We start from the raw sequence: 55367 nt of genomic DNA, 5'->3' as shown, positions 1-55367 counted from the left end.
CCGGTCCCTCGTCACAGGTGGTGGTCACCATGGCACAGCTCTCACGACACATCCGCCCGCCGGGCGCGGACACACCCCCGACGTGCGAGGTGCCGCAGTTCGCGCCCGTCCGGGTGCGGGGCGGGCGGTTCCGGCCCCGGCTCCGGCCCTTCGCCCGGCACAGGCGGCGGGCGGTCGCCGCGGGCCTGGCCATGACGGCGGCCGCGCTCGTGGCCGCCGGTCCGGGCGACACCGGGCGGGCGCGCGGACATCCGGCGTCCACGCCCTCCGCGTCCGCCTCCACCACGGTCCCCCCATCCGTACGCGGGCCCGGCCCGGTGGAGACGGTGAGGGCGCCGGTCCGGATCGCGGACGGAGACGCGGCACGCCTGCTGCGCCCCGGCGACCGGGTCGACGTGGTCGCGGCGGACGAGGGCGGCGACGTGCGGGTGGTCGCGGCCGGGGCACGGGTCAGCGGGGTGCCGGACGCCGTCACGACCGGCACCGGAGCGCTGGTCGTCCTCTCCGTTCCGCGCGCGACGGCCGTGCGGCTGGCCGGCGCGGGCACCACGTCACGACTGGCGGTGACCCTGCGATGACCACCGAAACCGTGTCAAGTCTCTCGATCGAGCTACCCAGTTGGACAGGCCCGGATCACCCTGCCGTAGGTTGCGGAGCTGTTTGTTCCACAACCCGTGCGGAGGGGCCTCCTAGTGAGCGACAACAAGCAGCCCGGCGTCTGGGAGGGCTTCAAGGCCTTCCTGATGCGCGGCAACGTCATCGACCTGGCCGTCGCCGTGGTCATCGGCGCGGCCTTCACCAACATCGTCAACGCCGTGGTGAAGGGCATCATCAACCCGATGGTGGGCGCTGTCGGTACGAAGGACCTCGACAACTACAGCTCCTGCATCGAGAGCCCCTGCACCGGCACCGGAGCGAACGCCACGGGCATCCGGATCATGTGGGGCTCGGTGCTGGGCGCCTCGCTCAGCTTCCTGATCACCGCCAGCGTCGTCTACTTCCTGATGGTGCTGCCGATGTCCAAGTTCCTGGCCCGGCAGGCGGCCCGCCAGAAGGCGAAGGAAGGCGCGAAGGAGGTCCTCGAGGTCTCCGAGCTGGAGGTGCTCAAGCAGATCCGCGACGAGCTGGTCGCCCAGCGCGGTCAGGGACGCCGCGAGTACTGACGGCGGGGCCGTGGGCGCGCGCCCGGGAACTCGGCCGGCGGTGCCGGCGGACCGGGGCGCGCCCGTCCCGGGGCGAGGGCGCCCGGAGCCGGGCTCAGATGTGGTGGGGCGGCTTCTCGTCGAGGAAGCGCTTCAGGTCGGCGGCGCTGTCACCGGTGCTGTCGGCCCGCTCGCCCCACCCACGGTCCGTATCGTCCGAGGACTGCTGGTTCAACGGATCGTCGAAGACCAGTGCGGGCTTCGGATCGCGCGGTTCGGGGGCGGGGGCGGGACTCATGCCCCAAGGGTACGCCGCGGGGGTGCGGGGCCACCCCGGCCGGCCCGTCGCTTGTGAAGGCATTCACAAGAATTTCCGGCGCTTTTCTGCTGTGCTTGGCCCTATGACCTCCCGTTCCGCTCCGGAATCCGCCTCGACACCACGGTCCGCCGGCCACTGGCCGCTGCGCAGAATGACGGCCCGCGGCCGGGACGAGGCGCACCGGGTCGCGTCGCCGCTGGAGCTCCTGTTCGACCTGTGTTTCGTGGTCGCCATCGCCCAGGCGGGCGCCGAGCTGGTGCACGCCGTGGCCGAGGGGCACGCGGGGCAGGGCATCCTCGACTACGCGATGATCTTCTTCGCCATCTGGTGGGCGTGGATGAACTTCAGTTGGTTCGCCTCGGCCTACGACAACGACGACGTGCTGTACCGGGTGGTCACGCTGGTGCAGATCGCCGGCGTCCTGGTGCTCGCGGCCGGGGTGTCGAAGGCGTTCGAGAGCCACGACTTCCTGGTGGTCTGGCTCGGCTACGCGATCATGCGGTTCGCGATGATCGCGCAGTGGCTGCGGGTGGCCCGGTCCACCGAGGGGACCGAGAGAACGGCGGCCCTGCGGTACGCGGGCGGCGTGCTGCTCTGCCAGATCGGCTGGCTGGGCCTGCTGATCGCACCGGAAGGCGGCCGCCCGTGGGTCTTCCTCGTGGTGGCCCTCGCCGAACTGTGCGTCCCGCTGTTCGCGGAGAAGGACTTCACCACGTCCTGGCATCCGCACCACATCGCCGAGCGGTACGGACTGTTCACGATCATCGTGCTCGGCGAGACGATCGCCGCCGCCACCGTCGCGGTGAAGTCGGCCGTCGACGAGCACGACGCGCTGGGCGAGCTGCTCCCCATCGCCGCGGGCGGCCTGCTGATCGTGTTCTCCGCCTGGTGGATCTACTTCGTGGTGCCGATCCACGGCCATCTGCGGTCCAACGGCCAGGCCTTCCTGTGGGGGTACGGCCACTATCTGATCTTCGCGTCGGCCGCCGCGATCGGTGCGGGTCTGGAGGTCGCGGTGGAGCAGACGGTCGGCACGGCGCACATCTCCGCGCTCTCGGCGTCCGCCGCGGTGACACTGCCGACCGCCCTGTACTTCCTCGCCGTCTGGGTCCTGCACTCCCGCTATTTCAAGGTCGGCATCGCCCAGCAGCTCGTGCTGCCGACCACGGCGCTGCTCGTCATCCTGTGCACCTTCCTGGGCGACTGGGCGGTCCTCTCCGCCGGGATCGTCTCCGCCCTGTCCGTGGCGGTCGGGGTGGTGATGACGACACGGACGGCGACGCGGGAAGCGACGGCCGGGGAAGACTGGGCGCATGACAGTTGACGCTCTGACGGATGTCGTGGGTCTGCGGGTGGGGCACGCGACGCGCAGCGGAAACGGGTGGCTCACGGGGACGACCGTGGTGCTCGCTCCCGAGGGAGGCGTGATCGCCGCCGTGGACGTGCGCGGCGGCGGGCCCGGCACCAAGGAGACGGACGCGCTCGACCCGCGCAACCTCGTGCAGAAGGTCGAGGCGGTCGTACTGACCGGTGGCAGCGCCTACGGGCTGGACTCGGCGTCGGGCGTGATGGCGTGGCTGGAGGAACGGGGCCGCGGGGTGCGGGTGGGGCCGGACCCGACGCACGTCGTGCCCGTCGTGCCGGCCGCCTGCGTCTTCGACCTCGGGCGCGGTGGTGACTTCCGGTCGCGGCCGGACGCCTCCACCGGACGCGCTGCGGTCGAGGCCGCCGACGCGAGTGCGGTGCGGGCGCCGGTGGGCGAGGGCGGCGTGGGAGCCGGTACGGGCGCGGTGGTCGGGGGGCTCAAGGGCGGGGTCGGGACGGCGAGCGCCGTGCTGGAGTCCGGTGTCACGGTGGCCGCGCTGGTGGTGGCGAACGCGGTGGGCTCGGTGGTGGAGTCGGAAACGGGGGCGCTGTACGGGGAGTTGGCGCGAGGGCGTACGGCGGGCCCGTCGGCCGCGGTGCGCGAGGCGGCCCGACTGCGGCTCGCGGAGGCCGCCGCGCGCAACGCGCCGCCACCGCTGAACACCACGCTCGCCGTCGTCGCCACCGACGCCGCCCTGACGCGGGCGCAGGCGCAGAAGCTCGCGGGGACGGCGCACGACGGGATCGCGCGCGCCGTGCGGCCGGTGCATCTGCTGAACGACGGGGACACCGTGTTCGCGCTGGCCACGGGCGACAGGGCGCTCGACGCCGGGAACCCCTTGGCGCTCAACGAGATCCTCGCGGCGGGCGCGGACCTGGTGACGCGCGCGATCGTGCGGGCCGTGCGCGCGGCGGAGCCGGTGGACGGGCCGGGCGGAGCGTGGCCGTCGTACGAAGAGCTGTACGGGGAGGGCGGGTTGGGGAACCGGACGTCGTAGCGCCCTGGAACTGGTGCGGCAAGGGCGCCTTGCAGGACAATGGACGCGACGGGCCGGAACCTTTCGCGGGGCGCGTGGACCGCTGGAAGTGCCGTCCGACGAGGGCTTTTTGACGAACTGACGGGCCGCCGGGGAACTGACCGAACGGTCCGCCCGTTTTCCGTCCGTACGTTTTCTCGGTTCGCGGACATGATGTCCGACCGAGGGGCTACGGTATGCACCCACAAGGTGACATGCAGCAACGCCGGGAGAAACCTTGAGCGTTCCGTACGAGACAGCAGCGTACGAACCACCCGAGTCGCCCGAGTCTCCGGAGGAGCATCTCGCACGACTTCTGGGCCGCGCCCTGAACTCGTTCGAGCTGCCCGACGAGGCGATACGGCGGCTCGACTGCGCGCTGGCGCACGACAGCTCGCTGCACTCCGCGCACCACAGCGCGGGGCTGCACCGGGAGACGTACCGGCACACCTGGCTGCTCGCCGACGGTTCCACCGTCACGCTGTGGGAGCTGGTGCACAACACGGCGGCCGGCCACGACGCCCAGCACGAGGTCTACGTCGACGAGGAGGAGCTGCGCACGGCCACGGCCCGGCTCCCGCTTCCGCCGGACGCGCCGGACTTCGAGCTGCCGGTGTTCGTGCAGTTGTCGTCGGTCCCCGAGCCGCGTCACACCTACGTGCCCGACGACTCCGCCGATCACGCGCGCCGGCTCCTGCGGCGGGCGGAGAATCCGGACCGGCCCGGCGCCGACCTCACCTCGCTGCTGCTGCGGGAGGCGTTCGCGCACCAGATCACGCAGGCCTTCGGACGCCCTTGCCGTGCGGGGCAGGCGGGGCTGTGCTTCTCGCTCTACGAGCACGCGTTCCTGCTGCGCGACGGGCAGGAGATCTCCCTGTGGGAGGTCGAGCACACGGCGACACCGGACCGGCGGCACATGTGCGAGGTGTACGCGAGCGAGGACGCGGCCCGGGACGCGATGGAGCGCCGGGCGGCACGACTGGGCTGACGACGGGGAAGGGCCCGGCACCTGAGGTGCCGGGCCCTTCCCCGTTGCGGACCTCCGCGTCACGTCCTGCGGTCGGCGGCGACCCGGGCAACGCCTCCCCGGGCGCCGCCCGGGACAGGGATCAGCCGACGAACTCCGGCTTCAGGTCCTGGCCCGAGCCGTGGTCCTCGTCCTTGCCCTGCTTCTGACCCGAGCCCTGGTCCTGGCCCGCGTCCTCGCCCCGGCTCTGGCCGGCGTCCTGGGCTTCCGTCTCGTCCTGTGCGCCTTCCAGGTGCTGGGCCGGGCGCTTCGGCAGGGCGAACATCAGCAGGAAGATGACGGCCAGCACGGCGGCGACCCAGCCCAGCGCGTACTGGAAGGCGTCCACGAAGGCCGGGCCCACCTGGGTGCGGGTCAGCCGGTCGGGGATCTCGCCGAAGAAGAGGACCGAGACCAGGCCGAGGCCGAGCGCGTTGCCCATCTGCTGCACGGTGTTGATCAGACCCGAGGCCGAACCCGAGTGCTCACGCGGGACGTCGGAGAGCACGGCGTCGGTCAGCGGCGCGACGATGAAGCCCATGCCCGCGCCCATGACCACCAGCGGGAGGGCCATCTGCCAGGAGGCGATGCCCATGCCGTAGCGGTCGGACTCCCAGATGTAGAGCAGGACGCCGAGCGCCATGATCAGGGCACCCGCCTGGAGCACCTTGCGTCCGAAGCGCGGGACCAGAAGCTGCACGGACATGCCCGCCGCCGCCGAGACCGCGATCGAGAACGGCACCCCGGTCAGGCCCGCCCGCAGCGGGCGCCAGCCCAGTCCGATCTGCATGTACAGCGTCCAGACCAGGAAGAAGATGCCGAGCGAGACACCGAAGACGGTCTGCACGGCGATGCCCGCCGCGAAGCTCTTCACCTTGAACAGCGACAGCTCGATCAGCGGTGAACCGTCCCGAGCGGTCTTGTGCTTCTCGTAGGCCACCAGCGCCGCGAAGACCACGAGGGAGCCGGCCATCGACGCGTACCCCCACAGCGGCCAGCCCAGCTCGCGGCCCCGGGTCAGCGGGTAGAGCAGCATGAGCAGGCCGAGCGTGACGAGGGCGACGCCGACGAGGTCGAGCTTGAGTGCCTTCGGGGCCTTGGACTCGCTGATGAAGCGGCGGCCCAGGATCAGCGCGACGATGCCGACGGGCAGGTTGATGAGGAAGATCGGCCGCCATTCCAGACCGAACAGGTTCCACTCGGTGAGCAGCGCGCCGAGGAGCGGGCCCGAGACCGCGCCCAGACCGACGATCGCGCCGAACAGGCCGAAGACCTTGCCGCGCTCGTGCGCCGGGAAGGTGGCGTGCACGATCGACAGGACCTGCGGCACCATCATCGCGGCCATGGCGCCCTGCAGGATGCGCGAGGCGACGAGCATCTCGGGGTTCGCCGCGAAACCGCACAGCGCGGACGCGAGGGTGAAGCCGGCCACGCCGAGGAGGAAGAGCCGCTTGCGGCCGTGGATGTCACCGAGCCGCCCGCCGGTGACGAGTCCCGCGGCGAAGGCCAGCGCGTAGCCCGCGGTGATCCACTGGATCTGGCTGAAGGAGGCGCCCGCGTCCTGCCGGATCGAGGGGATCGCGATGTTGACGATCGTGACGTCGACCAGGTCCATGAAGGCCGCGGTCATGACGATGGCGAGGGCGAACCAGCGGCGTCGGTCGGCCGCGGCGCTTGGTGCCGGGCTGCTGAGAGCTGTCTCAGGGGTCTCGGTGGAGGTCATGCGACAAACCTAGAACCCTATTAGGTCAGATCATGACCTAGTTGTCCGGCACCCTGGAAACCATGACGACCGATACTCCGGCCCGGCTTCTCCAGCTCCTCTCCCTCCTCCAGACGCCCCGCGAGTGGCCCGGCGGCGAGCTGTCCGAGCGTCTCGGGGTGTCCCGCCGTACGGTCCGGCGCGATATCGACCGGCTGCGCGAGCTCGGCTATCCGGTGCAGGCGACCAAGGGCGCCGACGGCGGCTACCGGCTGGTGGCGGGCACGGCGATGCCCCCGCTCGTCCTCGACGACGAGGAGGCCGTCGCGATCGCGGTGGGCCTGCGGGCCGGCGCCGGGCACGCGGTCGAGGGCGTGGACGAGGCCTCCGTACGGGCACTCGCCAAGCTGGAACAGGTGCTGCCGTCCCGGCTGCGCCGCCGCGTGTCCATGCTCCAGGCCGCGACCACCCCCCTGACCAGCGGGGACGGGGCGAGCATCGCCCCCGAGACGCTGACCGTGATGGCGTCGGCCATCGCGGGCACGGAACGGCTGCGGTTCGCCTACCGCTCCGGGGACGGAACACCCTCGCGGCGGCTGACCGAGCCGTACCGGCTGGTCTCCACCGGCCGCCGCTGGTACCTCGTCGCCTACGACGTCGACCGCGACGACTGGCGGACGTTCCGCGTCGACCGGGTGTCCGAACCCTTCGCGACGGGAGCCCGGTTCACACCCCGCGAACTGCCGACGGGGAACGCCGCCGAGTTCCTGCGGCAGTCGATGTACGGGCGCCAGGAGACCTACACGTACGAGGTCACCTTCGCCGCCCCGGCCGAGTTCGTGGCGGCGCGCGTGCCCGCATGGGTCGGCGCGCCCGAGCCGATCGACGAGCGGAGCTGCCGGCTGCGCGCCTCCTCCAGTGACTCGGTGGAATGGCTCGCGGTGCGGATCGCGATGGTCGACTGCGACTTCACGGTACGAGAACCGAGAGAACTTGTGGATTACGTAAGGGAGTTGGGTGCACGGCTGAGCCGGGCGGGGGCCGTGGCGCAGACTGACGGCGCCTGACGGTCGGCCGCACTCCACGGGGGTGGTGACACCCGGTGGACCGTCGGCGACGGCAGGTTATGTCGCTGTGGCAGAATCTGCCATCCGGGTCACCCCGGGGTTCAGGTTCGGGGTGGCCCGCCCCCATGCTGCCCGGAATCCCAGGGGCCCCCTGAAACAAGGGAGTCGAGCTTCGGCGCCAGGGGGGGGAGGCGCCGAAGCTCGACTCTGGGAGAGTCCCGGCGCGGGGGGGGGTGAGCGTCGGGACTCGGTTCTGGGGAGCGGCCTGCCTTCGTCCGGTGGGGTTCCGTCCGAGGCTTCCGCTCGGTACTTCCGTTCGGTGCTTCTGTTCGCTTCTTCTGTTCGCTTCTTCCGCTGGGACGGGGCCCGAAGCGTGGACCCTGAAGTCTTGTTCCCAGGGCCCGCCGGATTGAAGCGGCCTTACATGGCCATGTCTGGTCGACTTGTGGCCAACGTGGCGGGGGATCCCGTGCGGGGACCGGGCCGGGCGGGTCCGGCGCCGCCGGAGGAGTCGACCCGTACGGCCCACTCACCCCGCCCGCCCGGACCACCCCGTGCGCTCCGGATGTCCCGTCGCCGTTACGCCGCCGCGTCGAATCCGGTGTCGCGCGCCAGCTTCTTCAGTTCGAGCAGGGCGTGCTTCTCGATCTGACGGATGCGCTCGCGCGTCAGCCCGTGCTCCTTGCCGACCTCCGTGAGCGTCCGCTCCCGGCCGTCGTCGATGCCGTACCGCATCTTGATGATGGACGCGGTGCGCTGGTCGAGGTGGCCGATCAGATCGTCCAGCTCCTCGCTGCGCAGCAGGGTGAGCACCGACTGCTCGGGCGACACCGCCGAGGTGTCCTCCAGCAGGTCGCCGAACTGGGTCTCGCCCTCGTCGTCCACCGCCATGTTCAGGGAGACCGGGTCGCGGGCCCAGTCGAGCACGTCGCCGACGCGCTCCGGCGTCGAGCCGAGCTCGGCGGCTATCTCCGCGTGCTCGGGCTCGCGTCCGTTCTCACGGTTGAACTCGCGCTGCACGCGACGGATCCGGCCCAGCTCCTCGACCAGGTGGACGGGGAGGCGGATCGTGCGCGACTGGTCGGCGATGGAGCGGGTGATGGCCTGACGGATCCACCAGGTGGCGTACGTCGAGAACTTGAAGCCCTTGCGGTAGTCGAACTTCTCGACCGCGCGCACCAGGCCGGCGTTCCCCTCCTGGATCAGGTCGAGCAGGGGCAGGCCGCTGCGCGGGTAACGGCGCGCCACGGCGACGACCAGCCGCAGGTTCGAGCGGATGAAGACGTCCTTGGCGCGCTCGCTGTCGGCGACCAGCGCCTCCAGCTCTTCACGGGACGCGTCGGCCTTGGCCTCCGCCTCGCCGTCGAGGATCTGTCGCGCGAACACACCCGCCTCGATGACCTGGGACAACTCGACTTCCTTGGCGGCGTCGAGCAACGGTGTTCGCGCGATCTCGTCGAGGTACATGCCGACCAGGTCGCGGTCGGCGATTTCGCCGCCTCCGGCGCGAACACTGCGTGCCGCGTCGGCGGTCCCGCCGGTGGCGGACTGACGACGGGCGACGGCACGGGTTGCCATGCGTGCTCCCTTGCGTGGTGGGCTTGCGGGTGGTCCCGGACATCCGGTTTTCACCCTCCCGGGTGCCCGGCATCCGATGGAAACAACGACTGGAATCAGGACAGAATTCCCAACCCGCCCCTTGATTTTTCTGATCATGCAGTACCCTGTCGCACCACTCGGGAGGGTCAATGCGGTCAGAACGTACAGATGTGCAGGTCAGGCCGGGAGTCGCAGCCGACCTCGACGCACTCACGGAGCTGTACAACCACTACGTACGTGAGACGCCCATCACGTTCGACACCATCGTCTTCACGCCGGAGGAACGTCGTCCGTGGCTGCTCTCCCACCCTGAAGACGGACCGCACCGCCTGATGGTTGCCACAGAAGCCGATTCACAGGCGATTCTGGGGTACGCGACGTCCAGCGCCTTCCGCGCGAAACCCGCCTACGCGACCTCCGTGGAGGTGACGGTCTACGTGGCCCCGGGCGCCGCGCGCCGTGGCGTCGGCACCCTCCTGTACGAAGCGCTCTTCGAGGCGCTCGCCGGCGAGGACCTGCACCGGGCCTACGCCGGCATCGCGCTGCCCAACGAAGCGTCCGTGCGCCTGCACGAACGCTTCGGGTTCCGGCACGTCGGCACCTACGGGGAGGTCGGCCGCAAGTTCGGCCGCTACTGGGACGTCGCCTGGTACGAGAAGAAGCTCGCCCACTAGGACACGCCCGGGCGTGTCCTAGTGGGTCGACCCGCTCAGCCGAACTGCACCGACCGCTTGGCCATTCCCAGCCAGAATCCGTCGATCACGGACCGCTGCCCGTCGAGCCCGCCGACGGCGTCCGCCGCACCCATGGTCACGAAGAGCGGGGCGAAGTGCTCGGTGCGCGGGTGGGCGAGACGGCCCGCCGGGGACTTGCGCTCGAAGTCGAGCAGCGCGTCCACGTCACCGGCCTCCAGCGCGCGGTGCCCCCAGTCGTCGAACTCGCTCGACCAGGTGGGCACTCCCCCGCCCGTGTGCCTGAGGGCCGCGAGGTTGTGGGTGAAGAAGCCGGAGCCGACGATCAGCACACCCTCGTCCCGCAGCGGCGCCAGCTTCCGCCCGATCTCGAACAGCCGGACCGGGTCGAGCGTCGGCATGGAGATCTGGAGCACCGGGATGTCGGCCTCGGGGAACATCTCCTTCAAGGGGACGTACGCGCCGTGGTCGAGTCCCCGGTCCGGGATGTCCTGCACCGGCGTACCGGGCGCGCGCAGCAGTTTCCGTACGGACTCGGCGAGCGCGGGGGCGCCGGGGGCCGCGTAGGTCACCTGGTAGTAGTGCTCGGGGAAGCCCCAGAAGTCGTAGACGAGAGGGACCGTCTCGATGGCGCCGAGGGCGAGGGGGGCCTCCTCCCAGTGGGCGGAGACCATGAGGATCGCCTTGGGGCGCGGCAGGTCGGCGGACCAGGCGGCGAGCTGGCCGGGCCAGACCGGGTCGTCGGCGAGCGGCGGGGCACCGTGGCTGAGGTAGAGGGCGGGCATGCGCTCCGGTGCGGGGCGCTCCTCGGTGGCGGCTGACATGGCGGCTCCCTCCGGAGAATTCCATCGTACGGCGGCACTGCTTGATCTTTGAAGCAGTTGCTTAAAGTCTCAAGTTCTCAGTCGAGACTACGGCTGCTTTGTTTAAGTTTCAAGGACGAGCTCGTACAGTGGACACATGAACACGGCATCCGCCCCCGCTGAAGAGCCGCGCTGGCTCACCGACGAGGAACAGCGCATCTGGCGTGCGTACATGCACGCCACCACCCTCCTGGAGGACCACCTCGACCGTCAGCTCCAGCGCGACGCGGGCATGCCGCACATCTACTACGGCCTGCTCGTCCAGCTCGGCGAGGCCCCGCACCGCCGGCTGCGGATGACGGAGCTGGCCATGAACGCGAAGATCACCCGCTCGCGGCTCTCGCACGCCGTCGCGCGGCTGGAGAAGAACGGCTGGGTCCGCCGCGAGGACTGCCCGTCCGACAAGCGGGGCCAGTTCGCCGTCCTGACCGACGAGGGCTACGAGGTGCTGAGGCGCACCGCGCCCGGCCATGTCGCCGCCGTACGCCAGGCCCTGTTCGACCGGCTCGGCCCTGACCAGCGGAAGGCTCTCGGCGAGGCCATGCGGATCATCGCCGAAGGGCTCCAGCCGAAGGACGCGGGCGCGGATCTGCCCTGGCTGCGCTAGGGCCTGCCGTCGGGATCGACCGGCGGACACGGGACCGGCCGCCCGCCTCCCCGCGGGCGGACACAGGACTGACCTGACCGCCCGCCTCCCCGCAGCGGACACGGGACTGCCCCGGCTCCCTGTGGTGGGAGCCGGGCCAGTCCCCGGAGTCGTACGGACGAGGCGTCCCCACCCCGCGTCCGTACGCGAAGTACCCGAAGGGAGTCTGCGCCGGGATCGTCAGTGGGCGACGACCGGCACCTTCAGCTCGTCCTCCGCACCCTCGCCCGAGCCGACGACCGCCGAGGCGTCCGGACGGCCGGTGTTGATCAGGGTGAAGGCCAGGCCGGCGGCGACCACGAGGATGCCGACGGCGAACCAGATCGCGTTGCTGTACCCGTGCACCATGCCCTCGGCCTGGACGAGCTGCTGCTGCGCCTTGGTACCGGCGCCCGCCATGTGGTCCTTGATGTAGGCGGTGGTCGCGGAGGCCGCGATCGTGTTCAGCAGGGCCGTACCGATGGCACCGCCGACCTGCTGCGAGGTGTTGACCATCGCCGAGGCGACACCGGCGTCACGCGGCTGGATGCCGTGCGTGGCGAGCGACATGGCCGGCATGAACGCCGTGCCCATGCCGAGACCGAGCAGCAGCATCGCCGGGAGCACCAGGGACGCGTACGACGAGCCGATCTCGAGCTGTGCCAGGAGCAGCATGCCGACGGCGGCGACCAGGAAGCCGGGGCCCATCAGCAGCCGCGGCGCGACGCGGGTCATCAGACGGGCGCCGATCTGCGTGGAGCCCGTGATCATGCCCGCGATCATCGGCAGGAAGGCGAAGCCGGTCGAGATCGGCGAGTAGCCCTTGACGATCTGCAGGTAGTAGGTGAGGAAGAGGAACGTGCCGAACATCGCGATGATCGCGAGGCCGAGGGAGAGGTAGACACCGCCGCGGTTGCGGTCGAGGACCACACGCAGGGGCAGCAGCGGGGCCTTGACCTTGGACTCGGTGAAGACGAACGCGGCCAGCAGCACGGCCGAGGCCACGAACAGGCCGACGGTCAGGGTGTCGCTCCAGCCGTCCGACTCGGCGCGGGTGAACCCGTAGACGAGGGAGACCAGACCGAGGGTGGACAGGACGACGCCCGGGATGTCGAGCGGCGAACGGTTGCGGCCGCCCTTCGGCTCACGGATGACGAAGTACGCGCCGGCCGCGGCGACGATCGCGAACGGGATGTTGACGAAGAAGGTCCAGCGCCAGTTCATGTACTCGGTGAGGACACCGCCGAGGATGAAGCCGACGGCGCCACCGCCACCGGCGATCGCACCGTAGATGCCGAAGGCCTTGGCGCGCTCCTTGGCGTCGGTGAACATCACGGCGAGCAGCGAGAGAGCCGCGGGCGCCAGCAGCGCGCCGAACACACCCTGCAGGGCGCGGGCGCCGAACATCATCGCGCCGCTCTGCGCCGCGCCGCCGAGCGCGGAGGCCGCGGCGAAGCCGACGAGGCCCACGACGAACGCCCGCTTGCGCCCCCAGATGTCGGCGATACGGCCGCCGAACAGGAGCAGACCACCGAAGGCGAGGGCGTAGGCCGTGACGACCCACTGCCGGTTGCCGTCGGAGATCCCCAGGTCCTGCTGGGCCGAGGGCAGGGCGATGTTCACGATGGTGGCGTCGAGCACCACCATCAACTGGGCGAGCGCGATGAAGACGAGCGCCTTCCAGCGGTTGCTGTGCGCGTCGGACGCTGGATCCGGAAGCGCCTTGGACATGCGTGTTTCAGACATGGGGGTACCCACTCCGGGACTTCGTAGCGAAAAAAGGCAGTGAAAGGGGACGGCGCGTCGACGGTGACGGCCGGTGGAGCGACACGTGCCGCTCGGGCTGTACGGCTGTTTGAGCTAGGGGCGACGCACGGTGAGTCGCGCGTCGTGCTGGGCGAACGGTGAGCTGTGGATCGCGAATGGTCGGATGCGAACAGGGGTCACGAGTGGTGACCGGTCTCCGGTGCCTGACTCATCGGTCGTCGGCCGACCGGTCACGGCGCCTGCGTGTCGGTCACACTCGTCGCAGTCCCTCCACGGTGGCGGCCACTCCCGGCAGTTCGGAACGGGCCGGGGCCCGCATCCCGTCCAGGAACAGCTGCAGATGACGGTGTACGAATTGGTCGATGCCCTGGCAACCGGTGCCCGGCAGCGGCCTGGTGAGCTGGCTGACGGCGATCATCAGATCGCCCACCTCGACGTCGGGGCGGAGCTGTCCGGCCTCACGGGCGCGGGCCATCAGCCGCTGGATCAGTTCGGTGATCCGGTCGCGCGCGGCGACCAGGTCGGGATGGTTCTGGTCGAAGTTCGCCGAGAGCATCGGGCACAGGGCGCCGATCCGCTCGTCGGCGGCGAAGTGCACGAAGCCGCTCAGCGCCTCGAACGCGTCGCCGTCCACGGCGAGTGCTTCCTCGACCCATTCCGAGGTGCGGTCCATGACCGAGCACACGACCTCGCGGGCGAGGGCGTCCCGGTCGGGGAAGTTGCGGTACACCGTGGCGTTGCCGACACCGGCCCGGCGGGCGATGTCGTCGAACGGCACCTCGGCGCCGAACTCTACGAACATCTCGCGGGCGGCGGCGACGATCCGCTCCCGGTTGCGCAGGGCGTCGGCACGGGGCCGGGCCACTCGGCGCTGCACGGGGGTTGCGGTCTCCACGGCGTACTCCTCGAAGATCTCGGGGCTTGCATACGATCCGGGGATTCGGTCCCCGTTTCGCTCGGACGTATGGCTAAACGGGGAAACGATCCCCGGTTATTTCCCGGACCGGGAAGAGAAAGGTGTGACCTGCGTCACATTCATTCTTTCTCGCCCGCACCCTGGATCCAGCGCGAGGGGCCGTACCCCGGAACAGCTGAAACTCCCCCGGAGCGCGCCCCCACCCGGGATCCGGCGCGAAGGGCCGCACCCCGGAACGACTGAGACTTCCCCGGAGCGCGCCCGCACCCGGGATCCGGCACAAGGGGCCGTGCCCCGGAACGACTGAGACGTCCCCCAGCGCGCCCGCACCCGGGATCCGGCGCGAGGGGCCGTGCCGGTACATCACATGCCTGTCGCCACCGACGCCCGCCCCTCACCCAACGGCGACGGGCGGATGTACCGGCGCGGCCCCGACCCACCCACCGGCGCGGCCCCACCCCACCCACCGGCCGGACCCGCGATCGCCGCCCGCTCTTGGTTCGCCACCCCACGCACCCACTCACGCGCACCCCCACGCGCCCCCGCTTCGCGCCCCTCCCAGGGATGAACCCGATCGGGCTCATTCAGCGCGCGCCCGGCGCGTCGGCGACTCAGGGTGATCGAAAGGGTGCAGTCGGAGACCGGTGGCTGCCGTGGAGCGAAGGGCCCCCGCATGCAGCCGTCCAGCCGCCGCATACGCCCGCGCCGTGTGGCCGCGCTCGCCACGGTGACCGTGCTGACGCTCGCGGTCAGCACCTCCGCCGGCACCGGGCATCTGACGGCCGGCTCCGCGACGGCGGGCTCCACGGCGCTGGCCCGGTCCACGGCGCTCGGTCCCTGCATGATCAACGGTCCGTCGGACGTCCAGATGGGGGAAGGGATTCCGACCACTCCCGGTTACGCCCGCTCCACCGGCACCCTTCGGGCGCTGACACTGATGGTCGACTTCTCCGACGCACCCGGCAAGGGCAGCGCCCGTGACCGGTACGACGAGTTCTTCCCGAAGACGCAGGAATGGTTCCGCACCGCCTCCTACGGCCGTCTCGACTATCGCCCCGAGGCCCCCGTCAAGCACTGGCTGCGGATGCCCAAGCCCTTCAAGGCGTACGGGATAGAACGCGGCGCGCCCTTCGACCCCGGCTACCGCGAACTGGTCCAGGACATCGTGGCGACGGCCGATCCCGAGGTCGACTTCCGCTCGTACGACATCCTGAACGTGCTGGTCACACCGAACGCCGGGCCCTCCGCGCTGGACACCGTGCTGTCCGTGACCTTCGCCGGCAACACCGAGGCGCCGGTGGCCGACGGCGTCCCAGTAGCCAACGCGTCCTTCGTCTACAGCCGCCAGGACGACGGCTCGGGCTCCTACGCCGACACCGGCTACCGCGTCCTGCCGCACGAGAACGGCCACACCTTCGGCCTGCCCGACCTCTACACCCAGGACGGCGGCGGCGCGGTCGGGCACTGGGACATCATGAGCGAGGACTGGGGGGCCGACAACGACCTGCTCGGCTGGCACAAGTGGAAGCTCGGCTGGCTCGACGCCTCCCAGGTCGACTGCGCGGCGACCCCGGGCACCAGCGAGTACACGCTCACCCCGCTGGCCCGGAAGGGCGGCGTCAAGCTCGTCGTCATACCCTCCGGCACCCACAGCGGGTACGTCCTCGAACTGCGCACCCGCGCGGGGAACGACGACGCCGTCTGCCGTCCCGGCATCCTCATCTACAAGGTCGACGCGGACGTGGACACCGGGAACGGTCCCGTCACCGTGTACGACTCCCGCCGCGACAGCGGAGGGTGCACCCGCTCGCCGAACGTCCAGGCGGAACTCTCCGACGCGCCCTTCTCTCCCGGCGAGACCTTCAAGGCCCCCCACGGCGGGCCTACCGTCCAGGTCGCGGCGGCGGACTCGGCGGGGAGGTACCGGGTGTATGTGACGCGCCGCTGACGGCTCGCGGGCGCCGCGTAGCGGGGCGGATCGCGGGGCAGGCCAGCCGGAGAAGCGTGTTCGGCGGCGGACCGGCACCCTCGTCGACGCCCGTTCCGGGAAGCGGCCGACACCCGTGGCGGGAAGCGACCGGCGCCCGAACCGGGAGGTGGCCGACCTGCTGCGACGGGCGGGCAGCACTACCGTGGCTTTCCTGAGATCCACACGGTGACTCATCCGAGATCCGCCGCACGGTGACTCCTCCGAGAGCCCCACCGGAGAACCCATGCCATCAAGCTCCCTGCCATCAGGCTCCAGGTCATCCGACTCCCGGTCATCAGGCTCCGGGGTATCAGGCTCCGGGCCGTCGAGCCCCACATCGCCGCGGCCGCACGCGACTCCTTCGCCTGCCACGCCGTCGGACCGGGCCTCGGCCGGGGCGGAAGCGCCGGAGGAGGCGGTCACACCGCTCATCCGCGGGATCGCCGTCCTGCGGAGGCTGACCGAGGCGGACGGTTCGGCCAGTCTGAGCGGACTCGAACGGGCCACCGGGCTCGCACGGTCCACCATCGACCGGATCACGGCGACGCTGGCACGCATGGGCTACGTACGCCTCGACGGCCGGGACGCCGTACTGGCCCCGCGCCTGGCGGAACTCGGCAACGCCTACCTCGCCGCGCTCCGCCTCCCCCGCGTCCTGGACCCGCACGCCGACGCCCTCGCCGACGAGCTCGACGAGTCGGTGTCCCTCGCCGTCCGCGACCGGGACGGCGTCCGCTTCATCCATCAGGCGACCCGGCGCCGCGCGATGTCGCTGAGCTTCCGCATCGGCGACCTGCTCCCCGCCGAACGCACCGCTCCGGGACCGCTGTTCGCGTCCGAGTGGAGCGAGGAGGACTGGACGCGCTGGCGGGAGCGCCGCGCGGCCGACCCGGAGGACCGCGGCTTTCCGGCCGTACCCGCGCGGAGCAGACCGTACGACGGAGGGGCGGCCGTCTCCGCGCTGCCCGCCTCCCAACGCCCCACCGTAGGTGACGACTTCGAGCAACGGACGGCCGAAGCGGCGCGGGCAGGCTGGGCGTTGGACGACCAGCTCGTCGAACCGGGCCTCGTCGCGCTCTCGATGCCGGTACAGGAGGCGGGACGGATCGCCTGCGTGGTGAACGTCGTCAGCCACACGAGCCGGCACAGCGCATCCGAACTGCGGGACGCCCTGCTGCCACGGCTACGGACGGCGGTGGCCGAGATGGAACGGGCACTGGCGCAGGACGAAGCGGGGAGCGCGACCGCCACCGATGCCGTTACTGACGCCAGTGCCGTCAATGCCGCCACCGAGATCACTGCCACCCCCCTCCCCTCGCCCCCTTCCGGACTCGCCGACTGGACCGGCGTCTCCAAGCAGGAACTGGGACGGGAGTTCATCGAGTCGCTGGCGCGGGGCCTGACCGTGATCACCGCCTTCGGCGAGGGCCGCGGCGAACTGACCCTCACCGCGGTGGCCCAGGCGACCGGGCTCCCCCGCGCGACCGCTCGCCGCGCCCTGATCACCCTGGAGCACCTGGGTTACGTCACCGCGCACGACCGCGTCTTCCGCCTCACCCCGCGCGTCCTGGGGCTCGGCTTCCCGCCACTCTCACGGACGACGCTCCCCGAGATCGCGGCCCCACACCTGACCGAACTCTCCCAGCGGCTGCGCGACTCGGTGTCGCTCGCGGTGCTGACGGGCGACGAGATCCAGTACACCGGGCACGTGTCGACCCGAGGCATCATGAGCGTCCGCGTGACCGTCGGCACGCGGCAGCCCGCGTACGCCACCTCCCTGGGGCGAGCGATCCTGGCCGATCTCCCGGCGGCCCGGGCGATGGAGGCGACGGCCGGAGCGCCCGAGGCCGTCACGGGGCGGACCGGCATGGACCCGGAGCGGTTCAGGGCCGAACTGGACCGGGTTCGCGCCACCGGATACGCGCTGGTCGAGGAGGAGTTGGAGCAGGGACTGAGGTCCGTCGCCGTCCCGGTGCGGGACCGCGCGGGACGGACCGTGGCCGCGGTGAACGTCGCCATGCACAGCAGCCGCCGTACCGCGGAGGCGTGCGTGAGCGAGGTGCTGCCCGAGTTGCGGGAGACGGCGAGACGCATCGAGGCGGACCTGCACATCGCGGCACGCTTCCGCCGCGTACCAAGAACCTGACCCCACGCCCCAAACCGAAGCACCCCTCCCTCTCCTTCACCCTTCAACCACCCCTGGATTCAAGGGAGTTAACGCCTGGCGTGAAGATGATCTGTGCGGGGGAGGCCCCGTTGACAGATCCAAAAGCAGGTTTCTAGCGTCGCTTGCGGCAGGACGAACAGCAGCCGAACGACAAGGAGCGTCCGGGTGGTCGCGTCGTGGTGAAGCAGGAGAGGTCCGAGCGGACCAGGCGCAACCTGATCCGGGCCGCCTCGGCCGTGTTCGACCGGTCCGGCTACGAACGGGCCACCCTGTCCGCGATCAGCGAGCGGGCACAGGTCACCAAGGGCGCGCTGTTCTTCCACTTCGCGGCCAAGTCCGATCTGGCCCGGGCCGTGCAGACGCAGGCCTGCGTGACGTCGGGGGCCGCGCTGGAGAAGCTGGCGCGGCGCGAGACGCCGGCGTTCGAGACAGCCACCGCCATGGCGCACACGCTCGTCGACCTCCTCGAAACCGACATGACCGTCCGCGCGGGGGCACGTCTGGCCCAGGAGATCAGGACTCCCGACGACCCCGCCCTGCACTGTCACGTCAACTGGCTCGGCGCCCTGCACGAGATCCTGGCCCGGGCCAGGGAGGACGGCTCGCTGCTCCGCGACGTCGACGTCCGCGCGGCGGCGGTGCTGATGCTGTCCATGATCACCGGCACGACGACCCTCCCCCGCCTCCCCGCCGCCGCCCGCCCCCCTCGCCCACGACACACCTCGGCCCCCGATTTCGCTCCTCGTTCCCCCCAGGAGACGGGCGCCCTGTGGCTGACCCGCATGCTCCACCTGACCCGCCCGGCCCTCTCGAACCTCCCGGCCAACTGACCCGACCCCACCCCGCCCCACCTGCACGAACGGGAACCTTCCCAGCCCCCACCCGGTATCCGCTACGCTAGCTACCGGATCGCACACGATCCGCACGCCTTCGTAGCTCAGGGGATAGAGCACCGCTCTCCTAAAGCGGGTGTCGCAGGTTCGAATCCTGCCGGGGGCACAGTGTCTGACCAGCGCGTTTACCTCTCCGAGGTAGGCGCGCTGTTCGTCGTAGCCATGGCATTAACCATGAATAGGTTCCAGAGCCATGGCGAACACCAAGGGCAAGCGACGTCAGCGCGGCAGCATCCGCCCCAACGGGGCCGGCTTCCAGGTCCGGGTCTACGCCGGGCGGGACCCGCTCACGAAGAAGGATCTCTACCTCCACGAGCAGGCCGAGACGGAGACCGAGGCGGAGAAGGTCCGCACCCGGCTCCTCCACCAGGTCGACGAGAACCGCCACCCCAAGACGCAGGTGACCATGTCGTTCCTGCTCGACCGGTGGCTCGGCGTCGCCGAGCTCGACGAGACGTCGTACGAGCGGGCCGAGGGCATCATCCGCAACTACCTCAAGCCCACGTTCGGCGACCTCAAGGCCGGGAGGCTGACCGCCGAGATGCTGGAGCTGTTCTACGCCCGTCTCCGGCAATGCCAGGACCAGTGCGAAGGCCGGCGCAACGGCAAGACCGACCCCAAGACGAAGCAGAAGCACCTCTGCGAGCCGCTCGCCGCGAACTCCGTCCGCAAGATTCACTTCATCCTGCGCTCAGCGCTCAACCGCGGCCTGCGCTGGGGCTACGTGACGACGAACGTCGCGGCCCTCGCCGAGCCGCCATCCCAACCCAAGCCAAGCCCCGACCCGCCCACTCCCGAAGAGGCGGCCCTGGTTCTGAACACCGCCTGGCAGCGGGACCTGGACTGGGGAACGTTCCTGTTCATGACGATGGTCACCGGCTCACGCCGCGGCGAGATGTGCGCCCTGCGCTGGTCGGACATCAGCCTCGACCGACTCGAACTCTTCGTGAAGCACTCCAACAACGGCCGCAGGATCAAGGACACCAAGACACACCAACGCCGTAAGCAGGCCATCGACGTGATCACGCGTTCCGTCCTGGCCGCCCACCGGACCCGCGCCGAGGAACGCTGCAGGGCGCTCGGCGGTGAACTCGCCCGTGACGCCTTCGTGTTCTCCGGCGAGGCCGACAGCTCCGCCCCGCTCGTGCCGTCGAGCGTCAGCCAGCGTTACCGCCGCCTCGCGGAGAAGCTGAAGATCCATACCCACCGCCTGAAGGACCTGCGCGCGTACAACGTGACCGAGCTCCTGGGCGCCGGTGCCGACGTACGAACGGTCGCCGGCCGCGTCGGCCACGGCGGCGGAGGCGCGACCACGCTCAAGTACTACGCGGCCTTCCTGGCCACCTCCGACCGCCAGGCCGTCACCGCCTTCGCCAAGCAGCTCCCGGTGCCGGAAGGGCTACTCGCCGAGCAGCCGATCACCACCGTCATCAACGGGCTCCGTCTGCTCTGCGAGTGCGGCAACGAATCACTGTGGGCGATGCTCGTGGTCACCGAGGACGGCGCCGAGGCCCTGTGCGGCCAGTGCGAGGCAGCAGTCCAGGCCCGCCCGGACGCAGCCGTGGGCCCCATCGGCAAGACCATCAAGGCCGAAGCCGCCCCGCCGCGTGAGCTCGCTCCCTGGGAAGTGATCGCACAGGAACTCGCGGACGCCATCAAGGACGGCACGATGCTCCCCGGCGAGGACGTCCCCACGGTCGGCGACATCGCGCAGGCCCACGGTGTCTCGGTCGGTACCGCGCACCGGGCCTTCACCCAGCTGAAGAAGGACGGCCTGATCGAGGTCAGCCGGGGCCGCCGCGCCGTCGTCCGCCAACGCCAGGAGACAGCCGATGTCGCATGAGCCCCGTGCTCTCCCCCACTTCCTCCGCTGCCCGTGTCGAGGCCCGTACCGTAGGTCACTGGAGTGGGATGTTCGGGGGCGGGCTGGATGTCACGACCTTGCTGGGGACTCCAGGTCGTCTAGGAGCCGTTCCAACTCCGTCCAGGAGCGGACGCGCTGACGGGCGTACACGGGACTGTCGAAAAACAGCGTGTGGCAGTGCTGGGTGATGTTCTGCAGGGCGGTCAGCTTCTGTTCCTCGGTCCGGTCCGAGATCCAGACCCCGCGAGCATTGCTGGAGTAGCGCACTGCCAGCTCCGGGAGCCGAGACCCGGTGTACGCGAAGAGGAACTGCACGGCATGGTCGGTGAGGTACTTGGTTGCCTCGTCGACCTGAGCCCGCCAGCGGGCGCGTTCCTCCCGCAGTGCGGTGCGGATCGTGTCGGTTGCCTCCGGCACGACGGGTGCCGCAAGCAGATGTGTGACCGCGGACAGGACGTTCAGCATGTTCGCCTGGAACTTCTCGCGGGCTTGCATCTTTGCTTGGAAGCGCCGGTTTCGGACTTCAAGCAGGGGCGAGACGTATCGCCCGGCAACTATCAGGGTGAGCAGGGAAGTCACGATCGAGATCAGCGCGGTCGTACCCCACGAGGGCATCCAGTCAGGCATAGACGCGATTCTGGTGGCCTGAGTCAAGGACGGTGGCCGTTAGGGACCTTCGTTCGCCCTGTGCGCGACAACGGATTCCTACATGTTGTTGCCGCTGGTGCCTTCGTTCGACTGCCGGCGCGCCCCGCCGTTGGCCCGCGCGGTTGCTTTGGCCAGCCCGTTTATTGAGTGGGAGATGCCTTTCAGGGCCTCTTCCAGAGCCTTGCTCGGGCTCTCGCCCATCAGCACCCCCTGAAGGACCTCCAGGTCCACCCGATACGTCAGCGTCTCCACAGGTCCAGCCGGACCCGTCGCGTCGACAGTGAAGTCGAACTGCATCGGCAGTCCGGACGCCTCACGCCGGTAGTAGACGTCGAAGGCGAACACCAGACGACGTCCTGGCGGCAACACCGGGATGGTCCGTGCCAGGGCCCGCTGCAGTCTTTCGGTGAGGTTGTCATGGCTGGATGCGAAATCCGGGGCGACCCGGATCCGTACGTCCCGGGCCATGGTTGGCCCCGTGTTCTCGATGCTGAGCACCAGCAATGGGGCGCCCTGCCGGTCGGGGCCGATGTCCACGACCACGTACGGTTCGCTTTGCTCCCGGTGCACCCGTTCAGCAAGCGCCAACTGTTCGCGGTGGGCACGCTCGGCATGCTCAGTCTGCTGCCTGGCGATACTCAGCTGTTCCTCGGCGGCTTGGGCTTGGCGGTCGGCGTGCCTTGCCGAGTCGGACGCGGTCTTGGCCTGCCAGAACGTGATCCCTGCCGCGACCAGAGCCACGGCACCCGCCCCGACGGAGATCCAGTCGCTGGCGTCCATTGCTACTCCCTGCATATGTACCACCTGGATCATTCCAGGAGAAGTTGGCGACACCTGCACATCAGGCGCATCCAGGAGGCAAGTAGGTGTTGCCGACGTCTCCGGCCGAGGTCGCGGCGAGGGCCACGACCGCCCAGATCGCGGCGGAAACGTCGGCCCGCGGGCCGTCCCAGGCGTCGTTGAGGAGATCCACGGTCAACCCCACGGACTCGCCGTCCGGCCGCTTGGCCGCGAACTTGACCTCCTGCACCGCCCACGGGGCGGCGTGGGCAGAGACGAACACCACCAGAGCGTGGTACGCCGCGAAATCCTCGCCCTTCCGAGTGAGGGTAAGACTGCCCTGCTGCAGGTCGATGCCGACCTGGACCTGGGTGTCGTCCTGCACGATGACGGGTTCGCCAGTGGCACTCAGATCCACGCTGCTCTCCAAGAGGGCGGAGGTGTGGGTTCAGCTCCTCAGCATGACAGCTGACTGCCCGTCGGGAGAGGGCATCCATTAGCCGATGGTTTCTTGAAGCCCGACCAGCAGCCCAGGCGCCTGACACCACGATCAATCTCAGCGTTAACCGCTGCACGCCTACTACTCAGGGGCGGATCAGGAATGACGTTCGCCTGGCCCGTGGACGATGCTGCGCCCGCGGGCTCTGCACCGTCGCGTCACGCAGACTCTTCGGACACATGTCGGTCCAGTTCCTCTGGCCCTTCGCCCCCCTGCCCTGCACGGAGTGAACAGACTCCCGCCCCAGGGGGGCGGAAGGCGGAGGCGAAACGCGGAGTGTCTCGATTGGAACCGGCTGGCCAACATGCCTGGTCGCCGTCTCTTCTCATTGGATCGGCCGGCGGGGGGCGAAGACGACCGGTTACGCCCCCTAGGTCATCGGACTCGCGGAACCGACCCCGTCGCGCCACGGAAAACCAGCCTGCCACTGGAGAGCACCGCGCCGTCGAAGGACACCTGGCCGCTGGAGAACGCCGCGTCCATGAAGGACACCTCGCCACCGGAGAACGTCGCGCGGACGAAGAACACTGTGCTGCCGGAGAACGTCGCGTCAACGAAGGACACCTCGCCGCCGGAGAACGTCGCGTGAACGAAGGGCACCTCGCCGCCGGAGAACGTCGCGCAGTAGAAGGACACCTCGCCGCCGGAGAACGTCGCGCGGAAGAAGGACACCATGCGGCTGGAGAACGTCGCGCCGGCGAAGTTCACTGTGCTGCCGGAGAACGTCGCGTCAACGAAGGACACCTCGCCACCGGAGAACGTCGCGCCGCCGAGGGACACCGTACCGTCAGAGAACGTCGCGCCACGGAAGGACACTGTGCCGCCGGAGAACGTCGCGTCCTTGAAGGACACCATGCCGCCGGAGAACGTCGCGCCATCAAAAGACACCGTGCCGCCGGAGAACCCCGCGCCGTCGAAGGACATGTCGCCATCGATAGTGACCCCGGTGAGGTCGAGATCGCAGCCCTGCCAGGAGCCGCGGGTGCCCCTGGGACGTCGGTAGTGGTCACCGATGAGACGCAAGATCGTGTGTCGGACCTTGCGGAAGGCCAGGTATCGGTGGTGTTCCTCTTCGTGCACGGGGTCTTCGCCGGGGTCAGCGGTGAAGGGAAGCTGGAGATAGGCGCACAGGACATCGATGCAGGTCTGGCGCAGGCTGTTGTCGGGAGCGTCGTCTGCGAGTCCGGTCAGGGCGTGGACGCCCCCTAGCCGGACGGCCGGGGAGTCGGAGCCGAGTTGTTCGACGGCCTGCGTGAAGCGTTCGGTGTGCAGGCGGATGGCTTCGCGGCGTGCGCCGTCCTCGTCGACGCGCTGGCGCCGATAGGCCACCACCAGGGCGACCAGGGCGCCAGCCCCGGCGACGACACCGAAGGACAGCTTCACCAAGTCGAACAGCGTCCCGGAGTCGATGCGGTGCTCGGGCTTGAGGCCACGTGTTTCAAGCAGGTCCCATCCGGTGTAGAACACTCCACCTGCCACTAGGACCGCCACGGTGAACGTCAGGGCAAGGACTGGTCCGACCGGCCATAGTCGTAAGCCGCGCTGCTCGGTATGGCGTCGAGGCCGATGTGCGCTCATACCCAATGAGGACACTCAGGCATCGCTGCGGGTTGCAACGTCGTGAGAGCGCGAGCGACCGGTTAAGCCCCCTTGGCGAAATTGGATTGCAGGGGCGGGCGTCACCCCTCAAGGCGATGTGACGCGCATCACACAAACACTCGGAGGGGCTAGGTACCTGAAGTGGGTGTTAGAGCGCTCTGGTGCCCCCTCTGCCTCTGGGCAGAGGTCTCGACCGTGAAGGACAACAGTGACCACTAACCCCAAGCGCTGGCGAAAGGCCGACCAGGAGCTACACACCCTGGGTGAGCCCTCGCCCTCGCTGTCCCCACTGTCGCGGGAGCAGTGGGAGACGGTCAGGCGCAATGAGGGACCCCTCCGCCGGTACACCCGCGCGTGGGCGACGGCCGAACACGAGACGGAGGTCTTCGCAAAGGCCATAAAGAGCCTGCACACGAGGTTGGAGAACACCGAGGAGCCCCTCAAGGGCAGTGTGCTCGCCTACATGAAGAAGATCTGCAAGCGCGAGGCGGGCAAGCACCGCAAGGAGATCGCGGAGCAGCAAAAGCGTGAGCACCCCGTCGGGGACGACACCCATCTCTTGGACACCGAGGACTCGGTCACCGCCGAGGACGTCGTGGTGCTGAACGAGACCCAGGAGTCACTGAAGGACAAGCTGCCGCTCCTCCAGAGGGTGCTCAGCGACCAGCAGTACAGGATCTTCCTGCTCGCCGAGGCCAAAGGCATGAACTGTTTCGAGATCAGCGAGGCGTTGGGCGGCAAGGTGTCGCCGGGCGCGGTCCGCCAGTCGCTGAAAGCGGCCCGGGACAAGCTGAAGCTCCCCGCAATCCGAGCGCGTCTGGGGGTGTCGCCCCTGGCGAGGTAACCGTCCCCCCAGGCGCACGGGACGCTCCACTGGCCAGCGTCCCGTGCGCCGGGAGTAACCGTTCCCCCGGGCGCACGGGACGTTGGCCAACGTCCCGTGCGCACCGGGGGTGGGTTGCTCCACTCACCGCTCGTGAAGGAGAGAAACGAGAGATGAAAATGACCAAGCGCCCCAGGGCGAGTCTCACCTTGTGGGTCGGCTCGTACTTGGCCCTGACCTGGTCCGCGGTCGTGCACCTGGTCGACCGGGTCCTGTTGTCCTTGACGCCGACGCCGCGAGAGCGGCCGGCGCGTCGCCCGGTGGCGACCTTGACCGCGCCCACAATGCTGTGCGCCTCGCGGGGAACGCGGGAGGCCGCGCACAGGAACAACTAAGTGCGGGCGCGAGTCGAGATCCAGTCGTCATCTGACCAAAGGAGAACGTGATCATTCGCATCGCAAAAGCAGCCGCCGCCGTGCTCGGCGCCGGTGCCCTGGCGTTCGGCGGTGCCGGTATGGCAGCGGCTGACGCGGGTGCCCAAGCCGCGGCCGTCGACTCGCCGGGCGTCCTGTCCGGCAACGTCGTGCAGATTCCGGTCCACGTGCCCGTCAACGTGTGCGGCAACTCGGTCGGCGTGGTCGGCCTACTGAACCCGGCCTTCGGCAACACCTGCGTCAACGGCGTCGACACCCCCGGCAACTGACCCGTCGCACGCAAGTACCGGAAGAGCCCCGACGGTCCCACCGCCGGGGTTCTTCCCGGTCCCGCGCTCGGCGGTGCCGGTATGGCGACGACCGACGCGTGCGCCATGGCGAGGCGTCGACTCGCCCGGCGTCCTGTCCGGCAACGTCGTACTGGTGCCGGTCCACGTCCCCGCCAAAGCTGCTGAATCGGGCCCGGGTCCACCTAACACAGGAGGGCTCCGACTCACTGATGTATGTGCCAGCACGCAACGTGCGGGACTGGGCTCGCGGCGAGCCTGGATAGAGGGGCCGCTCGGGTACCGGGCACCCCCGAACTAAGGGGCCAGTGCCAGTGCACATCACGTTCGACTTCGGCACCGTCGTATGGACGGTCGTGGGGATTCTCACCGGGTTCGGCGTCCACCAGTTGTCCGAGCCGACCACCCCCGCTACGCCGACAGCTCAGCCCGTAGGCATGTCCAAGGGCGAGCGGCTGGTCCTCGCGCTGACTGCGGCCGTGGCGGTCATCACGATCGGCGGCTACCTTTCGAGCGGCGTCGAGAGGGTCGAGATCGACAAGCCCGTGCCGTCGACCACCGCCACCGCCACGCCCATGCCGTCGACCACCGTGACCCCACCTCGAAGTCGCTCAACTAGTGAGGCAGCCGAAGAGGAACCCGCCGAGATCGCGTCCGGGATTCGCGTACGGAGGCCGCATGCGGCTCCGGGAGTTCAGCAGGCCCACCCTCGACCGTTTTAGCCTCCCCAAATGGAATGGATGGGGGTCGGGCGCGACGTCCACAAGTGGAATCAGCGAGACCGCGCCCGCGCTGCCGAACTGCGCACCACCCCCGGCACCGGAACCCCCTGGCCCGCCGACGACCCCGCCAGCAGCACCTGGGACCCCAAGCCCCGTTTCGCATGCCCATACCGCACGAAGGGGCCCGGGGCCATGCAAACGGCCCCGGGCCCCTTCGCGCTCAGGCGCATCACGGAGCGCGTACGACTTGGGCAAGCTCCTCGCGGTCCATGATCACGTATCGCCGGTTGGTGCGGCGTTCTTCTGGGCGCCGCTTCTGCAACACCCCGCGGTCACGCAGAGCGGCGATGGCATTTTCCACCGACGCCCGGCTGATCCCGAGGGCGTCGGCGAAGTCCGCCTGCGACGGCCCTTCGACTGAGCCCTGCGTGGCGATCGTTGTGACGCGCTGTCCGTCACGGCGGCGCGTGTCGTAGTAGCCGAAGTGGTTCGCGAGGAACAACAGGAGCTTGGCGACCCTTGGCAGGGGGGGCAGCCTGTTCGCTCCGTACACCGTCTCCGCGGCGTGCAGGCGGCGCATGCTCATGCGTCCGAGGGCGTAGGCGAGACCCGGGCCATGTACTGCGGTGAGCTGGGCGATGTCCACAGGAGCGACTACCAGCGCGGCGCTGTCGTCCGACAGAACCGTTACCCGCGTCTGGGAGTCCTTTGCACCGGTCCAGTCACCGATCAGCGCGCCTGGCCCCCACAGTCGCGCCATACCGTCCGGGAAGTCCTCTCGTACGCACCCGCGCTCCAGGAGGAACAAGCGCCCCATGTCACTGCCGAAACACACGTCGCCTCGCCTGTTGGTGATCAACCTGGCCCGGAACGCGATCTCACGGATGATGTCTTGCGACAGGTCCTGCCCTCCGAAGACAGCCTCTGCGGAGGAGAGGACTGCCAGACGTACGCCACGACGGGTCGGGGCATACACCACCCGACGGCCGGGCTGTTCGGGCTCTTCGATCGCCACCGCCATCACCGACCGGTCGACGTCGATACGGCCGCAGGCACCGATGACGGCACTTTCGGCTGACCAGAGGCAGATGCCGACGAGACGGGCGGCATGGCAGGGGCCACGGTCTCGGCGGGCGTGCGCTGCGGCTCGCTGAGCAGGGACACCATCGGGTTGAGCGCGCCCACCAGTGTCGCCAGTGCCACGAGCACGGCGACGACCCGCGCCGGCGTGTTGGACAGACGACGGATCGTGTAGCAGGCCGCGGCCAGCACCGCGAGGAAGATAAGCAGGATCGTGAGGTTCGCGTCCAACGCGACACCATCCACTTCTGAGACAGGTCTTTGATCGCGGAGGGCGTCGGGTGGTTAGTCCGAAACCCCTGCCGCGTACACGGAATTGGGTGCATCAACGAGAGAGGACCTCGAAAAGGTCCACCATCGACTTAGCGAAGAATCTTACGGCACGAGCGAAGGCGGTCGATAACTCAGCCACCACAGACAGGAGTTCAGGAGGCCGACTACCTTACGCGTATTCACCATGCGTCTCCGCGAAGCAACTTGCCGGACTCGCCCCGCTCGGCGGCACGCTCCCCTGAACGCAAGGAGCCCCACCCCGTAGGGCGGGGCCTCGCGAAGTTCAACGCCAGGCTCCCGGGGAACCACCCCCGGGAGAGCCCAGCAGCGCTGATGCAGCCCAATTCCGTTAAGCCGTGTCTCAGCGATGACAGTTAACCCCCACCCAGGCTGAAATAATCCCTACGCGTAGGGATATCTACCCTGCAACCACGGAGAATCCCTACCCGTATGGATTCTAAAGCGGGATTCTCCAAAACTCCGGGGTCACCCTCTCGTGAATCCCTATGGGTAGGGATCTTCCAGACTCCTCGCAGGCATGGAGGGCCACCGATTACGCCTCCCCTGGTGCTACGGCATCTTCGCTGGGACTGCGGGCCACCTCACGCCGTACGCGGCATCAGTTGCCGGTACCGCTGCCGCCGTTGGGGCGTTCAGCATTGGCATGGGAGTCGTGAAGTTCCCCCGGAGCACCACATAGATCGGCACCCGGGCCCTGGTCGTGCTCCTAGCCGACCCGGCCGACGTGCCGAGCGTTCTGCGGGCTGCGTCCTGACGCGGTTCTGAACAGAGGCCGTTTCCGCCCGCTCGACTCCTTGCACAGAGTGCGGAGATTCGTACGAGTGCACGAGGGACGCGGGCGGAACCGGTGGGCCCACTGGGATGTCCAGGAGGTCATGGATAGTGATCTGCTCAACACGGCGGCCAGCGCTGCTGGTGCTGTGGTCCTCCTCTTCCTGGGGGCGTGGGAGAACGACAGACGGAACAGCCGGACCGAGGCCCGCAGGGAAGCGGCTTCGGACCGGGCCGCGTTGGAAGCGCAGGCGAACGAACTGGTTGCCGCAGTGCTGGCGGTGAAAGTAGCGGGCAACACCCATGACCACCTGTACGGCGGATGGAGGGCCAGAGGGATCGTCCTTCTACGAGGAGTCCTCGGGGGTGGCGCGGCCTATGCCGGGTTCAGGGAGCGGGGATCCTCAGCCGTCTGGGCAGGCTACGGGGAGCTTGCCCGCGTGATCGGTCAGTGGGACCAGGTGAGCGCGACGTCGGCGGCAGCACTGGCGGCGCCCCTCAGCCGACTCGGGACGGCCGTCGCACCACTGATGAGGCGCCAGGAGCCGGGGCTGGCCGTTGCGGTCGAAGAAGTCTTCACGTCGGTCACCGACCACTTCGACAACGGGGATCGGGTCACCAGGTCCTTGGAGGCCTTCCACGAGGCACTGCGCCCCGCACTCGAACCGCTGGCTCGCCCGCGACGCTGGAGGACAGCCGTCTCCCGGGGAGACCACCGAAGCTGACGGCCAACCCACCCCTGCGGGTGCCCGCGACTCGATACCTCTCTTCTCGTTCACTTCCGGCGTCGGCGCCGCCCGCACGGTGGACCCGCTTCCGGCATGGCCTGCGAGAAGCGGCCACCGGCAACCTGCTCTCCACCACCAGGCGGTGGCCCGCGAGGGACCGTCATGACGAGCCGTAGGAATTCCTACGGGTCATGAGGTCGGCTCGCGTCCCCGCGTCGAGGGGTGCCACAGGAAAGTAGTCGGCGTGCCGGAGCTCGCGAGGCGCCCCCTTGAATTCCAGGTCAGACGCCCGCACCGTCACCGTCGGCCGCCTCCTGGAGGCAAGTTGTAGGGCAACTTGCACGGCAAGTCGGGGCTACCTCATGCCCCGCCCCCTGGACTGGTCCGGCTGCGGGTGCAGGGTGGCGGCCTGCTTCGCCTGCTGGGCCTGCTGGTGGACCCAGCGTGCTGTGACCTCCCGGTCGTACAGCTCGGGGAACTTCTCGGCAAGCGTGGCGCGCAGAACCTTCTCGGCGCGGGCGTCGGCGGCCTGGGCCCGGTTGCTGGCGGCGTACCCCCGGAACTCGCCCGCCTTCCGGGTGACACGGCCGACATCGTCACGGTCCCGCTTGTCCATGCTGTGGCCGCGCCGTTCGGCGCCGGAGCGCATCTCCATGAGCCGCTCGGCGACCTTCTCCACGTCGGCGGGCGGCACCGGCGCGCTCGCCACACCGAAGCTCTCTGCGAACCGGCTCTGCTGCACCTGCGCCCATGCATCCTGCAGGGCTTGCCGGGCGTCCCGCTTCGCGTCGGCCTCCATGTCCAGGTATCCGGCGCGCTCCCCGGACAGGCGCTCGGTCTGCTCGCGGTATTCCTTCAGCGACGTCCCCTCCAGACGCAGCGCGATACGGCTCTTGCCCTCGCTCTCGGCGAGCTTGTCGAGCTGCCGGGCGCGGTCGTCGGCGTGGCCGGCCGCGGTGAACGCGGTCTGCAGGTGCTCCCGTGCGGTGGCGACATGGGCGTCCGCCTGGTCGAGGACATCCCCGGCCTCGGTGGCGAACCGCTGCCCGCGGGTGGGCTGTCCGGTGGCCTTCTCCTGATCGAGGCGCGCGGCAAGTTCCCGGGCCAGCGTGTCCGCCTCGGCGGCGGTGGCCTCGGCATCGGCGGCGAGCCGGTCGCCCTCAGCGATCAGCCGGTTCAGCTCCTGGGGCGAGGCGGTGCCGTAGATACGCTTCGTCCACGACGGGACCGCGCGTTCCTCGGCACCGGCCTTGATGCGGGCGAGCAGCTGCTTAGCCTTCTCCTCGGCACGCCGGGACTGCTCCTCGTGCTGGGCCTCGCTCTGCGCCTGGCGGTGGGAGAAGGACACCGACTTGGCCCGCCCATGTCATGCCATGCGGGTCTGGCGGAGCTTGCGTTCGGCGTCGGCGCGGGCCTCCTCGGCGGACAGGTCGCGCTGCCGGGGGAGCGGCGCGGGGACCGGCGGTTCCTGCAGGAGGTTGGAGACCATGCCGTCCGGCCGGGACTGTCCCAGGAAGCGGGCGAAGGCATCGATCGCCCGTTCCAGGCGCTCCTTCTCGGTGCGGGACTCGCCGAGCCGGGCCCGGGTCTGCTCGTCCTCGAGGACGGCCAGCGGCAGCCACAGGTGGTTCTGGCGCCGGGCCCGGGTGATGCCGGGATAAGTGGCGAAGGCGTTCGCGCCGTGCCCGTACATGAGCGAGGTGTTGCACGTCAGGCCCTGGCTCGCGGCGATCGTCATCGCGTAGCCGAGGGACAGCGCATCGCTGGCGACCTTCTGCGAGGTCACCCAGCCGGACTCGTGGCGGTAGCCGCCGGGGGCCTTGGCGTCCCTGACCCGCCAGGTGATCTCGACCCGGTGGTTGTCGTCCATCGCCGTGACGACGGCCCGGTAGCCGTTGAGCATGTCCGGGCCCTCGCCGCGGCGGCTGCGGTAGTCGTTCTCCCGGACGCGGACGATGTCGCCCACCGCGAGGGTGAGGGTGTCGCCGCCGGGCAGGGCGTAGGTGTGCTCGTCGCCGAGTTCGCTGGCCTCGCGGCGGATCGCCTGCGCGCCGAGGTTGAGCGCGTCGACGTCGCTGTTGCGGGCGGCGAGCACCACCATGTTGGCGATGAGGTCGTGCGGGTCGGCCCACTGCTGAAGGCGCAGTTCGTCCCACGTCATGAGGATCTGGGAGCGGGCGTCCTCGGCGGTCTCGGCGGGGTGCAGACGCCCGCCCTCGGCGAGCATCCGCAGCGCCAGTTCGTGGTCGCCGGTGCGCCAGACGTCCAGCGCGGCCCGTTCGGCGGCGTCCTCCTGGCGGCGGTTCTCGGTGAGGGTGAGTCCGTGGACCAGGCGGTGTACCTCGCGGAACCAGCCGCCGGGGCCGATCGCCTGCAGCTGCAGGTGGTCGCCGATGCCGACGACCTTCGTGCCGGTGCGCGCGGCCTCGGTCATCAGCGCGGCCGCCGCGCGGTCGTCGACCATCGTCGCCTCGTCCACGACCAGGACGTCGATGCCGCGCAGTCCGTTGCCGTTCTCGATCTCGCCGAGCCAGGCCGCCACGGTCCGGGCCGGGATTCCGGAGGCATCGGTCAGGTTCTTCGCGGCGACCGCGGCGAGGGCCGCGCCGACGTACGTGGTGCCGGTGGCGTCCCAGCCGATCCGGCACGCCTCCATCAGCGTCGACTTGCCCGCGCCCGCGACGCCGACGATGGCGTCGATGCCGTGCCCGGCGGTCAGCACCCGGGTCACCGCGGCGGACTGCTCCTCGGACAGCTCGAACCCGGCGGCGACCTGGAAGACGCCGATGGCGGCCGCGGCCTGGTCGCCGGTGAGCTGCACGGCGCCGCTACCGAACCTCTCCAGCGCCTGGCGACGGACGCTCTCCTCGGCATCGAGGATGTCCTGGGTGGTGTAGCGGTCGACGGACGACATGACGGTGGACCCGATGGTGGGCACGCGCACCGCGTAGCCCTCGGCCGCCAGGACGTCATCGCACAGCCGCTCCAGACTGTCCGGGTCGGCATCGATCCCGAACTCCAGCGCGTTCGCCACGGCCGCCAGGAGCTGCGCGCGGCTGAACGTCTTGTCGTTCGCTGTCAGCCCTTCCTTGGGGTCGAACACGACGGCCGCGATGTCGCCGGGCGGCGGGACGCACGGGCCGGCGCCGGGCCCGTCGACACCGGTGCCGCCGTCCGAGCTGGGCGGGCCTGGCGGACCAGGGGCGGCCGCGGCCAGCATCGCGTCGACGTCGTCGACGACCTGTTCGGCCCGCTGCCTCCAGCTCTCGCGCATCGTGGCCGCGTCGACGTCGAGCTTGTCGCGCTTGGTCGCCATGGAGACGGCCTGCTTCTCCTGGCGGCTGGCGTCGGCGCCGGCTTTCTCGTCGACGAGCGCGGCCCGGCGGGAGAAGTGGTCGCGCACCTGCTCGGGGATGCCGACGATCTCCCAGGCACCGGTGCGTTCGTTGCGCACCCGCCGGATGCCGAAGTGCTCGTACGTGAGCGCGCGAACGCGGGCCTTGAAGTAGGCGTCCAGGGCTGAGGCGTGGCGGTGCAGGTCGCTCCCGCTGTTGGCAATCGACCGCCACTTGCCGTCCTCGCACAGCGCCACGTTGGCGACGGTGACGTGCAGGTGCAGGTGAGGGTCGCCAGGCTCCCCGGCCCGGATCGGGCGGGCGCTCTGGTGCTCGACACTCCAGGCGAGCAGTCCCCCGGTGGCGAGCCGCACCGGTTCGCCGTCCTTGCTGCCGACCGCGTACCCGGCCCATCGCTCCATCTGCCGGAAGGTGTCGCCCTTGGCCTGGTGGACCAGCTCGCGCAGCTTCTCTGCCGGGAGCAGGTCCATCAGGGCCTGCACCACGCTGTCGGACTTGGGGAGGTCGAGGACCACGTCCCAGCCCCGGACACGGTCGTCGACACGGAGGTCTTTGTTCTCCCGTGCCGTGGCGAGTTCCGTTTCGCCATAGACGTCGTCCAGGGAAATCCCGGCAGCACGCGCAAGTTTGTGAAGGGTGGTCACCTGCATCCGGTGCATGTCACCGAAGCGATGAACGTTGCGCTGCTGCTGCTCGAATACGCGCTTCTGCTTCGGCTTTCCCTCTAACAGTTCGCCCGGCTCAACGCCCTTTTCCTCGGCGGCCTTCTCGATGGCCTCAACAAGCCGGGCGGTGGTCAGCTGAGCCTTTTCGTGTGCGCGCACCGAAGTGTGGGACTTGAGCAGGCGGGCGCCGGTCTCGGGATGACAGCCGGCCATCAGGAGGCGGGCGGCCTGCTTGCCCTCCTCGTCGAGCTCGGCTCCCTCGATGAGCCCGACGGCCTCCAGGCCGCTGCCCATCCAGACCAGAGCGGATCCGCTCTCGGGTCGCAGTCGGTAGTCGACAGCCTGGTCCTCGTCATCGTCCAAGACGACACCGTCGGACTCGACCACGTCGCATCCGGCCTGCTGCTTGAGCCGGTAATCGACCTGCACGTCCTCCGTGATCTTCGTAACCCAGGTCACCGGCCGCGCCTCCCCGTGCCGTGCGTGTGCTTCTCACCGGGCCTGCCGGGGTTCTCCGCAAGGGGAACCCCCTTTGTCCTCCCCTGCTCTTTGATCACACGTACGTCGCCGTACTCGGCCGCCGCACAGGTGCCAGGCTCTGCCGGACGCGTGGCAGGCCGGACAGGCTGTCCAGCTACGCTCTCGGGCCTCATGCGACGTCTCGTATCGACCGGTGAACCGGGCTCGGGTCGCTCTCTGAACGCTGCTCTGTTCGCGCGGTGCCCCGCTCGAGGGCGGCGGTTCTCACTTCCAGGTCATGGACTCGGCGGCTCAGCTCTTCAACGCGAGAGAGGACTTCGATCCACTGTTCACTGGGCATCATGGTTACCTCCGGTGGCCCTTGATGCCCTGATATTGGTCCTGGTCACAAGGCCGGAACGGCCCGGACCGCCGCACTTCCCGTGGGACGGGAAACCAATTTCTTCGCTTCCTACCAGGCGGGCACCGGGGCCCATCCGTGACGCTCGCGAACGACGTGAGAGACCGAGGCCCCAGGGCTGTACGGGGCGACCGACAGAAGCCTCTCGAACGAGCGCCTGGGCTGTTTCCCGCGGCGCGTCCTCGACGCCCACGCAGACACGTTCCGTGACTACCGGTATGCCGGTTGCTGCTCGGAGACCCTGACGCGACAGGGATTACAGGGTAAATCGCTGACCTGCGAAAACACCGACAGGGATAAGCACAGGGCAATGACAGGGATTACAGGGTTGAACGTTCAACCCTGTAATCCCTGTCATTGCCCTGCACCCCCGGACAGGAGCAAAGTGCCTGGTCAGCGATTTACCCTGTAATCCCTGTCGCCTGGCAAGGGGTTGGGCCTGCACACAACCCGACCCGACGAATTCCATCACTCTCTGCTACGTAGGTCGTGTGCGTCGACATGGCCTCGCGCCCGTGCGCTCGAAGCCGAACAGGCTGTCTGGCTTCGAGCGCACCTGCCTGCCGATGCCAGCGACGGATCCGAGGGGGCATACAAGGAAGGGCTTTGCGCCCCGTCGGGCTGAAGTTGGTCCAACCCAGTGCCGGCGTGCAGGCCTGGAAGAGATGGCCCTTCCTCGGTAGTTGCCGCCGCTACTCCCCGCTCTCGACACCGAGTTGCGCAGCGGCTCACCTTCCCGCCTGGCAGGAAGTTGAGAAGAAAGATTCCCGCCCTGCGGGTAGTTCGACGCTCTCCGCCGCTCCGCGCTTGCAATTCCTGTCAGCGTCAGGAGATCAAGGACCGAGAAGTCGGATCGCGGTGCGTTCCTGCACCTTACGGATCCGTCACAGAGGCCCGAGACATCACCCCTGAACACGCAGGAGACTCGATGCACGACCAGACCGATCGCCCCGCCCCCGCTGTGACGCTGCAGCGCGTCAAAGGCGGCAGCAGACCCAATCGGCTTGCCATCAGCATCGCTGAGGCGGCCGAGCGGCTCGACGTCAGCTACCAGACGCTGTGGCGAGCGATCCATGACGGCGAATTCCCCGGGATCAGGATCCGCGGCCGCATCGTCGTGCCCATCAAGGCAATCGAGCTGCTGATGGAGTCGGTCACCCACTCCGGGCAGCTCGTGGACGTAGCCGACTGGACGGCCTCGTGGCGTGCCGAGACCGCCGTTGCCGAGGTGGTCTGAGTTGGCCGGCTCAGTCGAGGTCGAGCGGGACGCGGTACAGCAGCTCATGGAGATGCGCGGCCTTGACCATGACCGTCACCTCGATGGGCTTGGCGTTGTCCGAGTAGACGACGCGAAAGGTCCTGAGCACGGGCACTTCCGTCGGCAGCTCCAGGCCGACGAACTCTTCCTCGGTCGGGGGGCGGCACGACACCCTGTCGACCATCTCGCGCGGCGGGTAGCCCTTGTCGGCCAGAAGCGTGGGCGATCCACCCTTGATCTTCTTGCGTTCGAGAAGAGCGGTGCCCTGGGCGATGTCCATGGGGTAGTAGGACCAGACAAGTTCGGCCGGGTCCTCGTCCAAAAGCAGCAAACGCTCGCGCATCGCGACCGTCTCCCCTGGCTCAAGTCCGAGCGCATCACGGACGTGCGTCGGCGGCACGACCTCCGCAACGCGCAGGATCTTGTTGGTCCCGACCTTCGACTGCTTGGCGGCTTCCTTGATCCACACGTAGGGTTCGCCGTCCCGGGCCGGCGGCATCGTCGCGACGCTGTCGAATGCCTGTTGCGGGCTGTCCCGTACGAAGACACCGCGGCCGGATCGGCCGACGATGCAGCCCTCCGCCTTCAGCAGCCCGAGGGCCCGCTGAATCGTCTGGCTGGACACTCCGTATTGCGTTACGAGGTCTTGCGTGATCGGCAATTGCTGACCGGCTGCGAGATCACCAGACATGATCTCCGCACGGATCTGTGCCGCGATTCTGTGATGCGCTGGACGAGTGTCAGTGTGCTTCGCCATGGATCAGCCGACCTTGGTCTGATAGGTGAGTCGATGACCACGCAGCATGGTCATCTGGGATACCTCCACGGGCTGCCGATCGGACGTGGTGCTGGTGCGCGTGAGTACGAGCACGGGTTCGCCCTCGTCCAGGCGCAGCGCCTCCCGGACCTTCTGGCTCGGCATGTCCACAGTCACGTCCTCGCTGACCTCACTGATCGCGAATCCGAGCTCGGCCATGAGGGTGACAGCACCTCCGGGAATCTTGCGGACCTCCGCGAGAGCTGTGCCGCGAGCGATAACCGCCGGGTAGTACGAATCCGTCAGCTCCACAGGCTGATCATCCACGTACATGATCCGTCGCCGCACGACAGCCGTTTCGCCGGCCTTGAGGCCCAGGGCAGCCGCGATCGACGGCGGCGGCTCCAACTCGCGCACATCAACGATCCGCTGCGAACCCTGACGTTGCTGACGCCCCAACTCCTGACTCCAGGCATCGCTCTCCCCTGCACCACGCGGTGTCAGGTAGGCGACCGAGTCGGACTCCCACATGCGACCTGGCACGACTACACCCTTCGTTGGCCTGATCCCACGATAGTCGCCTACTCGCTTGATGAGTCTTTCAGCATGCCCCCTTGCTAGCTTGATGAACATCTCACTAAGCTAGCAAGCGTGCTCCAGGGATCGCCCCTGATTGCGCATGGCATTCCGTTGCTCCGAATCCCGTGTCGACCTGCGTCGATTCAGGTCGAGTCCTGGGCTCGGCTGCAGCAAGCACAGCGGCCCCGACGAAGTTCGGCCCGTGGTGCACCACCACCACAAAGCCCTTCGCCGAGGCCGACACCCACCCCCTGCTCTGATCAGGAGGCACGATGCAGGACCAGGCTAGTCAGTCGGCCCCCGCTGTGAAGCTGCGGCGCGTCAAGGGCGGCATCGCTCCCAACCGCCTCGCCATCACCATCGGTGAGGCTGCCGAACAGCTCGGCGTCAGCTACCAGACGCTGTGGCGGGCGATCAAGGAAGACGAGTTCCCCGGAATCAAGATCCGGGGTCGCATCCTCGTACCCATCAAGGCGATCGAGCTGCTGATGGAGTCCGCCACCAAGTCCGGCCAACTCATCGACGTAGCCGACTGGACGGCCTCCTGGCGGGCCGAGAACACCATTGCCGAGGTGGTCTGACGTGGCTACCCCGCGCCGTACCGGTGGGCGCCTCGCCGAGACCTCGAAACCCGTTGCGGCCTCGTCCAATTGGCGGGCGCAGATGGCGGAGAGGGCCACGCGCACCGCGCACCGCCTCGACGAGAACATCGAGCGCCAGGCCGCGTGCGCCGGCTACGACACCGCTCTCTTCTTCCCCCGCGAGACCGACACGGCGGCCGTCGAGGCCGCCAAGGCCGTATGCCGACGCTGCCCGGTCATGCGGAGCTGCCTGGTACAGGCGCTGCGCCATGGCGATGAATTCGCAATCCTCGGCGGCACCACCCCGCCCGAGCGGCGCCTTATCCGCCGACGGCTCGCCGAGCGCAAGCGCGAAACGGGGGTCGCGGCATGAGGGCCCTAGAGCAGTTCCGCGAGCGGCACGGCAGCCCCGAGAAGTGGAGCGCCGCCGAGTTCGACGAGTACTTCGAGATCGGCGACCAGCAGATTGCCGCTGCTGAGGCCGCTCACCTGCTCATCGGCGGCATGTCCCGAAGCGGCCAGGTGGCGGTGGCCACCGCGTGGGAGAGGGGAACGCGGTGAGCGTCACCGACCTGCACCCCGAGAAGTCCGGCGGCACGTACGCCGAGGGCCTCGCGCGTGCCGAGCAGCTGCAGGCCGACGCCGAAGCCCGGCGCATCAAGAACGAGGGCGAGCGCGTCCGCCAGGAGCTGGCGAACGAGCGGGCCCGCGCGAAGGCGCAGAAGGACATCCAGCGCGACCTCGACGGGGCGGCCGAGGAGCGCCGGCGCCGTGATGAGGCCCGCCGGGAGGCAGCCGAGGCCAAGGCCCGTGCGGCGAAGTCCGCCGCGACCTGGCGCAAGGCCGCGAAGGCGATCGCCGCCGTGTGCATCGTCGTATCGCTGCCGCTGCAGGTCATGGCGTTCTGGGACCCGCACGCCTGGTTCCTCGTCGCCGCCCCGTTCGTCCTGGAGGGCGTTGCCTGGGCACTGCTGTGCGGGGCGCAGGCCGCCATCGACGAGGGCCGCCCGTCCTGGCACTACCGGCTCGGAGCGCTCATCCAGGCGCTGATCGCCGCCGGGATCAACTACGCGCACGGCAGTGCAGAGTACGGCATGGCGACCGGGATCGGCGGGGCGCTGTGCTCAGTGATCGGCCCGATGATCTGGGACCTGCACGAGCACGGCCGGATCACCAAGCGGGAGGGGCGCACCCCGCGTTCCGTGCGCCGGGCCGAGCGCCGTACGGCCCGTGCCGAACTCCAGCGCCTGGACGCGGTCAACGCCGCCCGCGCCGCCCGTGACACCGACGTGTGGGAGCGGGCTCTCGACCTCGCCGCCGCGTACGGCGAAGTCTGTCCCGGCCGCCGCTCGGGCTTGCTGAGCCTGCGCGGCGCGAAGGCGCCGAAGGTTGTCCCGAGCGAGAAGACCTACACCCGGGCGTGCGTGGAGATCCACGGTGCCGAGCCTGGCTCGACGGCCGAGCGGATCGCCCACATGCGCACCGCCAAGCGTGCCGTCCGCATCGCCCAGAACGGTCCCCTCGACGGCCCGCAGAAGGACGCGAACCCGCAGGTCGATTCCCAAACGCCCGCCGTCGGCGACGAGCTCTCCACAGCTCGCACGAAGGCACCGAAGACGCCCGGCGAGGACGGCCGCAAGCGCAACGGCGGAACCCCGCCCCGCCGCCGCCCCGGCACCGTCAAGTACCACCCCGCCGCCAAGAAGCAGATGGCCCTCGCGGCCGCCCGCCAGACCGACTGACTCGCCCCGCGAAGGAGAACACGACCATGGCTCGCATCATCCGCACCCTCGCCCTGACCGGTGCCGCCGCCGCTGCCCTCCTGGGCACCGCCGGGACCGTCCACGCCGACACCCCCGAGAAGGCCACGGCCACCGTCGAGGCCGCCGTCGACCGTGCGGCCGGCGCCCCGGTCACCCTCCCCTCGGGCAAGACCATCCACGTCCGCGGCCTCGATACCGCCGCTTACCGCGCCAACGCCTCGCACCGCAGCACGGTCGTCACGATCGCGGACGGACAGAACACCGGCACCGGCGTCGGCACCCCGGCGTACACGGACTTCAACGCCCAGACCCAGCAGGTCCGCACGCAGTCGGCCGGGGGAACGATCAGCGTCGTCGCGATGCTCGGCATCGGCTTGGCCATCTTCACCTTCGTCATGGTCAAGAAGGGCCGGATCAACGCCTGGCACGCGGTCGCGCTGGTGATGTTCGGCGTCGTTCTCGCCCCGACCACCTTCGGCCCGCTGCTGCAGAACCTGGGCGTCTCCGCCGCGGCCTCCCTGGGCAACGTCTGGGGCGGCTTCTAGGCCACCGACCCGCCAGTTAGCCAGCAAGCCAACTAGCCGGGGCGCGTCACGCGCCCCGGGAGAGGGGAAACCGGCCGATGGCCATCGAGATGCACTCCCACCCCACCGGAGAAAACGAAGGCGTCGTCGACGCCGAGATCATCGAGGCAGAGGAGGCCAGCCGCGGCGACCGGGCGAAGGAGTGGGCCGCCCACCGCCGCACCCAGGCCGCCGCCGCATTCGCCGAGCAGCGCGCCCGTGTCACGCAGCGCCTGCAGGCGTGGTTCGCGACGGCGGACGTCACCGACGAGCAGCTTGCCCAGCACGTGGAGCGCCGGCGCCGCCTGGCCCAGCAGAGCAAGGAGGCCGAAGTCCGGGGTCAGATCAAGACGCTGCAAGCCCGGCTGCGAGGCGCCTCTAAGGAGGAGGCGACCGGGATCGCGGTGCAGCTGGCGGGAGCCGAGGCCCAGCTCGCTCTCATCGCGGGCGACGCGGACGCCGACCGGATGAAGGTCGACGGCCGGGCGCTGAGCCGGGCCCGCTGGGCGAAGAAGGCCGGCCGCCTCGCGAGCGCCGTCGGCGTCGTCGTGGTGTACGTGAACGTGGTCCTCACCGTGGAGCCCATGCTCGCGCTCGCCGCCCTGGGTGCCGCGCCGTTCGGCTGGTGGTACCTCTCCCGCCCCCTGGTCGACGACAAGGCGGCCGGGCAGGCCGGGGCGGTCGACCTGACCACGGCCCCCGACGGCACGGTCATGGTGGTCGACCAGGCCACCGGTGAAGCCGTACCCGCGGACGCGGCGCCGTTCATGCCGGACACCCTGGCCAACCTCGGGAGGGTCAGCCTCATCAAGCGGGAGTCGGGCCGGGTCCAGGGTGAATCAGACCTGGTCACCGCGCTGGTCAAGGCGGGCATCATCACCGAGGCGCAGCGCGACGAGACCCACCTCGCCGGGGTCATCCAGCCGTCCGGGCCGGGCTGGACCGCCACCGTGGAACTCCCGCGGGGCGTCAAGGCGTCCGCCGCGATCAGCAAGGTCGAAGACCTCGCCTCCGCGATGCGGATCAAGAAGACCCGGATCGAGATGTCCGCCGACACCTCGGACGATGGTCACGAGGGCCGGTTCGTGCTGTGGGTCGCCGACGAGGACAACCCCTACGGCACCGACAAGCACCCCTCGGAGCTGATCACGGCGGAGCACTGGGACTTCTGGCAGCAGGGTGTCCCGCTCGGCGCGGACGCCCGCCGGGGCCGCCACACCCTGCACCTGATCTGGTTCTCCCTGCTCATCGGCGGGCTGATGGGCTACGGCAAGTCCTACCTCGCCCGACTGGTGGCGGCCGCGGCCGCGCTGGACCCGACGGTCCGGATCATCGTCATCACCGGCAAGACCGGGCCGGACTGGGCACCGCTGCGGCACATCGCCCACCAGTGGATCGCCGGGGCCACCCCCGGCATCATCCGCCAGGTCCTCGATGTGATCGGCCAGACCATCGAGGAGATGCAGGACCGCGGCACCGAACTGGACCGCCTGTACGAGGAGGACCCCGAGTCCGTACCCGAGGGGAAGATCACCCCAGAGCTGGCCAAGAAGGGCATGGGCCCAGTCCTGTTGGTGGTCGACGAGCTGCAGGAGCTCCTGGACGGCGCCGCCCTCGTACAGGTCCCCGTCGACGAGGACCGCGACCCGGAGGCCGGAGGCCGGGTCAAGACCCGCTCCGGCCGCGACCTGATGGTCGAAGGCTTCGCCCGCTACGTGCGCGTGACCCGCTTCGTCGGCGGCATGGGCGTGTTCATCACCCAGCGCCCCGACGCCGACAGCGTGCCCACCAAGCTGCGCGAGGTCTGCGCCAAGCGCGCCTCCTACCGGGTCAAGGGCGACCGCAGCTCCAAGATGGTCCTCGGTGACGACGCCGTCGCCAACGGCGCCGCCCCGCACCTGCTCACCGAGGCCAGCCGCGGCGTCGTCGTCCTGGACCAGGGCAGCGACGACGGGCACGTCACCCTCAAGGCCGACGTCATCGACCTTCCTCAGTTCAAGGAGATCTGCCTGCGCGGCCGCCAGCTGCGCGAAGAGGCGGGCACCCTCACCGGCGACGCCGTCGAATACGGCAAGACCCACGCCGCCGAGGCCACCGCCCGAAACCTGATCGCCGACTGCACCGCCGTCATGGACGCCGACGGAGTCGACCGCATCCGCACCCAGCGCCTGGTGGAACTCCTGCAGACCCGCTACCCGGACCGCTACAAGGACCTCACCCCAGGCTCCCTGCAGTCCCAGCTGCGGGACGCGGGCGCCGGCACCACCCGCAAGCTCGGCCCGATAGACGGCATGGCCAACCCCAACGGCTACACCCGTGAGCAACTCGCCGACGCAGCGCGCAAATAGCGACAGACCACCCCGGTCACCCTCCGGTCGACGCCTGGAATGCCCCAGTACGCACCCCGGTCCTACCGGGCACCGAACCGGTCGGCAGACCACCCAGACCGCCCCGACGACCACCTGCCAAACCAGCACATAACTGGCATCACCCAGGGGGCGACCACCCACTCGACCACCTGGCAAACCAGGACGGAAGGGATCGTGCCCGTGAGGAGCTACAAGGGCCGCATCTACGCCCGCTACCGCACGCCCGGCAACCGCACGGTCATCGTCGTCGCGGAGATGCCGCTGCTGCGCAACGGCTACCAGTGCGACGGCTGCTGGCACGTCTACGACGACGTCAACCGGGTCGAGGACATCGACGACAAGGCCCGCACGCACGCTTCCCGCTGCACCGGCCGCGGCCCTCAGGGCCGCACCTACGAGCCCTCCTACTGGGGCCTGATCTGACCATCCCGACCGGGGCGCCCGCCCGCCTGGACAGCACCCGGGCGCCCCACCCCAACCCGCACCACCCGACACCGAAGGAGCACGTCATGGCAGGCAAGGCCTGGGAGCCGACCAAGGCGAAGAAATTCGCCCGCGAGCTGGAGTTCGGCAAGTCCTACTACGTGATCGCGAACATCGCGACCGACCTCGCCCCGTACGAAGACCCGCAGATGTACAGCGAGTACGTCTTCACCGGGCGGCTGTCGTTCACCGGCAACCCGTGCACCGAGGGCGGCATGTCCGCGGTCACCCTGTGCCAGAACTTCGGCCCGGTCTACGAGGACCAGCCCCGGAACATGCGTCGCCTGGGCAGCCCCGGCCCGCAGGTCGCCGGGCCCGTCCCCGAGGGCTACGAGGCGTACCTCGACGAGGCCGAGATCCGCGGCCTTGAGAAGCACGTGGCCGACGGCAGCGACCCCAAGCGGCACCGCCCGCTCGGCAGTTGGCGGGTATAGCCGTGGGGGCCGCCGACCGCGAGCAGCTGCTCAAGAGCGCTGCGGATCTCGTCTGGGAGCACGCGATGAGCGGCTGTGGAACCGACCCCCAGCCGATGGCGGCCGCCCTCGCGGCCGCCCGGAAGGTCGGGATCTCCCTGCAGGAGATCGCCGACTACAACGCCGACAGGCCCGACGACCTGTGACAACGCATCGGGGCGCCCCCTTCTCGCCTGGACAGCACCAGGGGGCGCCCCTCCCCAACCCGCGCACTCACGCACGCAGGAGGTAGTACGAGATGAGCACGACCGCCCCCGCCAGAGCAAGCCGGGCCGCCGAACGGGCCGTCGAGGCGCCGATCGACGTCGACGGCCTGGTGGTCGAGATCGAGCGCTACCTCGCTGCCCGGACCCGCACCACCGCCCGGCCGCTGGTCACCAAATCCACCCAGGAACTCATCGACGAGGCCCTACGCGGCCTCGCCCTCTCCCCGGCTGCGACCGGGGCCCCCGTGCTCGCTCCGCCGCCGGCCTGGCTGCGGCGCCTGCCGGACTGGGCCCTGTCCATACCCCTGGTGCGCAACCGGTGGGGCGCCGGCGCCCGGCAGGTCACCGCCGCCGAACACCTCGAACTGACCGCCTTGGTCATCGAGCGCTGGGGCTGGACCCAGGACACCGACCGTGACGAGGACGGCGGCCGCTGCATCCGCGGCGCCCAGTACGTCCTGCTGCGCCTGGGCTACGGCGACGCCGACACCCTCCACCGCGCAGACGCCCACCTCCACAAGGTCCTCGCCCCCGCCGGAGGCGGCAGCTACGTCGCCTTCAACGACGCCCCCGGCCGCACCAAGAAGCAGGTCCTCGCCCTGCTGCGCATTGCCGCATCCGAAGCACGCCATGGAAGGAGCACGATCTGATGGGCTGGAACGTCTCCCACGGCACCAACGCGAACGGCGAGTTCCGCCGCTCGTACACGTCGATGTCCAACCTCGCGCAGCAGCTGGCGCATGTGCTGTCCGCGAGCGACTGGCGGTCGATCGCCTACCTGTTCAACCGCCCCTCGGGCGACCCGTTCACCGTCGCCCCTGCCGAGGCCAGCCGAGTCGCCGACGTGCTGCGCACCGCGGCCGTCCACCGGCTGATGCCGGGCGACTGGGGCGTCACGGCCGACGAGTTGGCGTACGCCGCCGACCGCGCGGCGTACGCCGGCGAACCGTGGACCTGGAGGTGACCGGCGTGACGCGCTGTGAGTTCTGCGGCGAGGACAAGCCGGACGTGCGGGTCCGCCAGGATCCGTTCGCCTGGAACGTCAACGACGAGGACTGGCAGGTGCCCATGTGCGACGGGTGCGAGCAGGACCGCTTCGACGACTCCTGACCGTTCTCTCGCCCAGCTCATCCGCTCCGAGTTCGGCTACTGAGTCGGCCCGGCAGCAGAACACGGGGCGAGGCCGCCAGCCTCCTACAGCAACGGCCTCGCCCCGCAGAACCCCTCAACCACCACGCGGTGCGAAGGAGTACCCTCATCATGCCCGTGACCTCCGAAAGCTGGAGCCCCACGACGCTCGCCCTCGTCGACGACGAGCACGATCGCCGCAACGCCTCCGACGGCCACTCCCGCTACGGCGCATACCTCAACCAGCGGCTGTCCTGGCTCCACGAATACGACGAGCCCGACCGGCCGCTGCCCACCGCCGAGTTCGCCACCGCGGCCTGGAAGGTCGCGACCTCGCCCATCATGTCGCCGGGCTACGTCGAGATCCGGTCTGACCTGCGCGGCATCACCCTGGCCTTCGCCGAGGACGGCGAGGGCCGGCTGCTCGTCGACGTGCACGTGCCGCTGCACCACCACGACCTGCGTGCGGCACGTGACATCCCCTACAGCTGGCAGGACTGGGACTCAGAACGTCACTACCTCTCCCCGTACGAGACCTTGTTCGAGCCGGGATCCAAGCGCCCCGCTCTGCTGGCCACCACCGTCGTGCGCCTGGTGGTGGACACCAGCTGGTGCCTGCCCGCGCAGCAGCACACCCGCGGCCACGGCCTGGTCGACGACGCCAAGCGCACCGTCGCCACGCTGGCCTCCGGCATCAACCAGCAGGCAGGCCCGATCGTCGCTGCCCTGCGCGGTGAACGATGACGCCCACCCGCACCCTCCCCGCCCACGGCACACGCAGCCGCTACAGCAACCACGGCTGCCGCTGCGAGACCTGCCGCACAGCGCACCGCGAGTACGAGCAGCACCGCACGCGGCAGAAGGTGTATGGCACTTGGCAGCCGTACGTCGACGCCGAACCCGCCCGTCGTCACGTCCGGGACCTCATGGCCAGGGGCATGGGATGGCGTCGTATCGCCAACGTCTCCGGCGTCGCGAACGGCACGATCACCAAGCTGCTGTACGGCGTCCCGGCCAGGGGCCAACGACCCGCCCAGCGAATCCGCCGCGAGACTGCCGAACGCCTCCTGGCCGTCGACTACTCCGTCGAACTCCTCGCCGGCGGCGCGCTCGTGGACGCCACCGGCACATGGCGCCGCATCCGCGCCCTGGTCGCCGTCGGCTGGCCCAAGGTGCACATCGCGCGGGCGCTCGGCAGCGTCGGCGAGGGCCTGCAGCTCGATGAGCGCCTGGTCCTCACCTCCACTGCCCGCCGCGTCGCCGAGTTGTACGACGCCTGGTGGGATGCGGACCCGGCAGAACACGGGGTACAGCCGGCGCAGGTGGGCCGTGCCCGCCGGTACGCGGCAGCCCGCGGCTGGGCTCCACCTATGGCCTGGGACGACGACGCCTTCGACGACCCCGGCGCCCGGCCGCACGCGGAAGAGCATCGCGCGATCTCGTCCGCCGAGCGGCGTGAAGAGATCGAGCACTTGGCATCCTTCGGAACCCCGACCCATGAGATCGCCGAGCGAGTCGGTCTCAGCACCGACTACGTCCGCGGCCTCCTCGGCGGCTGGGTCAACCCGGTGCGCGGCAAAGCCGCGTCATGACGGGCGGGCTGCCGGTCTTCGGATGGAACCAGGCCGACCGGCGCGTCTACGCGACCCGCCGCCAACTCGCCGCCGAGCGGCTGAGTCCCGGCGGGCCCGTGGCGGCCCGGCTGGTCTGGCGCAAGGGCAAGCGTGAGGCCCATCTGTATCTGCGCAGCCAGGCCAAGCCGAAGCACGTCATGACCTGGCCCCAGATCGAGGCCCTCGCCAAGGCCCTGGCCGCCCGCCGCTTCTGCCCCGAGTGCCGCCGCGACGTCGGCTACTGCCTGCCCCGCCGCTACGGCCACTGCTTCGACTGCCACACCGCCTCCGAAAGGAGCCGAACGCCGTGAAGAGCACCCTTCGAAAGCCCGTCGAAGTCGGCGAGTTGAACGGCTACACCGTGGCCCTGACCGCCGAGGACTACCGCGGCATCACGTCCTTCTGGTGGCACGCCTGGTCCCCCTCCGGCTCGTACGCGGGCCAGTCCAACGACGAGGACCTGCTGGCCCTCCTCATCGCCCGCCACCGCTACGACCACGCCTGAAACCCCCTGCCGCCCCCCTACTCCACGCCCGCCCTGCGCTGGGGACCGGCCACATCCCAAGGAGATCTGCACCTGATGCCCATCCGCCCCGAGATGCGGGCCCGCTACCCCCGCGACTGGCCGCAGATCAGCCGTCGTATCCGCTTCGAGCGTGCAGGCGGGCGCTGCGAATGTGACGGCCGCTGCGGTCGTCGCCATGTCAGCCGCTGCACGGCCGTCCACGGCGAGCCTCACCCGGTCACGGGCTCGCGGGTCGTCCTCACCGTCGCCCACCTCGACGACGTCCCCGAGAACTGCGCCGACGACAACCTCGCCGCCATGTGCCAGGCCTGCCACCTCGCGTACGACGCCGCCCTGCACGCCAGGACCGCGGCCCGGACCCGCGCCGCCCGGCTCGTCGCCCCTGGCCAGACGGCCATCCCCCTCGCAGAAGGAGACCCCGCGTGAAGATCCGCATCATGGCCACCCCCGACGAGGCCGCCGAGCTTGTCGAGCGCCTCCGCCAGGTCGTCACCGTCGTCGAGGCGTCCGAGCCGTACCCGAACCGCCGCAGCGACAGCGCCCTCGTACGCGTCTACGTCGAGGTGCGGCTGTGACCGCTCACCGCACCCAGCAGTGGGAAGACCTGGAGGCCGCCGCCCTGGCGGCGGCCTCCCGCGGCTGGCATGTCTTCCCGCTGCAGGTCGACGGCCTCGTGCCAGCCGTACGCGACTGGCACGACCGCGCCACCACCGACCCCGAGCGCATCCGTCGCTGCTGGGGCGCCGGCGCCTTCGGCGTCGGCATCGCGCCCTGTCCCTCCGGCCTGGTCGTGCTCAACCTCGTCCCGGCCGCACAGGGGCTCCAGGCGCCGCCCGAGTGGTGTCTGCCCGGAGTGGTGGACGGGTCGGACGTCCTGGCTGTCCTCGCGGAACGCCACAAAGCCGCGTACCCGACCGAGACGTACACCGTGCGCACGCCCTTCGGCGGCACGCACCTGTACTTCAGGCATCCGAACGGCCCCTGCCCGCCCGCGACTCGCGGCCCCAACAGCTCACTCGGCTGGCACATCTCCCTGTACACCGCCGGCTCCTACATCCCGGCGGCGGGCAGCCCCACACGGTGGGGCCCCTTCACGGTCGTCCACGACACCCAGCCAACCGAACTGCCTGCGTGGATCACCGACTCGTGGTCCAGCGACAGCACCACCGCACTGAGAGGAGCGGCGTGAGCACGCCCCAGCACGCCCCCGGCGACAACGTCATCCCCATGACCGAGGCGCCGAACAGCGTCGAAGCCGAGCAGGTCGTCCTCGGCGCTGTCATGCTCGACGCCGCCGTCCTGCCCGAGATCGAGGAGGAGCTCGGGCAGGACCCCGCGGTCTTCTACCGCCCGGTCCACGAGACGATCTGGCGCGCGATCGTGGAGCTCGTGGCGGGCGGCATCCCGCCGAACCCTGTCGTCCTCACCGACGCGCTGGCCAAGTCCGGCGATCTGCAGCGAGTCGGCGGGGCGTCCTATCTACACTCCCTGTGCGAGGCGGCTCCGACGGCAGCTGCTGGACAGCACTACGCAAGGATCGTGCGCGAGCACGCCGATCGACGGCAGATCCTCGGACTCGGGACCCGACTGATCCAAGCGGCACGCGATTCCGGCGAAGACCACGACGAACTGCTCGCCGCAGCACGGCATGCGCTGGCCCGCACCACAGTCGAGGAACGCTGGCCCGCACCGACACCGCTCGGCGAGCAAGGCCCACTCCCTGCATTCCCCGTCGACGCACTCCCCACCTGGGTGGCCGAACACATCGCCGCAGTAGCCGAGTTCACCCAAACCCCCGCCGACATGGCCGCGACCATGGCGCTCGCCGCGCTGTCCACCGCCGCCGGCGGACGCGTCCACGTCCAGATCCGAGACGGCTGGGTCGAGCAGACGAACCTCTACCTGGTCGTCGCCATGCCCCCGGCCTCCCGCAAGTCCGACGTCTTCGCCGCGATGACCCGCCCGATCTACGACATCGAGACAGCCATGCAGGAGGACGCTCGCCCCTCCATCATCGAGGCCGAGGTCTCCAAAGAAGCCGCAGACGCCCGCGCCGAGGCCATCCTGGCCAAGGCCCGCAAGACGGACGACTCCACCGCGGCCACATCCCTGGTGGCCGAGGCCGCAGGCCTGCGCATGGAAGCCGAGTCGATCGCCGTACCTCCCAAGCCCCGCCTGACCGCCTCAGGCGACGTCACCCCCGAGACCCTGACCAAGCTCCTGAGCACGCACGGCCGCCTCGGTGTCCTCTCCCCGGAAGGCGACCTGTTCGACATCATCGCGGGCCGCTACAGCTCCCGCCCCAACCTCGGCGTTTTCCTGCAGGGCCACAAGGGCGAGCGCCTGCAGGCCGAACGCATCACCCGCGAAGCCGACTTGGGCGAGAAGCCGGCCCTCACCATCGGCATCACCCTGCAGCCTCCGGTCCTGATGGACCTCGCCCAGACTCCCGGCGCCCGCGGCCGAGGCCTCCTAGCCCGCTTCCTCTTCTCCCTCCCGGCCTCAACCCTCGGCTACCGCAAGATCGTCGTCCCCCCGGTCCCGGAGAAAACGTCCCGCGCGTACGAGTCCGGCCTCACGACTCTGGTCCACACCCTCACGGACCTCCCAGAGGCGGTCACCATCAAGTGCTCCGGGCTCGCCGACCAGGCCGTCATCAAGCTGCAGGAAGACATCGAGCCCAAGCTCCGCCCGGACGGCCCCCTGGCCCATATCGACGACTGGGCAGGCAAGTACGTCGGCGCAGTCGCCCGCATCGCCGGCCTCCTCCACCTCGCCGACCGCACCACAGGCCGCTGGGGCGAGCCCATCGAGGCCACCACGATCGAGCGCGCCATCGCCATCGGCGAGTACTACACCGCCCACGCGCTCGCGGCCTTCGGCCTCATGGAGACCGACGCGGACACCGAGAAAGCCCAGCAGGTACTCGATTGGATCCGCCGGACGAAGGCAACCAGCTTCAAAGCACACGAACTCGTCACGGCCCGCCGCCGGGCCTTCCCCACCGTAAGTTCCACGGCTCCGGCACTGAGGCTCCTCGAGGAGCACGGCTACGTCTGTCGGATCCATGAAGAACGAGCTGGATCGCGCGGACGGCAACCAGCTGCGGTGTATCGAGTACATCCATCAGTTGTGGAGACAGACGATGCCTCCCGCTGAGATCAACGGCATTCCGGCCCAACAAAACTTGTTCCCAACCAATTTCACGAAAGCGCATATGCAAGTTGATTGAGATCAACTAAAGTGATAGCACTGTCGGCATGCTTCGCTGTGAAGCGCCGTATCGGAAGGGCCGGTTGCATGGACATCCCCGTTTCCGCCTGGGCCAGCGAACTCTTCAACGACGAGCAGACGGCTCGGGACGTGCGCGACGGGATCGGCCAGGCCCTGGTCGACATGCAGGCCAACGCGCGGGCCTCGCAGCAGGAAGCCGACGTGTCCTCCACTCAGGTCCACGGCGTCACGCGCTACCGCGGGGCGTTCGAGCGGGTCAGCGAGCAGCTGGCGGACCTCCCGGGCGCCCAACTGGTCAAGCCCAACGGCTTCCAGTTCGACCTGGTCCGGATCGGGAACGGGCTGCTGTACCCGTTCTGCTTCTCCAAGAAGGACGCCAACGTCCGTACCGCGCGCATCCAGAACGTGTGGTCGGTGATCCGTGAGCTGTTCGCCTTCGCCCCGCCCTCGGAGCAGGCAGACCTCTTCGGGGACTATGCATTCGACCCGAGCGCGGTCGCGCTCCGGCCGAGGCTTGCCGCCCTGCCGGAGGGCACGCGCCTGGTCCTCGTGCCCTTCGCCTGCAACGCGGCCGGCCTTCTCAAGCCCTACTGGGGTGTTGCTGCGCTGGCGGATGAAAGCGGCACGCTGGAATGGGTCATCGACCCCGAGCCGCTGCCCTTGGCGGTCGCTCCGACGCCGAAGCTCACGATCCCGCAGCAGCTGGCCAGTCACCCCGACTTCGACGAGGGTGAGCAGCCCCTCGTCGCGCTGGCGCCCCGCCCTGACGCGGAGCGGAAGCTGGACGTCCCTCCGGTGAGCGAAGTCGCCCCCATCGAACCTCTGACCCGTGAGAACAATGAGAACTGATCACCCGGTCCTTCCGGGATTGGAAGACCGTCCAGCCAGCCCGCGCGCTGTGGTCGACGCCTTCGACCCCGCCCGGCTCACCCAGGCCCGGCGTCTCGCCGGGATGACCAAGAAGGATGTGGCCGACCACCTTGACGTCACCCCGGCGGCGGTGGGCCAGTACGAGACGGGCGTCTCGCGCCCCCGGCCAGACCTGGTGCCGCAGCTGGCGAAGGCCCTCGACGTGCCGGTGGAATTCTTCATCGCCGGCAGGCCGAGCCAGCGCTTGGACTCCTCGATGGCTCACTTCCGCAGCCTGCGCAGCACCCCGAAAGCTCAGCGCGAGCGGGCTCTGGCGTTCGTCGAGCAGGTGTGGGAGCTGACCTACGCGCTGGAGCGCCGGGTGCAGTTGCCGCCCGTGGACCTGCCCGGCTACGCCGGCGGTGAGGTGCATCCCGGTGTGGCCCTGCCGGCGGAGCCGACAGCTGCCGCCCAGGAACTGCGGCGCCAGTGGGGTCTCGGGGATGGCCCGGTCACCCATCTCGTCCGGCGTATGGAGGCGCACGGCATCGTGGTGGTCCTGCCGACGGAAGCCGATACTGCCGCCGCGACGGTCGATGCGTTCTCCTCGCGCTCCGCACGCCCGCTGGTGGTGCTCACCCAAAACCGGGCCAACGACGTCTACCGCCACCGCTTCACCGCGGCCCACGAACTCGGGCACCTGGTGCTGCACGGCGACGCCACCGGCGACAGCAGGCAGGAACGGGAGGCGGACGCGTTCGCCGCGGAGTTCCTCACGCCGCAGGCAAGCATCCTGCCTCTGCTGCCGCGGCGGATGGATCTGGGGCAACTGGCAGGCCTGCGCCGGACCTGGGGCGTGTCCGTGCACTCCCTGGTGTACCGCTGCCGGGAACTAGGGGTGATCTCCGATGCCACGGCGAGCAGGACGTACCAGCGGCTCCGGGCCCTGGACGGCCAGCCCGGCTTCGCCCCGGAGCCGGTCAGCGGTTACCCGGGCGAGCAACCGGTCTTGCTGTCCCAGGCATTCGACCTGGCGGTCCAGGAGACCGGGCTGGGCGTACGCGAACTGGCACAGGAACTAGCCTGGCCTCTGGCGAGGGTCAGAGAGTTGCTGGGGATGCCGGACACCAGGCCGGTGCTGCGGCTGGTGTGACTGCTCCGCCCACCTGGCCGGGTCCTCGTCCGTGTACCGGGCCGCCTTCTTCAGCGTGGTCGTGGTCCGTGGTGTCAGAGGGAGCGGCCGTCTAGCTCACCTCGGCCGAGGTGAGCCAGAGTCGTCTTGCCATACAACCAGCGCAGCGGCCCGGCCGGCGGCGTCTCCCAGTAAGCCTGAAAGCACGGCTCGCCGGGATGCGTCCCGGCCTTCGCACTCCGCCCGCACTTGCCTTCCAGGTGGTTGCAGGAGATGCACAGCAAGCCGCGGACCCGTCCGGTGTCGTGGTCGTGGTCGATGGCGTAAGCGGGGGCGTCACAGGTGGCGCAGGTGCCGTCCTGGATGTCGTGGAGCCGCCACCACGCATACCAGCGGGGGATCTTCTCCTCGGGCCACTGTTCGGGCAAGGGGCCTTGCCACGGACGGGGGAAGTACCGCGGGGCGTTCCAGCCGCCACACCGTTGGTCGGGCGGGATCTGTGTGGCCGGAACCGGAGGCCCCAACTCCGCCTCCCGCCATCCGTCGGCCCGGTGGCCGCGCCAGTGCGGGCAGTAGAGGGTGCTAAGCCCGCGGGTGGGGCTCCACAAGTGGTAGCCGTCCAAACCGTCCAACGGTCGTCTGGCGTAGCGCTCGTCCCGGAGCCCTGAACTGTCAGGCGCGCAGGGAGGACGTCCGGCGCGTCGGCGGACAGCAGCGTCGATGATCTCGGCAAGGTGATCAGGTAGTGGCCGCGGTGGTTGACTCGAAGTGGGCATGGCGACCTCCAACGCAACGGGCGATGCGCAGGCCATGCTGCCTGGTGCCACTGACGGAGCGACGCCTCCGAGGTGCGACATGCGGGCTGCCTACAGCACGCCGAGCAGGGCGTTGTCCTACCAGCCCTCGCCGTCGTCGCAGTAGACCTCACGATCGCGGGGGGAACTCTGCTCAACAACCGATGGGACAACGTTCAGAGGGCGGTGTCCCACCGTCCCGCCCTGGGGCATCGTCACCGAGGCTGCGATGAAGCGGCCACGCTAATGGCAACCGTCAACAAACGAGTTGATGCCGACCCCTGCCAGCGCGCCACCCGCAATCAGGACAAGGACGATGCCGCAGCAAGCCGCAGCTTCATCAAGCCCCTCCCCCGAGGCAATGCCACCGACTGCGAGGATGAACAGGAAGGCGCCCACGCCCAAGAACCAGCCGGACGCCGTACAGCTCATCGACAACTGGACAAACTCGACTGCTGAAGTCACCCGGCCAAGGTAGAGGGATCGTCGCGCCGAGTAGTTGGACGCGCGGTGGCTATCCCCCGATTGGTGGCGGGCTTCGCTCAGTGCGCAAACGCATCGCGTCAGCGCACCACACCGATGGCGTTCATGGCCCGGCTCTGGCAGCGCCCTGTCCATCAACCGATCGATTGTTGGACACCGACGCCAGGACGGCGACCCATCCGACTGGAAGGGCGTTTCCATGTCCAACAAGAGTGTGTCTCCCGCGTTCCTCTCTAAGGTCGATCCACGATGGGGCATATGGAGCAGATCAGTGCATCTCAGATGATCGAACGCATTCGCGAAGCTCGTGAGTACGCTCGACAGAAGGAGCAAGAGAGACTTGCCGCCCACGATCCCGCGGACAGCTCTCTCGAATCGCTGGTGGCGACTATGGATGGAGTGATCCACCGAGTGGTTGCCGATGTGCTAGACGTCGTGCTCCGCGACAACGAGCGGACAGACCGCCCCTCTACTTGACCCGCTTGCGCAAGGTCGGTGGCTCATCGGTCGGGTTGGCGAGCATCCGGCGGACGGTCTCGGGGTGCCAGCGTTCCCCGCGTTTGGGTCGGATGTCCTCGGCCTCCAGCACGGCACAGATTTCGCGTAGCGAGAGCTCGTCCTCGTCGCGGAGCTGTCGGGCGCGGGCATGCCGGCCTGTTCCATCTCTTCCTCGGTCAGCTCCTTCTTGTGGGCTTGCCAGCCGTACGGCGGGGCGCCGTAGGCGTACTGGCCCTCCTCACCCTTGATGCGGCGGCCGCGGCGGAGCTTGGCCACGGTCATGCCGCGGTCCAGCTGGGCGAAGACGCCCATCATCTGGCGCATGGCGGTGCGCATCGGGTCTTCGGGGTCGTCGGGCAGGATCTCGCCCTGGTCGGCCATGAATGCGCGGCCGCCGTGCTTCCAGCACTGGCCAGGGCCGCCTCCTGCACGACCGGCTCGCGGGTCAGGCGGTCCAGGTTCGGCGCCACGATGCCGTGCGCCTTCTTCTCCTCGATCCAGAGCAGGGCGGTGGCCAGCTCGGGCTGCTCGTCGCCGGCGACCGTGCCGGACACGGCTTTCTCCACAAACAGGTGGGCCAGGCGGTGGCCGTGCTCGCGGATCCAGCGGCGCACGATGCGCTCCTGGTCCTCAAGCCCGAATCCGTCCAGCTGTCCACCGGCGGACCCTCGGATGTACCCCGCGAGCTTCATCTGATCGCCTCCAACGCGCGAACGCCACGGTGCGGCCACAACCTGCTGACCGCATGCCGGAGACAGCCGGAGATGAGGTGTCCGCCCTACGCCGGGCTACTACTCGAACTTCACCGTTTGTTTTGGCCGGGGTACGGCCCGGCTCGCCCCGTTGGGCCTACGTTTGCCGCTCATGACCAGCAAGATTCCCGTTCGCGGGGGCAGTTGTCCCCATCTGGGCTACCGCAGAAGGACACCTCCAAATCGAATGCGTAGCGTAATCAATTGATGACGCCACGTAACTCACCAGGAGGTTGACTATGGCACGGGAACCAAGACAGGCACTCCGAATACGCGCGGTCCACCGAATAGCCCTGGCAACCGCCAGCGCCTTGGCCGCAGGGTCGATGGTTCTCGCGTCAGGCATTCCCGCCGGCGCCCACCCGACCTCCGCGCCTGCCACACAGTCCACAGCGCGGAACGCGCTTCCGACCTTCGCGTCACCGAATCCAACACACATCACAGCGGTGCTCCAGCCGACGGCTTCCCTGCGACAACTGACGCTATCGCCGCCCTATGCATCGCCGCAGTACGTGCCGTACATGTCACCGACATCCGCACAGATGGTCGAGCCGCCGCCGTACATGCCGTACGTGTCACCGGCGTCCGCACAGTTGGTCGAGCCGCCGCCGTACATGCCGTACGTGTCACCGGCATCGGAAGTTGCCGTCGACCCACCGCTGTACGTGCCGTATCCGTTGGCCAGGAAGCCGTCCGGGCCAGATAGATCCGGCACCCGCAGGGTGAGCCTCGCCCAAACAACTCCTACGCCTTCCGACACGCACACCACCTCGACCGCCTCACCGAGC

The 55367-nt window shown here is 69.5% G+C and carries 61 protein-coding genes, 1 tRNA gene and 1 pseudogene; 42 read left to right on the top strand and 21 right to left on the bottom strand.

The genetic code is table 11. The features are described 5' to 3' along the window. The first annotated feature begins 29 nt into the window (after positions 1–29). Together ACZ4TO_RS27485 and mscL are read left to right on the top strand one after the other, a co-directional pair. Positions 30–578, top strand: a complete 549-nt coding sequence (locus tag ACZ4TO_RS27485) for a hypothetical protein (protein WP_468025487.1) — start codon at positions 30–32, stop codon at positions 576–578. Between the two features lie 114 nt (positions 579–692). Further along, a complete protein-coding gene (gene mscL, locus ACZ4TO_RS27480; RefSeq protein WP_468025486.1) occupies positions 693–1163 on the top strand; it encodes a large conductance mechanosensitive channel protein MscL in 471 nt (156 codons plus the stop codon). A gap of 94 nt (positions 1164–1257) precedes the next feature. Here mscL and ACZ4TO_RS27475 read toward each other — a convergent pair whose 3' ends face one another. Then, positions 1258–1440, bottom strand: a complete 183-nt coding sequence (locus ACZ4TO_RS27475) for a hypothetical protein (RefSeq protein WP_355759474.1) — start codon at positions 1438–1440, stop codon at positions 1258–1260. A gap of 103 nt (positions 1441–1543) precedes the next feature. Here ACZ4TO_RS27475 and ACZ4TO_RS27470 point away from each other — a divergent pair, with 103 nt between their 5' ends. The 3 genes from ACZ4TO_RS27470 (at position 1544) to ACZ4TO_RS27460 (ending at position 4830) form a co-directional block, all read left to right on the top strand. Continuing rightward, the gene (locus ACZ4TO_RS27470; RefSeq protein ID WP_468025485.1) at positions 1544–2785 is read left to right on the top strand and encodes a low temperature requirement protein A; all 1242 of its coding nucleotides are present in this window, start codon (positions 1544–1546) and stop codon (positions 2783–2785) included. Next, a complete protein-coding gene (locus ACZ4TO_RS27465) occupies positions 2775–3824 on the top strand; it encodes a P1 family peptidase (RefSeq protein ID WP_468025484.1) in 1050 nt (349 codons plus the stop codon). The genes ACZ4TO_RS27470 and ACZ4TO_RS27465 overlap by 11 nt, the downstream gene beginning before the upstream one ends. Before the next feature lie 256 nt (positions 3825–4080). Next, complete coding sequence (locus ACZ4TO_RS27460; RefSeq protein WP_382791570.1) at positions 4081–4830, top strand: DUF6227 family protein; 750 nt, start codon at positions 4081–4083, stop codon at positions 4828–4830. A gap of 121 nt (positions 4831–4951) precedes the next feature. On the opposite strand, the gene ACZ4TO_RS27455 is transcribed toward ACZ4TO_RS27460, so the two are convergent. Beyond that, positions 4952–6571 (bottom strand): MFS transporter, encoded by a 1620-nt coding sequence (locus tag ACZ4TO_RS27455; protein ID WP_468025483.1) that lies wholly within the window; start codon positions 6569–6571, stop codon positions 4952–4954. A 62-nt stretch (positions 6572–6633) separates the two neighbouring features. On the opposite strand from ACZ4TO_RS27455, the gene ACZ4TO_RS27450 reads away from it, so the two are divergent. Then, the gene (locus ACZ4TO_RS27450; protein WP_468025482.1) at positions 6634–7617 is read left to right on the top strand and encodes a helix-turn-helix transcriptional regulator; all 984 of its coding nucleotides are present in this window, start codon (positions 6634–6636) and stop codon (positions 7615–7617) included. A gap of 579 nt (positions 7618–8196) precedes the next feature. Here the strand turns inward: ACZ4TO_RS27450 and ACZ4TO_RS27445 are convergent. Then, the gene (locus tag ACZ4TO_RS27445; protein ID WP_382791563.1) at positions 8197–9195 is read right to left on the bottom strand and encodes a sigma-70 family RNA polymerase sigma factor; all 999 of its coding nucleotides are present in this window, start codon (positions 9193–9195) and stop codon (positions 8197–8199) included. Positions 9196–9365: 170 nt separating this feature from the next. Here ACZ4TO_RS27445 and ACZ4TO_RS27440 point away from each other — a divergent pair, with 170 nt between their 5' ends. Further along, entirely contained in the window at positions 9366–9890 is a 525-nt protein-coding gene (locus tag ACZ4TO_RS27440; protein WP_382791560.1) for a GNAT family N-acetyltransferase, read from the top strand. Positions 9891–9925: 35 nt separating this feature from the next. Here the strand turns inward: ACZ4TO_RS27440 and ACZ4TO_RS27435 are convergent, their stop codons facing one another. Further along, on the bottom strand, positions 9926–10732 hold the full coding sequence (locus ACZ4TO_RS27435) for a dioxygenase family protein (RefSeq protein ID WP_382791557.1): 807 nt from the start codon (positions 10730–10732) through the stop codon (positions 9926–9928). Between the two features lie 136 nt (positions 10733–10868). Here ACZ4TO_RS27435 and ACZ4TO_RS27430 point away from each other — a divergent pair, with 136 nt between their 5' ends. Further along, positions 10869–11378, top strand: a complete 510-nt coding sequence (locus ACZ4TO_RS27430) for a MarR family winged helix-turn-helix transcriptional regulator (RefSeq protein ID WP_385042449.1) — start codon at positions 10869–10871, stop codon at positions 11376–11378. A 219-nt stretch (positions 11379–11597) separates the two neighbouring features. Here the strand turns inward: ACZ4TO_RS27430 and ACZ4TO_RS27425 are convergent, their stop codons facing one another. Then, complete coding sequence (locus ACZ4TO_RS27425; RefSeq protein ID WP_382791551.1) at positions 11598–13142, bottom strand: MFS transporter; 1545 nt, start codon at positions 13140–13142, stop codon at positions 11598–11600. A gap of 271 nt (positions 13143–13413) precedes the next feature. Next, entirely contained in the window at positions 13414–14058 is a 645-nt protein-coding gene (locus ACZ4TO_RS27420) for a TetR/AcrR family transcriptional regulator (protein ID WP_382791548.1), read from the bottom strand. A gap of 694 nt (positions 14059–14752) precedes the next feature. Here ACZ4TO_RS27420 and ACZ4TO_RS27415 point away from each other — a divergent pair. From ACZ4TO_RS27415 to ACZ4TO_RS27395, 5 genes are all read left to right on the top strand, one after another. Next, positions 14753–16027 (top strand): M6 family metalloprotease domain-containing protein, encoded by a 1275-nt coding sequence (locus tag ACZ4TO_RS27415; RefSeq protein ID WP_468025481.1) that lies wholly within the window; start codon positions 14753–14755, stop codon positions 16025–16027. 265 nt (positions 16028–16292) lie between these two features. Continuing rightward, positions 16293–18194, top strand: coding sequence for an IclR family transcriptional regulator domain-containing protein (locus tag ACZ4TO_RS27410; RefSeq protein WP_468025480.1), 1902 nt, complete (start codon positions 16293–16295; stop codon positions 18192–18194). Between the two features lie 143 nt (positions 18195–18337). Further along, positions 18338–19045, top strand: coding sequence for a ScbR family autoregulator-binding transcription factor (locus tag ACZ4TO_RS27405; protein ID WP_468025479.1), 708 nt, complete (start codon positions 18338–18340; stop codon positions 19043–19045). Positions 19046–19141: 96 nt separating this feature from the next. Beyond that, positions 19142–19214: transfer RNA gene (locus ACZ4TO_RS27400), tRNA-Arg, on the top strand. Between the two features lie 87 nt (positions 19215–19301). Further along, positions 19302–20951, top strand: coding sequence for a tyrosine-type recombinase/integrase (locus tag ACZ4TO_RS27395; RefSeq protein ID WP_468025478.1), 1650 nt, complete (start codon positions 19302–19304; stop codon positions 20949–20951). A 90-nt stretch (positions 20952–21041) separates the two neighbouring features. On the opposite strand, the gene ACZ4TO_RS27390 is transcribed toward ACZ4TO_RS27395, so the two are convergent. From ACZ4TO_RS27390 to ACZ4TO_RS27375, 4 genes are all read right to left on the bottom strand, one after another. After that, the gene (locus tag ACZ4TO_RS27390) at positions 21042–21599 is read right to left on the bottom strand and encodes a hypothetical protein (protein ID WP_468025477.1); all 558 of its coding nucleotides are present in this window, start codon (positions 21597–21599) and stop codon (positions 21042–21044) included. Between the two features lie 78 nt (positions 21600–21677). Next, on the bottom strand, positions 21678–22400 hold the full coding sequence (locus ACZ4TO_RS27385; protein ID WP_468025476.1) for a hypothetical protein: 723 nt from the start codon (positions 22398–22400) through the stop codon (positions 21678–21680). 61 nt (positions 22401–22461) lie between these two features. Continuing rightward, on the bottom strand, positions 22462–22818 hold the full coding sequence (locus ACZ4TO_RS27380) for a hypothetical protein (protein ID WP_468025475.1): 357 nt from the start codon (positions 22816–22818) through the stop codon (positions 22462–22464). A gap of 456 nt (positions 22819–23274) precedes the next feature. After that, the gene (locus tag ACZ4TO_RS27375; protein WP_468025474.1) at positions 23275–24366 is read right to left on the bottom strand and encodes a pentapeptide repeat-containing protein; all 1092 of its coding nucleotides are present in this window, start codon (positions 24364–24366) and stop codon (positions 23275–23277) included. 340 nt (positions 24367–24706) lie between these two features. On the opposite strand from ACZ4TO_RS27375, the gene ACZ4TO_RS27370 reads away from it, so the two are divergent. The 4 genes from ACZ4TO_RS27370 (at position 24707) to ACZ4TO_RS27355 (ending at position 26764) form a co-directional block, all read left to right on the top strand. Beyond that, positions 24707–25342, top strand: coding sequence for an RNA polymerase sigma factor (locus ACZ4TO_RS27370; RefSeq protein ID WP_468025473.1), 636 nt, complete (start codon positions 24707–24709; stop codon positions 25340–25342). 424 nt (positions 25343–25766) lie between these two features. After that, the gene (locus ACZ4TO_RS27365; RefSeq protein ID WP_468025559.1) at positions 25767–26024 is read left to right on the top strand and encodes a chaplin; all 258 of its coding nucleotides are present in this window, start codon (positions 25767–25769) and stop codon (positions 26022–26024) included. A gap of 73 nt (positions 26025–26097) precedes the next feature. Further along, a complete protein-coding gene (locus ACZ4TO_RS27360; protein ID WP_468025472.1) occupies positions 26098–26343 on the top strand; it encodes a chaplin family protein in 246 nt (81 codons plus the stop codon). A gap of 13 nt (positions 26344–26356) precedes the next feature. Next, on the top strand, positions 26357–26764 hold the full coding sequence (locus ACZ4TO_RS27355) for a hypothetical protein (RefSeq protein WP_468025471.1): 408 nt from the start codon (positions 26357–26359) through the stop codon (positions 26762–26764). A 229-nt stretch (positions 26765–26993) separates the two neighbouring features. Here the strand turns inward: ACZ4TO_RS27355 and ACZ4TO_RS27350 are convergent, their stop codons facing one another. Both ACZ4TO_RS27350 and ACZ4TO_RS27345 read right to left on the bottom strand, forming a co-directional pair. Then, on the bottom strand, positions 26994–27779 hold the full coding sequence (locus ACZ4TO_RS27350; protein ID WP_468025470.1) for a Crp/Fnr family transcriptional regulator: 786 nt from the start codon (positions 27777–27779) through the stop codon (positions 26994–26996). A gap of 5 nt (positions 27780–27784) precedes the next feature. Beyond that, complete coding sequence (locus tag ACZ4TO_RS27345) at positions 27785–28075, bottom strand: hypothetical protein (RefSeq protein WP_468025469.1); 291 nt, start codon at positions 28073–28075, stop codon at positions 27785–27787. A 938-nt stretch (positions 28076–29013) separates the two neighbouring features. On the opposite strand from ACZ4TO_RS27345, the gene ACZ4TO_RS27340 reads away from it, so the two are divergent. Continuing rightward, a complete protein-coding gene (locus ACZ4TO_RS27340) occupies positions 29014–29634 on the top strand; it encodes a hypothetical protein (RefSeq protein ID WP_468025468.1) in 621 nt (206 codons plus the stop codon). A gap of 358 nt (positions 29635–29992) precedes the next feature. Here the strand turns inward: ACZ4TO_RS27340 and ACZ4TO_RS27335 are convergent, their stop codons facing one another. Both ACZ4TO_RS27335 and mobF read right to left on the bottom strand, forming a co-directional pair. After that, positions 29993–30985, bottom strand: coding sequence for a hypothetical protein (locus ACZ4TO_RS27335; protein WP_468025467.1), 993 nt, complete (start codon positions 30983–30985; stop codon positions 29993–29995). A gap of 18 nt (positions 30986–31003) precedes the next feature. Beyond that, a complete protein-coding gene (mobF, locus tag ACZ4TO_RS27330; RefSeq protein ID WP_468025466.1) occupies positions 31004–34117 on the bottom strand; it encodes a MobF family relaxase in 3114 nt (1037 codons plus the stop codon). Between the two features lie 1349 nt (positions 34118–35466). Between mobF and ACZ4TO_RS27325 the strand changes: the two genes are divergently transcribed. Then, positions 35467–35775 carry a helix-turn-helix domain-containing protein gene (locus ACZ4TO_RS27325; RefSeq protein WP_468025465.1) on the top strand — a complete coding sequence of 103 codons (309 nt, stop codon included), beginning with the start codon at positions 35467–35469 and terminating at the stop codon, positions 35773–35775. Positions 35776–35785: 10 nt separating this feature from the next. Here the strand turns inward: ACZ4TO_RS27325 and ACZ4TO_RS27320 are convergent, their stop codons facing one another. Both ACZ4TO_RS27320 and ACZ4TO_RS27315 read right to left on the bottom strand, forming a co-directional pair. After that, complete coding sequence (locus tag ACZ4TO_RS27320) at positions 35786–36553, bottom strand: GntR family transcriptional regulator (RefSeq protein WP_468025464.1); 768 nt, start codon at positions 36551–36553, stop codon at positions 35786–35788. Between the two features lie 3 nt (positions 36554–36556). Continuing rightward, positions 36557–37096 carry a GntR family transcriptional regulator gene (locus ACZ4TO_RS27315; protein WP_468025463.1) on the bottom strand — a complete coding sequence of 180 codons (540 nt, stop codon included), beginning with the start codon at positions 37094–37096 and terminating at the stop codon, positions 36557–36559. A gap of 308 nt (positions 37097–37404) precedes the next feature. Here ACZ4TO_RS27315 and ACZ4TO_RS27310 point away from each other — a divergent pair, with 308 nt between their 5' ends. From ACZ4TO_RS27310 to ACZ4TO_RS27205, 22 genes are all read left to right on the top strand, one after another. After that, positions 37405–37713, top strand: coding sequence for a helix-turn-helix domain-containing protein (locus ACZ4TO_RS27310; RefSeq protein ID WP_468025462.1), 309 nt, complete (start codon positions 37405–37407; stop codon positions 37711–37713). 1 nt (position 37714) lies between these two features. Then, positions 37715–38086, top strand: coding sequence for a WhiB family transcriptional regulator (locus tag ACZ4TO_RS27305; protein WP_468025461.1), 372 nt, complete (start codon positions 37715–37717; stop codon positions 38084–38086). Beyond that, on the top strand, positions 38083–38274 hold the full coding sequence (locus tag ACZ4TO_RS27300) for a hypothetical protein (RefSeq protein WP_468025460.1): 192 nt from the start codon (positions 38083–38085) through the stop codon (positions 38272–38274). The genes ACZ4TO_RS27305 and ACZ4TO_RS27300 overlap by 4 nt, the downstream gene beginning before the upstream one ends. Then, positions 38271–39455, top strand: coding sequence for a hypothetical protein (locus ACZ4TO_RS27295; RefSeq protein ID WP_468025459.1), 1185 nt, complete (start codon positions 38271–38273; stop codon positions 39453–39455). Before ACZ4TO_RS27300 ends, ACZ4TO_RS27295 begins: the two co-directional genes overlap by 4 nt. A gap of 26 nt (positions 39456–39481) precedes the next feature. Further along, positions 39482–40021 carry a hypothetical protein gene (locus tag ACZ4TO_RS27290; protein ID WP_468025458.1) on the top strand — a complete coding sequence of 180 codons (540 nt, stop codon included), beginning with the start codon at positions 39482–39484 and terminating at the stop codon, positions 40019–40021. Positions 40022–40098: 77 nt separating this feature from the next. Next, complete coding sequence (locus ACZ4TO_RS27285) at positions 40099–42387, top strand: hypothetical protein (protein WP_468025457.1); 2289 nt, start codon at positions 40099–40101, stop codon at positions 42385–42387. A gap of 201 nt (positions 42388–42588) precedes the next feature. Next, entirely contained in the window at positions 42589–42831 is a 243-nt protein-coding gene (locus ACZ4TO_RS27280; RefSeq protein WP_468025456.1) for a hypothetical protein, read from the top strand. An 86-nt stretch (positions 42832–42917) separates the two neighbouring features. Continuing rightward, positions 42918–43325, top strand: coding sequence for a hypothetical protein (locus ACZ4TO_RS27275; protein ID WP_468025455.1), 408 nt, complete (start codon positions 42918–42920; stop codon positions 43323–43325). Continuing rightward, positions 43313–43510 (top strand): hypothetical protein, encoded by a 198-nt coding sequence (locus tag ACZ4TO_RS27270; RefSeq protein WP_468025454.1) that lies wholly within the window; start codon positions 43313–43315, stop codon positions 43508–43510. Before ACZ4TO_RS27275 ends, ACZ4TO_RS27270 begins: the two co-directional genes overlap by 13 nt. A gap of 92 nt (positions 43511–43602) precedes the next feature. Next, complete coding sequence (locus tag ACZ4TO_RS27265; protein ID WP_468025453.1) at positions 43603–44220, top strand: DUF6197 family protein; 618 nt, start codon at positions 43603–43605, stop codon at positions 44218–44220. Beyond that, on the top strand, positions 44220–44534 hold the full coding sequence (locus tag ACZ4TO_RS27260; RefSeq protein ID WP_468025452.1) for a DUF7739 domain-containing protein: 315 nt from the start codon (positions 44220–44222) through the stop codon (positions 44532–44534). Before ACZ4TO_RS27265 ends, ACZ4TO_RS27260 begins: the two co-directional genes overlap by 1 nt. A 5-nt stretch (positions 44535–44539) precedes the next feature. After that, entirely contained in the window at positions 44540–44680 is a 141-nt protein-coding gene (locus tag ACZ4TO_RS27255) for a hypothetical protein (protein ID WP_468025451.1), read from the top strand. A 150-nt stretch (positions 44681–44830) separates the two neighbouring features. Further along, complete coding sequence (locus ACZ4TO_RS27250) at positions 44831–45442, top strand: hypothetical protein (protein ID WP_468025450.1); 612 nt, start codon at positions 44831–44833, stop codon at positions 45440–45442. After that, complete coding sequence (locus ACZ4TO_RS27245; RefSeq protein ID WP_468025449.1) at positions 45439–46290, top strand: hypothetical protein; 852 nt, start codon at positions 45439–45441, stop codon at positions 46288–46290. The genes ACZ4TO_RS27250 and ACZ4TO_RS27245 overlap by 4 nt, the downstream gene beginning before the upstream one ends. Further along, positions 46287–46622, top strand: a complete 336-nt coding sequence (locus ACZ4TO_RS27240; protein WP_468025448.1) for an RRQRL motif-containing zinc-binding protein — start codon at positions 46287–46289, stop codon at positions 46620–46622. The genes ACZ4TO_RS27245 and ACZ4TO_RS27240 overlap by 4 nt, the downstream gene beginning before the upstream one ends. Then, complete coding sequence (locus ACZ4TO_RS27235) at positions 46619–46816, top strand: hypothetical protein (protein ID WP_468025447.1); 198 nt, start codon at positions 46619–46621, stop codon at positions 46814–46816. The genes ACZ4TO_RS27240 and ACZ4TO_RS27235 overlap by 4 nt, the downstream gene beginning before the upstream one ends. 75 nt (positions 46817–46891) lie before the next feature. After that, positions 46892–47263 (top strand): hypothetical protein, encoded by a 372-nt coding sequence (locus ACZ4TO_RS27230; RefSeq protein WP_468025446.1) that lies wholly within the window; start codon positions 46892–46894, stop codon positions 47261–47263. Beyond that, positions 47260–47412, top strand: coding sequence for a hypothetical protein (locus ACZ4TO_RS27225; RefSeq protein ID WP_468025445.1), 153 nt, complete (start codon positions 47260–47262; stop codon positions 47410–47412). Before ACZ4TO_RS27230 ends, ACZ4TO_RS27225 begins: the two co-directional genes overlap by 4 nt. Continuing rightward, positions 47409–48026 carry a bifunctional DNA primase/polymerase gene (locus ACZ4TO_RS27220; protein WP_468025444.1) on the top strand — a complete coding sequence of 206 codons (618 nt, stop codon included), beginning with the start codon at positions 47409–47411 and terminating at the stop codon, positions 48024–48026. Before ACZ4TO_RS27225 ends, ACZ4TO_RS27220 begins: the two co-directional genes overlap by 4 nt. Further along, entirely contained in the window at positions 48023–49996 is a 1974-nt protein-coding gene (locus ACZ4TO_RS27215) for a YfjI family protein (RefSeq protein WP_468025443.1), read from the top strand. Before ACZ4TO_RS27220 ends, ACZ4TO_RS27215 begins: the two co-directional genes overlap by 4 nt. A gap of 141 nt (positions 49997–50137) precedes the next feature. Continuing rightward, complete coding sequence (locus ACZ4TO_RS27210) at positions 50138–50920, top strand: hypothetical protein (RefSeq protein ID WP_468025442.1); 783 nt, start codon at positions 50138–50140, stop codon at positions 50918–50920. A gap of 19 nt (positions 50921–50939) precedes the next feature. Beyond that, on the top strand, positions 50940–52073 hold the full coding sequence (locus tag ACZ4TO_RS27205; protein WP_468025441.1) for a helix-turn-helix domain-containing protein: 1134 nt from the start codon (positions 50940–50942) through the stop codon (positions 52071–52073). Between the two features lie 74 nt (positions 52074–52147). Here ACZ4TO_RS27205 and ACZ4TO_RS27200 read toward each other — a convergent pair whose 3' ends face one another. Further along, positions 52148–52480 carry an endonuclease VII domain-containing protein gene (locus ACZ4TO_RS27200; protein WP_468025440.1) on the bottom strand — a complete coding sequence of 111 codons (333 nt, stop codon included), beginning with the start codon at positions 52478–52480 and terminating at the stop codon, positions 52148–52150. A 609-nt stretch (positions 52481–53089) separates the two neighbouring features. Further along, positions 53090–53311 (bottom strand): hypothetical protein, encoded by a 222-nt coding sequence (locus ACZ4TO_RS27195; RefSeq protein WP_468025439.1) that lies wholly within the window; start codon positions 53309–53311, stop codon positions 53090–53092. A gap of 276 nt (positions 53312–53587) precedes the next feature. Here ACZ4TO_RS27195 and ACZ4TO_RS27190 point away from each other — a divergent pair, with 276 nt between their 5' ends. Continuing rightward, entirely contained in the window at positions 53588–53806 is a 219-nt protein-coding gene (locus ACZ4TO_RS27190) for a hypothetical protein (RefSeq protein WP_468025438.1), read from the top strand. On the opposite strand, the gene ACZ4TO_RS27185 is transcribed toward ACZ4TO_RS27190, so the two are convergent. From ACZ4TO_RS27185 to ACZ4TO_RS27175, 3 genes and pseudogenes are all read right to left on the bottom strand, one after another. Beyond that, positions 53799–54029 (bottom strand): recombinase family protein, encoded by a 231-nt coding sequence (locus ACZ4TO_RS27185; RefSeq protein WP_468025558.1) that lies wholly within the window; start codon positions 54027–54029, stop codon positions 53799–53801. The genes ACZ4TO_RS27190 and ACZ4TO_RS27185 overlap by 8 nt on opposite strands. 109 nt (positions 54030–54138) lie before the next feature. Then, complete coding sequence (locus ACZ4TO_RS27180; protein WP_468025437.1) at positions 54139–54519, bottom strand: recombinase family protein; 381 nt, start codon at positions 54517–54519, stop codon at positions 54139–54141. A gap of 553 nt (positions 54520–55072) precedes the next feature. Next, positions 55073–55367, bottom strand: a pseudogene (locus tag ACZ4TO_RS27175) (hypothetical protein); the annotation flags it as partial.

The organism is Streptomyces sp. NPDC028298 (assembly GCF_055565895.1).
Note: the sequence above shows the minus strand (reverse complement) of the source record. Positions and strands in the feature narration are given on the sequence as shown.

Excerpts from the sequence above, each read along its gene's own strand:
- ACZ4TO_RS27395 (WP_468025478.1), top strand. The coding sequence starts at position 19,302 with ATGGCGAACACCAAGGGCAAGCGACGTCAGCGCGGCAGCATCCGCCCC.
- ACZ4TO_RS27435 (WP_382791557.1), bottom strand. The coding sequence starts at position 10,732 with ATGTCAGCCGCCACCGAGGAGCGCCCCGCACCGGAGCGCATGCCCGCC.
- ACZ4TO_RS27425 (WP_382791551.1), bottom strand. The coding sequence starts at position 13,142 with ATGTCTGAAACACGCATGTCCAAGGCGCTTCCGGATCCAGCGTCCGAC.
- ACZ4TO_RS27390 (WP_468025477.1), bottom strand. The coding sequence starts at position 21,599 with ATGCCTGACTGGATGCCCTCGTGGGGTACGACCGCGCTGATCTCGATC.
- ACZ4TO_RS27275 (WP_468025455.1), top strand. The coding sequence starts at position 42,918 with ATGGCAGGCAAGGCCTGGGAGCCGACCAAGGCGAAGAAATTCGCCCGC.
- ACZ4TO_RS27245 (WP_468025449.1), top strand. The coding sequence starts at position 45,439 with ATGACGCCCACCCGCACCCTCCCCGCCCACGGCACACGCAGCCGCTAC.
- ACZ4TO_RS27325 (WP_468025465.1), top strand. The coding sequence starts at position 35,467 with ATGCACGACCAGACCGATCGCCCCGCCCCCGCTGTGACGCTGCAGCGC.
- ACZ4TO_RS27310 (WP_468025462.1), top strand. The coding sequence starts at position 37,405 with ATGCAGGACCAGGCTAGTCAGTCGGCCCCCGCTGTGAAGCTGCGGCGC.
- ACZ4TO_RS27250 (WP_468025450.1), top strand. The coding sequence starts at position 44,831 with ATGCCCGTGACCTCCGAAAGCTGGAGCCCCACGACGCTCGCCCTCGTC.
- ACZ4TO_RS27440 (WP_382791560.1), top strand. The coding sequence starts at position 9,366 with ATGCGGTCAGAACGTACAGATGTGCAGGTCAGGCCGGGAGTCGCAGCC.
- ACZ4TO_RS27265 (WP_468025453.1), top strand. The coding sequence starts at position 43,603 with ATGAGCACGACCGCCCCCGCCAGAGCAAGCCGGGCCGCCGAACGGGCC.
- ACZ4TO_RS27340 (WP_468025468.1), top strand. The coding sequence starts at position 29,014 with ATGGATAGTGATCTGCTCAACACGGCGGCCAGCGCTGCTGGTGCTGTG.
- ACZ4TO_RS27320 (WP_468025464.1), bottom strand. The coding sequence starts at position 36,553 with ATGGCGAAGCACACTGACACTCGTCCAGCGCATCACAGAATCGCGGCA.
- ACZ4TO_RS27300 (WP_468025460.1), top strand. The coding sequence starts at position 38,083 with ATGAGGGCCCTAGAGCAGTTCCGCGAGCGGCACGGCAGCCCCGAGAAG.
- ACZ4TO_RS27410 (WP_468025480.1), top strand. The coding sequence starts at position 16,293 with ATGCCATCAAGCTCCCTGCCATCAGGCTCCAGGTCATCCGACTCCCGG.
- ACZ4TO_RS27240 (WP_468025448.1), top strand. The coding sequence starts at position 46,287 with ATGACGGGCGGGCTGCCGGTCTTCGGATGGAACCAGGCCGACCGGCGC.
- ACZ4TO_RS27385 (WP_468025476.1), bottom strand. The coding sequence starts at position 22,400 with ATGGACGCCAGCGACTGGATCTCCGTCGGGGCGGGTGCCGTGGCTCTG.
- ACZ4TO_RS27450 (WP_468025482.1), top strand. The coding sequence starts at position 6,634 with ATGACGACCGATACTCCGGCCCGGCTTCTCCAGCTCCTCTCCCTCCTC.
- ACZ4TO_RS27485 (WP_468025487.1), top strand. The coding sequence starts at position 30 with ATGGCACAGCTCTCACGACACATCCGCCCGCCGGGCGCGGACACACCC.
- ACZ4TO_RS27230 (WP_468025446.1), top strand. The coding sequence starts at position 46,892 with ATGCCCATCCGCCCCGAGATGCGGGCCCGCTACCCCCGCGACTGGCCG.
- ACZ4TO_RS27260 (WP_468025452.1), top strand. The coding sequence starts at position 44,220 with ATGGGCTGGAACGTCTCCCACGGCACCAACGCGAACGGCGAGTTCCGC.
- ACZ4TO_RS27285 (WP_468025457.1), top strand. The coding sequence starts at position 40,099 with ATGGCCATCGAGATGCACTCCCACCCCACCGGAGAAAACGAAGGCGTC.
- ACZ4TO_RS27445 (WP_382791563.1), bottom strand. The coding sequence starts at position 9,195 with ATGGCAACCCGTGCCGTCGCCCGTCGTCAGTCCGCCACCGGCGGGACC.
- ACZ4TO_RS27290 (WP_468025458.1), top strand. The coding sequence starts at position 39,482 with ATGGCTCGCATCATCCGCACCCTCGCCCTGACCGGTGCCGCCGCCGCT.
- ACZ4TO_RS27210 (WP_468025442.1), top strand. The coding sequence starts at position 50,138 with ATGGACATCCCCGTTTCCGCCTGGGCCAGCGAACTCTTCAACGACGAG.
- ACZ4TO_RS27455 (WP_468025483.1), bottom strand. The coding sequence starts at position 6,571 with ATGACCTCCACCGAGACCCCTGAGACAGCTCTCAGCAGCCCGGCACCA.
- ACZ4TO_RS27190 (WP_468025438.1), top strand. The coding sequence starts at position 53,588 with ATGGAGCAGATCAGTGCATCTCAGATGATCGAACGCATTCGCGAAGCT.
- ACZ4TO_RS27465 (WP_468025484.1), top strand. The coding sequence starts at position 2,775 with ATGACAGTTGACGCTCTGACGGATGTCGTGGGTCTGCGGGTGGGGCAC.
- ACZ4TO_RS27415 (WP_468025481.1), top strand. The coding sequence starts at position 14,753 with ATGCAGCCGTCCAGCCGCCGCATACGCCCGCGCCGTGTGGCCGCGCTC.
- ACZ4TO_RS27180 (WP_468025437.1), bottom strand. The coding sequence starts at position 54,519 with ATGAAGCTCGCGGGGTACATCCGAGGGTCCGCCGGTGGACAGCTGGAC.
- ACZ4TO_RS27430 (WP_385042449.1), top strand. The coding sequence starts at position 10,869 with ATGAACACGGCATCCGCCCCCGCTGAAGAGCCGCGCTGGCTCACCGAC.
- ACZ4TO_RS27475 (WP_355759474.1), bottom strand. The coding sequence starts at position 1,440 with ATGAGTCCCGCCCCCGCCCCCGAACCGCGCGATCCGAAGCCCGCACTG.
- ACZ4TO_RS27470 (WP_468025485.1), top strand. The coding sequence starts at position 1,544 with ATGACCTCCCGTTCCGCTCCGGAATCCGCCTCGACACCACGGTCCGCC.